Source organism: Nocardioides sp. P5_E3 (assembly GCF_054049275.1).
In genome coordinates, this window is sequence record NZ_JBFUMR010000030.1 from 1 (window position 1) to 57671 (window position 57671).

At 71.1% G+C, this 57671-nt stretch carries 50 protein-coding genes and 1 tRNA gene (1 of these 51 running past the window's edge); 8 read left to right on the plus strand and 43 right to left on the minus strand.

Annotated features, from left to right (window positions below):
- Window positions 1-140: 140 nt before the first annotated feature.
- The 8 genes from ACXJKB_RS17855 to ACXJKB_RS17890 all read right to left on the minus strand — a co-directional run bounded on the left by ACXJKB_RS17855 (window position 141) and on the right by ACXJKB_RS17890 (window position 10155).
- Window positions 141-1628 carry a rhamnulokinase gene (locus ACXJKB_RS17855; RefSeq protein WP_457190722.1) on the minus strand — a complete coding sequence of 496 codons (1488 nt, stop codon included), beginning with the start codon at window positions 1626-1628 and terminating at the stop codon, window positions 141-143.
- Complete coding sequence (locus ACXJKB_RS17860) at window positions 1625-3667, minus strand: bifunctional aldolase/short-chain dehydrogenase (RefSeq protein ID WP_457190724.1); 2043 nt, start codon at window positions 3665-3667, stop codon at window positions 1625-1627. Before ACXJKB_RS17860 ends, ACXJKB_RS17855 begins: the two co-directional genes overlap by 4 nt.
- 31 nt (window positions 3668-3698) lie before the next feature.
- A complete protein-coding gene (gene rhaI / locus ACXJKB_RS17865) occupies window positions 3699-4880 on the minus strand; it encodes an L-rhamnose isomerase (RefSeq protein WP_457190726.1) in 1182 nt (393 codons plus the stop codon).
- Complete coding sequence (locus ACXJKB_RS17870) at window positions 4877-5266, minus strand: L-rhamnose mutarotase (protein ID WP_457190728.1); 390 nt, start codon at window positions 5264-5266, stop codon at window positions 4877-4879. The genes rhaI and ACXJKB_RS17870 overlap by 4 nt, the downstream gene beginning before the upstream one ends.
- 141 nt (window positions 5267-5407) lie before the next feature.
- On the minus strand, window positions 5408-6448 hold the full coding sequence (gene rhaS, locus ACXJKB_RS17875) for a rhamnose ABC transporter substrate-binding protein (RefSeq protein ID WP_457190730.1): 1041 nt from the start codon (window positions 6446-6448) through the stop codon (window positions 5408-5410).
- Between the two features lie 22 nt (window positions 6449-6470).
- Window positions 6471-7544, minus strand: coding sequence for an ABC transporter permease (locus ACXJKB_RS17880; protein WP_457190732.1), 1074 nt, complete (start codon window positions 7542-7544; stop codon window positions 6471-6473).
- Entirely contained in the window at window positions 7541-8641 is a 1101-nt protein-coding gene (locus ACXJKB_RS17885) for an ABC transporter permease (RefSeq protein ID WP_457190734.1), read from the minus strand. Before ACXJKB_RS17885 ends, ACXJKB_RS17880 begins: the two co-directional genes overlap by 4 nt.
- The gene (locus ACXJKB_RS17890) at window positions 8638-10155 is read right to left on the minus strand and encodes a sugar ABC transporter ATP-binding protein (protein ID WP_457190736.1); all 1518 of its coding nucleotides are present in this window, start codon (window positions 10153-10155) and stop codon (window positions 8638-8640) included. The genes ACXJKB_RS17885 and ACXJKB_RS17890 overlap by 4 nt, the downstream gene beginning before the upstream one ends.
- 196 nt (window positions 10156-10351) lie before the next feature.
- Between ACXJKB_RS17890 and ACXJKB_RS17895 the strand changes: the two genes are divergently transcribed.
- Window positions 10352-11365 carry a LacI family DNA-binding transcriptional regulator gene (locus tag ACXJKB_RS17895; RefSeq protein WP_457190738.1) on the plus strand — a complete coding sequence of 338 codons (1014 nt, stop codon included), beginning with the start codon at window positions 10352-10354 and terminating at the stop codon, window positions 11363-11365.
- An 11-nt stretch (window positions 11366-11376) separates the two neighbouring features.
- Here ACXJKB_RS17895 and ACXJKB_RS17900 read toward each other — a convergent pair whose 3' ends face one another.
- From ACXJKB_RS17900 to ACXJKB_RS17925, 6 genes are all read right to left on the minus strand, one after another.
- On the minus strand, window positions 11377-12432 hold the full coding sequence (locus tag ACXJKB_RS17900; protein ID WP_457190740.1) for a sulfate/molybdate ABC transporter ATP-binding protein: 1056 nt from the start codon (window positions 12430-12432) through the stop codon (window positions 11377-11379).
- A complete protein-coding gene (locus tag ACXJKB_RS17905; RefSeq protein WP_457190742.1) occupies window positions 12429-13220 on the minus strand; it encodes an ABC transporter permease in 792 nt (263 codons plus the stop codon). The genes ACXJKB_RS17900 and ACXJKB_RS17905 overlap by 4 nt, the downstream gene beginning before the upstream one ends.
- 15 nt (window positions 13221-13235) lie before the next feature.
- Window positions 13236-14012: a molybdate ABC transporter substrate-binding protein gene (gene modA, locus ACXJKB_RS17910; RefSeq protein WP_457190744.1), complete on the minus strand. Its 777-nt coding sequence runs from the start codon at window positions 14010-14012 to the stop codon at window positions 13236-13238.
- Window positions 14009-14413, minus strand: a complete 405-nt coding sequence (locus ACXJKB_RS17915) for a TOBE domain-containing protein (protein ID WP_300048923.1) — start codon at window positions 14411-14413, stop codon at window positions 14009-14011. The genes modA and ACXJKB_RS17915 overlap by 4 nt, the downstream gene beginning before the upstream one ends.
- Window positions 14414-14527: 114 nt before the next feature.
- Window positions 14528-15409 (minus strand): ribokinase, encoded by an 882-nt coding sequence (locus ACXJKB_RS17920; protein WP_457190746.1) that lies wholly within the window; start codon window positions 15407-15409, stop codon window positions 14528-14530.
- Between the two features lie 93 nt (window positions 15410-15502).
- Window positions 15503-16690, minus strand: a complete 1188-nt coding sequence (locus tag ACXJKB_RS17925) for a diguanylate cyclase (protein ID WP_457190747.1) — start codon at window positions 16688-16690, stop codon at window positions 15503-15505.
- Window positions 16691-16810: 120 nt separating this feature from the next.
- Here ACXJKB_RS17925 and ACXJKB_RS17930 point away from each other — a divergent pair, with 120 nt between their 5' ends.
- The gene (locus ACXJKB_RS17930; protein ID WP_457190749.1) at window positions 16811-17281 is read left to right on the plus strand and encodes a tRNA (cytidine(34)-2'-O)-methyltransferase; all 471 of its coding nucleotides are present in this window, start codon (window positions 16811-16813) and stop codon (window positions 17279-17281) included.
- A gap of 78 nt (window positions 17282-17359) precedes the next feature.
- Here the strand turns inward: ACXJKB_RS17930 and ACXJKB_RS17935 are convergent, their stop codons facing one another.
- From ACXJKB_RS17935 to ACXJKB_RS18000, 14 genes are all read right to left on the minus strand, one after another.
- Window positions 17360-18892 carry an NAD-dependent succinate-semialdehyde dehydrogenase gene (locus tag ACXJKB_RS17935; RefSeq protein ID WP_457190751.1) on the minus strand — a complete coding sequence of 511 codons (1533 nt, stop codon included), beginning with the start codon at window positions 18890-18892 and terminating at the stop codon, window positions 17360-17362.
- Entirely contained in the window at window positions 18889-19437 is a 549-nt protein-coding gene (locus ACXJKB_RS17940; RefSeq protein WP_457190753.1) for a 2-oxo acid dehydrogenase subunit E2, read from the minus strand. Before ACXJKB_RS17940 ends, ACXJKB_RS17935 begins: the two co-directional genes overlap by 4 nt.
- Before the next feature lie 116 nt (window positions 19438-19553).
- The gene (locus ACXJKB_RS17945; protein ID WP_457190754.1) at window positions 19554-20531 is read right to left on the minus strand and encodes an alpha-ketoacid dehydrogenase subunit beta; all 978 of its coding nucleotides are present in this window, start codon (window positions 20529-20531) and stop codon (window positions 19554-19556) included.
- Window positions 20519-21583, minus strand: a complete 1065-nt coding sequence (locus ACXJKB_RS17950) for a thiamine pyrophosphate-dependent dehydrogenase E1 component subunit alpha (protein WP_457190756.1) — start codon at window positions 21581-21583, stop codon at window positions 20519-20521. Before ACXJKB_RS17950 ends, ACXJKB_RS17945 begins: the two co-directional genes overlap by 13 nt.
- Window positions 21584-21587: 4 nt before the next feature.
- Entirely contained in the window at window positions 21588-22958 is a 1371-nt protein-coding gene (locus tag ACXJKB_RS17955) for a M24 family metallopeptidase (protein WP_457190758.1), read from the minus strand.
- 25 nt (window positions 22959-22983) lie between these two features.
- The gene (locus ACXJKB_RS17960) at window positions 22984-23544 is read right to left on the minus strand and encodes a VOC family protein (RefSeq protein ID WP_457190760.1); all 561 of its coding nucleotides are present in this window, start codon (window positions 23542-23544) and stop codon (window positions 22984-22986) included.
- The gene (locus ACXJKB_RS17965) at window positions 23541-24614 is read right to left on the minus strand and encodes an alcohol dehydrogenase catalytic domain-containing protein (protein ID WP_457190762.1); all 1074 of its coding nucleotides are present in this window, start codon (window positions 24612-24614) and stop codon (window positions 23541-23543) included. The genes ACXJKB_RS17960 and ACXJKB_RS17965 overlap by 4 nt, the downstream gene beginning before the upstream one ends.
- Before the next feature lie 19 nt (window positions 24615-24633).
- The gene (locus ACXJKB_RS17970) at window positions 24634-27135 is read right to left on the minus strand and encodes an ATP-binding cassette domain-containing protein (protein ID WP_457190764.1); all 2502 of its coding nucleotides are present in this window, start codon (window positions 27133-27135) and stop codon (window positions 24634-24636) included.
- A gap of 82 nt (window positions 27136-27217) precedes the next feature.
- Window positions 27218-28330, minus strand: a complete 1113-nt coding sequence (locus tag ACXJKB_RS17975) for a substrate-binding domain-containing protein (protein WP_457190766.1) — start codon at window positions 28328-28330, stop codon at window positions 27218-27220.
- Window positions 28331-28410: 80 nt separating this feature from the next.
- The gene (locus ACXJKB_RS17980; RefSeq protein ID WP_457190768.1) at window positions 28411-29445 is read right to left on the minus strand and encodes an ABC transporter permease; all 1035 of its coding nucleotides are present in this window, start codon (window positions 29443-29445) and stop codon (window positions 28411-28413) included.
- Between the two features lie 156 nt (window positions 29446-29601).
- On the minus strand, window positions 29602-30489 hold the full coding sequence (locus ACXJKB_RS17985) for an NAD(P)-dependent oxidoreductase (RefSeq protein WP_457190770.1): 888 nt from the start codon (window positions 30487-30489) through the stop codon (window positions 29602-29604).
- The gene (locus ACXJKB_RS17990; protein ID WP_457190772.1) at window positions 30482-31531 is read right to left on the minus strand and encodes a zinc-dependent alcohol dehydrogenase; all 1050 of its coding nucleotides are present in this window, start codon (window positions 31529-31531) and stop codon (window positions 30482-30484) included. The genes ACXJKB_RS17985 and ACXJKB_RS17990 overlap by 8 nt, the downstream gene beginning before the upstream one ends.
- Window positions 31528-32508, minus strand: a complete 981-nt coding sequence (locus ACXJKB_RS17995; RefSeq protein WP_457190774.1) for a zinc-dependent alcohol dehydrogenase — start codon at window positions 32506-32508, stop codon at window positions 31528-31530. The genes ACXJKB_RS17990 and ACXJKB_RS17995 overlap by 4 nt, the downstream gene beginning before the upstream one ends.
- 109 nt (window positions 32509-32617) lie before the next feature.
- Window positions 32618-33334, minus strand: coding sequence for a helix-turn-helix domain-containing protein (locus ACXJKB_RS18000; protein ID WP_457190776.1), 717 nt, complete (start codon window positions 33332-33334; stop codon window positions 32618-32620).
- Between the two features lie 222 nt (window positions 33335-33556).
- On the opposite strand from ACXJKB_RS18000, the gene ACXJKB_RS18005 reads away from it, so the two are divergent.
- Genes ACXJKB_RS18005 through lhgO form a run of 3 tightly spaced genes read left to right on the plus strand, consistent with a single transcriptional unit; the run spans window position 33557 to window position 37053 of the window.
- Window positions 33557-34627, plus strand: coding sequence for an SDR family oxidoreductase (locus ACXJKB_RS18005; protein ID WP_457190778.1), 1071 nt, complete (start codon window positions 33557-33559; stop codon window positions 34625-34627).
- Window positions 34628-34631: 4 nt separating this feature from the next.
- Window positions 34632-35837, plus strand: a complete 1206-nt coding sequence (gene eboE, locus ACXJKB_RS18010) for a metabolite traffic protein EboE (protein WP_457190780.1) — start codon at window positions 34632-34634, stop codon at window positions 35835-35837.
- Window positions 35838-35841: 4 nt separating this feature from the next.
- Entirely contained in the window at window positions 35842-37053 is a 1212-nt protein-coding gene (gene lhgO, locus ACXJKB_RS18015; protein ID WP_457190782.1) for an L-2-hydroxyglutarate oxidase, read from the plus strand.
- A gap of 89 nt (window positions 37054-37142) precedes the next feature.
- Here lhgO and ACXJKB_RS18020 read toward each other — a convergent pair.
- A tRNA-Thr gene (locus ACXJKB_RS18020) sits at window positions 37143-37215 on the minus strand.
- A 129-nt stretch (window positions 37216-37344) separates the two neighbouring features.
- Here ACXJKB_RS18020 and ACXJKB_RS18025 point away from each other — a divergent pair.
- Complete coding sequence (locus ACXJKB_RS18025; RefSeq protein WP_457190784.1) at window positions 37345-37788, plus strand: OsmC family peroxiredoxin; 444 nt, start codon at window positions 37345-37347, stop codon at window positions 37786-37788.
- Between the two features lie 49 nt (window positions 37789-37837).
- Here the strand turns inward: ACXJKB_RS18025 and ACXJKB_RS18030 are convergent, their stop codons facing one another.
- The 11 genes from ACXJKB_RS18030 to ACXJKB_RS18080 all read right to left on the minus strand — a co-directional run bounded on the left by ACXJKB_RS18030 (window position 37838) and on the right by ACXJKB_RS18080 (window position 54015).
- A complete protein-coding gene (locus tag ACXJKB_RS18030; protein WP_300048913.1) occupies window positions 37838-38005 on the minus strand; it encodes a DUF6767 domain-containing protein in 168 nt (55 codons plus the stop codon).
- 130 nt (window positions 38006-38135) lie between these two features.
- Complete coding sequence (locus ACXJKB_RS18035; protein ID WP_457190786.1) at window positions 38136-39692, minus strand: alpha/beta hydrolase; 1557 nt, start codon at window positions 39690-39692, stop codon at window positions 38136-38138.
- Complete coding sequence (locus ACXJKB_RS18040; RefSeq protein WP_457190788.1) at window positions 39692-40876, minus strand: DNA polymerase III subunit delta'; 1185 nt, start codon at window positions 40874-40876, stop codon at window positions 39692-39694. The genes ACXJKB_RS18035 and ACXJKB_RS18040 overlap by 1 nt, the downstream gene beginning before the upstream one ends.
- Entirely contained in the window at window positions 40873-41499 is a 627-nt protein-coding gene (tmk, locus tag ACXJKB_RS18045; protein ID WP_457190790.1) for a dTMP kinase, read from the minus strand. Before tmk ends, ACXJKB_RS18040 begins: the two co-directional genes overlap by 4 nt.
- Window positions 41500-41616: 117 nt before the next feature.
- Window positions 41617-43053: a Vgb family protein gene (locus ACXJKB_RS18050; protein ID WP_457190792.1), complete on the minus strand. Its 1437-nt coding sequence runs from the start codon at window positions 43051-43053 to the stop codon at window positions 41617-41619.
- Window positions 43054-43264: 211 nt separating this feature from the next.
- Entirely contained in the window at window positions 43265-45970 is a 2706-nt protein-coding gene (gene topA / locus ACXJKB_RS18055; protein WP_457190794.1) for a type I DNA topoisomerase, read from the minus strand.
- A 179-nt stretch (window positions 45971-46149) separates the two neighbouring features.
- The gene (locus ACXJKB_RS18060) at window positions 46150-47184 is read right to left on the minus strand and encodes a sugar phosphate isomerase/epimerase family protein (protein ID WP_457190795.1); all 1035 of its coding nucleotides are present in this window, start codon (window positions 47182-47184) and stop codon (window positions 46150-46152) included.
- Between the two features lie 116 nt (window positions 47185-47300).
- Window positions 47301-49424, minus strand: coding sequence for a PQQ-dependent sugar dehydrogenase (locus tag ACXJKB_RS18065; RefSeq protein WP_457190797.1), 2124 nt, complete (start codon window positions 49422-49424; stop codon window positions 47301-47303).
- A gap of 183 nt (window positions 49425-49607) precedes the next feature.
- Window positions 49608-51089: a DUF7059 domain-containing protein gene (locus ACXJKB_RS18070; RefSeq protein ID WP_457190799.1), complete on the minus strand. Its 1482-nt coding sequence runs from the start codon at window positions 51087-51089 to the stop codon at window positions 49608-49610.
- A 98-nt stretch (window positions 51090-51187) separates the two neighbouring features.
- Window positions 51188-53512: a sodium-translocating pyrophosphatase gene (locus ACXJKB_RS18075; protein WP_457190801.1), complete on the minus strand. Its 2325-nt coding sequence runs from the start codon at window positions 53510-53512 to the stop codon at window positions 51188-51190.
- A gap of 167 nt (window positions 53513-53679) precedes the next feature.
- On the minus strand, window positions 53680-54015 hold the full coding sequence (locus tag ACXJKB_RS18080) for an anti-sigma factor antagonist (RefSeq protein ID WP_129427178.1): 336 nt from the start codon (window positions 54013-54015) through the stop codon (window positions 53680-53682).
- 176 nt (window positions 54016-54191) lie between these two features.
- Here ACXJKB_RS18080 and ACXJKB_RS18085 point away from each other — a divergent pair, with 176 nt between their 5' ends.
- Window positions 54192-56537 carry a DEAD/DEAH box helicase gene (locus ACXJKB_RS18085; protein WP_457190803.1) on the plus strand — a complete coding sequence of 782 codons (2346 nt, stop codon included), beginning with the start codon at window positions 54192-54194 and terminating at the stop codon, window positions 56535-56537.
- Between the two features lie 15 nt (window positions 56538-56552).
- Window positions 56553-56858 carry a hypothetical protein gene (locus ACXJKB_RS18090; RefSeq protein ID WP_457190805.1) on the plus strand — a complete coding sequence of 102 codons (306 nt, stop codon included), beginning with the start codon at window positions 56553-56555 and terminating at the stop codon, window positions 56856-56858.
- 25 nt (window positions 56859-56883) lie between these two features.
- Here ACXJKB_RS18090 and ACXJKB_RS18095 read toward each other — a convergent pair whose 3' ends face one another.
- The 3 genes in view from ACXJKB_RS18095 to ACXJKB_RS18105 are tightly spaced (at most 5 nt apart) and all read right to left on the minus strand, a layout consistent with a single transcriptional unit that may run on beyond the window.
- Window positions 56884-57282 (minus strand): Rv3654c family TadE-like protein, encoded by a 399-nt coding sequence (locus ACXJKB_RS18095; protein WP_457190807.1) that lies wholly within the window; start codon window positions 57280-57282, stop codon window positions 56884-56886.
- Entirely contained in the window at window positions 57282-57653 is a 372-nt protein-coding gene (locus tag ACXJKB_RS18100) for a TadE family type IV pilus minor pilin (RefSeq protein ID WP_457190809.1), read from the minus strand. Before ACXJKB_RS18100 ends, ACXJKB_RS18095 begins: the two co-directional genes overlap by 1 nt.
- A 5-nt stretch (window positions 57654-57658) precedes the next feature.
- Window positions 57659-57671: the end of a DUF4244 domain-containing protein gene (locus ACXJKB_RS18105; protein WP_204810889.1), read on the minus strand. Its footprint extends 143 nt past the window's final position; only the last 13 of its 156 coding nucleotides appear in the window; its start codon lies beyond the right edge, outside the window; the stop codon is at window positions 57659-57661.

A 57671-nucleotide genomic window follows, 5' to 3' on the forward strand; every position in this document is an offset into this window, starting at 1 on the left:
GGCGGCGGCCGCGGGCGAGGCCGAGGCGGCGGCCACGAAGCCCGCAGCGGCGGCGGACGCACCGAGGAGGGTGCGGCGGGTGAGGTGGGTCGGGCCGTGCTGGTCCATCGAGATCTCCTGTGGGGGGTCAGGCGGTGGGGTCAGGCGGTGGCGGGTCCGACGCGGCGGTCGGCGGCGTCCCAGTCGAGGCCGGGACGGGGGTCGTGACGTCGTACGTCGTGCGTCTCGCGGACGAGGGCACGCATGGCGGCGAGGTCGGGCAGGTCGGCGCCGAGGGCGCGCGCCTGGACGAGGGCGTTGCCGAGTGCGGCCGCCTCGCCCGGGCCCGCCAGCACCGGTGCGCCGAGGGCGTCCGCGGTCAGCTGGCAGAGCAGGTGGTTGTGGGAGCCGCCGCCGACGACGTGCACGACCTCCAGGTCGCGCCCGGCCAGCCGGGCGGCGGTGCGGAGGTGGCGCCGGTAGGCGAGCGCCAGGCTGTCGAGGATGCAGCGGGTGATCTCGCCGGGGCTCTGCGGGAGCGGCTCGCCGGCGTCCCGTGCCAGCCGGACGACGCGCTCGGGCATCGGGTCGGTGGCGCTGCCCGGGCCCAGCAGGGACGGGTGGTTGATGTCGACGACGGTGCGCAGCGGAGCCGCGGCGCTGGCGTCGGCGAGGAGGGAGGCGAGGTCGGTGGCGGGGGTGCCGCGGTCGCGCCACGCCTTGAGGCACTCGGAGAGCACCCAGAGGCCCATCACGTTCTTGAGGAAGCGGACGGTGCCGTCGACGCCGCCCTCGTTGGTGAAGTCGGCCTCGCGGGCCTCCTCGGTGAGCACCGGCTCGTCGAGCTCGAGGCCGACGAGCGACCACGTGCCCGAGGAGATGTAGCCGAAGGAGGTGCCCGCCTCCGCGGGTACGGCGACGACTGCGGAGGCCGTGTCGTGCGACCCGACCGCCACCACCGGCACGTCCGGCGCGAGGCCGAGGTCGGCCGCGACCTCGGCGCGGAGGGGGCCGACCACGGAGCCTGCGTCACGCAACGGCGGCAGGATCGACCAGGGCAGCTGGAGGCGGCCGGCCAGCTCGCTGGACCAGACGCCCGTGCGGACGTCGAGCAGCCCGGTCGTCGAGGCGTTGGTGCGCTCCGCGCCGACCTCGCCGGTCAGCCAGTAGCCGAGGAGGTCGGGCAGCAGCAGCATCGTGTGGGCCGACTCCAGCGCCGCGGTGCCCCGGGCGGCGGCGAGCTGGAACACGGTCGTGAACGGCAGCTGCTGCAGGCCGTTGACGGCGTACTGCTCCTGCACGCTGACCGTCCTGGCCACCAGCTCGGGCACGTCGCGGGTGCGCGGGTCGCGGTGGCTGTAGGGGTTGCCGAGCAGCTCGCCGTCACGATCCAGCAGGCCGTAGTCCACGGCCCAGGAGTCGATGCCGATCCCGTGCAGCTCCCCGGTGCGCGCCACCTCGGCGACACCGGCGAGCACCTCGCGGTGGATGCCGAGCACGTCCCAGAAGAGCGAGCCGCCGACCGGGACGCCGCCGTTGGGGAAGCGGTGCACCTCCTTCAGGGAGAGGTGCCCCGGACCGACGCGGGCGGCCATCACACGGCCGCTCGTCGCCCCGAGGTCGACGGCCGCGAGGCGCAGGGTCGTCATCGCAGGAAGGCCGCCGCCACGCCCGCGTCGACGGGGATGTGCAGCCCGGTCGTGTGGCTCAGCTGGTCGGTGCAGAGGACGAAGACCGCATTGGYGATGTTGTCCGGCAACACCTCGCGCTTGAGGATCGTGCGCTGCGCGTAGAACTTGCCGAGGTCCTGCTCCTCCACGCCGTAGACGGCGGCGCGGTTGGCGCCCCAGCCCGAGGCGAAGATCCCCGAGCCCTGCACGACGCCGTCCGGGTTGACGCCGTTGACCTTGATGCCGTGCTCGCCGAGCTCGGCGGCCAGCAGCCGCACCTGGTGGGCCTGGTCGGCCTTTGCGGCGCCGTAGGCGACGTTGTTGGGGCCGGCGAAGATCGAGTTCTTCGACGAGATGTAGACGATGTCGCCGCCCATCCCCTGCTCGATCATCGCCTTGGCCGCGGCCTTCGCGACGAGGAACGAGCCCTTGGCCATCACGTCGTGCTGGAGGTCCCAGTCCTGCTCGGTGGTCTCGAGCAGCGAGCGCGACAGCGAGAGACCGGCGTTGTTGACGACGAGGTCGACACCACCGAAGGCCAGCACGGTGGCCTGCAGGGCCGCCTCGACGGCGGCTCCGTCGGAGACGTCGACCTGCACGCCGACGGCGACGTCGGCCGAACCGATCTCGGCGGCCGCGGCCTGCGCCTTCTCCAGCGACAGGTCGGCGATGACGACGCAGGCGCCCTCGGACGCGAGCTTCTTCGCGGTCGCGAGGCCGATGCCCGACGCGGCGCCGGTGACGAGCGCGACGCGGGTCGCGAGCGGCTTGGGCTTCGGCATCCGCTGGAGCTTGGCCTCCTCCAGCGCCCAGTACTCGATGCGGAACTTCTCCGACTCGTCGATGGGGGCGTACGACGACAGGCCCTCGGCGCCACGCATCACGTTGATCGCGTTGACGTAGAACTCGCCGGCAACGCGGGCGGTCTGCTTGTCCTTGCCGAAGCTGAACATGCCGACGCCGGGCACCAGCACGACCAGCGGGTCCTTGCCGCGGATCGCGGGGCTGTCGGGCGTGGCGTTGCGGTCGTAGTAGCCCTGGTAGTCCTCGCGGTAGGAGACGGCGAGCTCCTGGAGGCGGGCGATGCTCGCCTCGACCGAGGCGGAGGCGGGCAGGTCGAGGACCAGCGGCTTGACCTTGGTGCGGAGGAAGTGGTCGGGGCACGACGTGCCGAGCTCGCCGAGGCGCGGGTGCTCGGCGTGCCCGAGGAACTCGAGGACGACGTCGGCGTCGGTGAAGTGGCCGACCATCGGGCGGTCCGTCGACGCGATGCCGCGGATCGTCGGTGCGAGGGCGGCGGCCTTGGCGCGGCGCTCGGCCTCCGGCAGGGCGGCGTACCCCTCGAGCGCGGGACCGAACGGCTCGGCCCTCGTGTGCTCGGCGATGTAGGTGGCGGCGGTGTCGATGATCCAGAGGCTGTTGGCCTCGGCCTCCTCGCTGGTGTCGCCCCACGCGGTGATGCCGTGGCCGCCGAGGATGCAGCCGCGGGCCTGCGGGTTCTTCTCCTTGATCTCGGCGATGTCGAGGCCGAGCTGGAAGCCGGGGCGGCGCCACGGCACCCACACGACCTGGTCGCCGAAGATGGTCCGGGTCAGCTCCTCGCCGTCGGCCGAGGTCGCGATCGCGATGCCGGAGTCGGGGTGCAGGTGGTCGACATGCGCCGCGTCGACGAGGCCGTGCATCGCGGTGTCGATCGACGGGGCGGCACCGCCCTTGCCGTGCAGGCAGTAGTCGAAGGCCGCGACCATCTCGTCCTCGCGGTCCACGCCGGGGTAGACGTCGACGAGCGCGCGCATCCGGTCCAGCCGCAGCACGGCCAGGCCGCCGGGCGTGAGCGTGCCGAGGTCACCGCCGGAGCCCTTCACCCACAGCAGCTCGACGTCCTCGCCGGTGACCGGGTCGGTCTCGGTGCCCTTGGCGGAGGTGTTGCCGCCGGCGTAGTTGGTGTTCTTGGGGTCCTGGCCCAGGCGGTTCGAGCGCTGGACCAGCGCGTCGACGGCGGGGTTGAGGTCACTCACGGTGCTGGTTTCCTTACGGGGTTGTGGGGGGTCAGTTCCAGCCGGCTTGCGAGCCACCGACGCGGTCGGTCTCGATCTGCTGCTGGTAGCCCGACTGGAGGTAGGCGCGCATCGGGTCGGCCGGCAGGCCGCGCTCCTCGCGCCACGCGGCCAGGTCACGGCGTACGTCGGTGTAGAAGGCGTCCATGAAGATCTCGTTGGCACGCAGCACGTCGCCGGCGGAGCGCGCCTCGTCGAGGGCCTCGGTGTCGAGGAGCAGCGCGCGGGCGGTCATCTCCTGGACGTTGAGCACGGAGCGGATCTGGCCGGGGATCTTGTCCTCGATGTTGTGGCACTGGTCGAGCATCAGCGCGACGTCGCTCTCGGCGCCGAAGCCGCCACCGCGGATGACCTCGACCATGATCCGGAACAGCTGGAAGGGATCGGCCGCACCGACGATGAGGTCGTCGTCGGCGTAGAAGCGGCTGTTGAAGTCGAACGAGCCGAGCTTCCCGAGGCGCAGCAGCTGGGCCACGATGAACTCGATGTTGGTGCCGGGCGCGTGGTGGCCGGTGTCGAGGCACACCTTGGCGCGGTCGCCGAGGGCGGCCACGTGGGCGTACGACGTGCCCCAGTCCGGGACGTCGGTGTGGTAGAACGCCGGCTCGAAGAACTTGTACTCCAGCACGAGCCGCTGGTCCTCGGCGAGCCGGTCGTAGATGGTGCTCAGGCCCTCGGCGAGCCGGTCCTGGCGGGCGCGCATGTCGCCCTGGCCCGGGTAGTTGGTGCCCTCGGCGAGCCAGATCTTCAGGTCCTGCGAGCCGGTCTGGTGCATCACCTCGATGCAGGCGAAGTGGTGGTCGATCGCCTTCTGCCGCACCCGCGGGTCGGTGTGGGTCAGCGCGCCGAGCTTGTAGTCGTCGTCCTGGAAGGTGTTGGAGTTGATCGTGCCGAGCGCGACGCCCTGCTCCTTGGCGTACGACGACAGCGCGGCGTAGTCGTCGACCTCGTCCCACGGGATGTGGAGCGCCACGGTGGGCGCGAGGCCGGTGAAGCGGTGCACCGCCGCGGCGTCGGCGATCTTCTCCTCGACGGTGCGCGGGGTGCCGGGGGTGCCGAACACCTTGAAGCGGGTGCCGGAGTTGCCGTAGGCCCAGGACGGCACCTCGATCGCGAGTTCGCCGAGCCGGTCGCTGATGGTGGAGAAGCCAGAAGGGCCAGAAGAGGTGGTCATGACGGGTCCTGAGCTGTGGGAGTGGGTGAGTCGGTGGCCGTGCTGGTGGAGGTGTGGGCGGCGAGCTGGTCCTCGAGGTGGAAGACCTCGGCCAGCTGCCAGAAGCCCTGGTCGGGCGGGAGGTCGAGGTCGACGAAGAACTCGGCCATCTCCGCCTGCCAGCGGGCGTTCACGTCGGTGCGGGCCATGCCCTCCTGCGCGGCGGCGAGGTCAGGCGTCTCGAGGTAGCCGACGAGCAGGCCGTCCTCGCGCAGGAAGAGGGAGTAGTTGGTCCAGCCGGTGTCGCGGAGGGCGCGGAGCATCTCGGGCCACACGGCGGCGTGGCGCTCGGCGTACTCGTCCATGCGGTCCGTGCGGACCTGCAGGGTGAAGCAGACACGGTGCATCACACGCTCCTTTCCGGCGGGGAGGTCACGTGACAGCGCTGGCGCGCTTCGTCGACCAACGAGTGGTGGGTGGGGAGTCCCGGGGCCGGCGGCGGCTCGAGTCCGMYGGCCCCGGGACGTGGTGGTTCGACCTTGATGGGGTCAGAAGTCGAAGTCGCCGATGTTGTCGGCGTTGAAGGTGAACGGCTCACCGAGCAGGACGACGCCGTCGGCGCCGACCTCGAACTCGCCGAGGTCGCCCGCCTCGAAGGAGTCGCCCTCCTCGCCCGAGATGTCGCCGTTGGCCAGGGCGGCCGCGGCGTAGGTGGCGAGGGCGCCGAGGTCGCTCGGGTTCCACAGCGCGAAGGACTCGACGGTGCCGTTCTCGACGTACTCACGCATCTGGTTGGGGGTGCCCAAACCGGTCAGCGCGACCTTGCCCTTGGAGGAGGAGTCCGACAGGTAGCGGGCCGCGGCCGCGATGCCGACCGTGGTGGGCGAGATGATGCCCTTGAGGTCGGGGTGGTTCTGCAGCAGCGCCTCGGTCTGGTCGAACGACTTCTGGTCGTCGTCGTCGCCGTAGACCGTGTCGACGAGCTCGATGTCGGCGTAGTCGGGGTTGTCGGCGAGCTCCTTCTCCATCATGTCGATCCAGGCGTTCTGGTTGGTCGCGTTGGCGGCAGCGGACAGGATGGCGATCTCGCCCTTGCCACCGATCTGGTCGGAGATCAGCTCGAGCTGCTTGGCGGCGATGCCCTCGGCGGTGGCCTGGTTGATGAACAGGTCGCGGCAGTCGGGGTTGGTGTCGGCGTCGAAGGTGATCACCTTGACGTCGGCGCTGCGGGCCTCGTCGATCGCGTCGCAGAGGGCCTCGGGGTCGTTGGCCGACAGGATCAGGGCGTCCTTGCCCTGCTGGGCGACGGTGTTGATGTAGGACACCTGGGCGTCGGGGCTGGCGGTCTCGGGACCGACCTCCTCGATCTCGACACCGAGGTCCTCGGCCGCTGCCTCGGCACCGGCGGTGCTGGTGTCGAAGTAGGGGTTGCCGAGGTTCTTCGGCAGCATCGTCATGCTGAGCTCGCCGCCGTCGCTGCTGCTGTCGGAGCCGCTGTCGCCGCTGTCGTCGCCGCACGCGGTGAGCGCCGCGGAGGCGGTGAGGATGATCGCAGCCAGAGCGATCGGCCGCCGGGTGTGGAACTTCATGGTGGGTCTGCCTTTCGGGTTCCTAGACGCCGGCGGATGCGGCGTTCGGGGTGGGGCTCGACTCCGGAGGAGTCGCTGCCTTGCGGGGCAACCTCGACGAGGTCCACGCAAGGACGTTGGGGAGGATCACCGAGGCCACGAGCAGCAGGCCGACGATGATGTTGGTGACGTTGACCGTCACGCTCTCCAGGCGCAGGGCGCTGGAGATGACGCCGATCAGCACGACGCCGGCGAGCACGCCGTGCAGCCGGCCGCGACCGCCGAAGATCGAGACGCCGCCGAGGAGGACAGCGGCGATCACCTGGAGCTCGTAGCCGGTGGCGTTGTCGCCGCGGGCCGAGCCGTAGCGCAGGGTGAAGTAGATGCCCGCAAAGGCGGACACCACGCCCGAGAGGACGAAGAGGATGAACTTGGTCCGGGCGACGTCGACGCCGGTGAAGTGGGCCGCCTCGTCGTTGAGCCCGATCTCGTAGATGCCCCGCCCGAAGGTGGAGAAGTGCAGCAGCACGACGAAGGCGATGGTCAGCACCACGAAGGGGATCATCACCAGCGGGATCCGTGACTCGCCGATGGTGTTGGTCGCGAGGTCGGACCACTTGTCCGTGAAGTCGGTGATGGCCGTGGTGCCGAGCAGGCCGACGGCGATGCCGCGGAAGAGCGCGAGCGTGCCGATGGTGACGGCGAGCGACGGCAGCCCGACGTACGCGATGAGGAAGCCGTTGAGGGCGCCGCACGCCAGCCCGGCCAGCAGGGCGAGGACGGCGGCGACCGGGATCGACATGCCGCCGTCGTGGAAGACGCCGAGCAGCACGCTGCTCAGGCCCATGATGCTGGCGACCGACAGGTCGATCTCGCCGGTGATGATGATCAGCGTCATCGGCAGGGCGATCAGCAGGATGGGTGCGATGTCCTGGAGGAGGAACTTCACGGTCAGCGGGCCGTCGAAGTTGTCCACGTTGATCGTCGCGTAGACGAAGACCGCGACGGTCAGCGCGATGACGGCCATCTCGCGGGTCAGGAGCCAGCGTCGCCATAGCGGCGCCGAGTAGTCGGCGTACGTGCGGGTCGGCGCGGCCGGGGACTGGGTGGTCGTCATGAGTGGTCCCTCGATTCGGCGAGCTTGCGGGCCTGTCTGACGGCGAGGACGCGGTCGAGCACGATCGCGCCGAGGATCAGGGCGCCGACGACGGCGCGCTGCCAGAAGTCCTCGATGCCGAGGCTGGGCAGGGCCCGGTTGATGGTCACGAGCAGGAAGGCGCCGATCGCCGCGCCCCACACGGTGCCGCTGCCGCCGAAGATCGCGACGCCGCCGATGACGGCCGCGGCGACGGCCTGCAGCTCGATGCCCAGGCCGACGCTCGAGCTCACGGTGCCGTAGCGGGCGGTGTAGAGGGCGCCGGCGAGACCCGCCAGCGCGCCGCTCAGCACGAACGCCGCGAGCAGGCGGCGGCGTACGGGCAGGCCGTAGAGGACCGCGGCGTCGGGGTCGGAGCCGATCGCGTAGAGCTCGCGACCACCGCGGGCGGTGTAGAGGTAGTAGCCGACGATCGCCAGGACGACGAGCGCGAGGATCGTGAGGAGCGGCACGCCGAGCACCGAGCGGGTGCCGAGCTGGAGGAACTCGCGGGGCAGGTCGCCGGCGTTGATCCGGTCGCTGCCGGCCCAGGTGAGCATGATGCCGCGGTAGATGTAGAGCGTGCCGAGCGTGATGACCAGCGCAGGCACACCGCCGTACGCCACCAGCACGCCGTTGACGAGGCCCAGGACCGCGCCGAGGAGCAGGCACGCCGCCAGCACCGCGACGATCGGGATGTTGGGCTGCTCGATGAACAGCCGCCCGGTGAGGTAGGCGGTCAGCGCCATCACCGAGCCGACGGAGAGGTCGACGTTGCGGGTGATGATCACGACGGCCTGGCCGACGGCGAGCAGCACGAGGATCGACGGGTTGAGCAGGAAGTTGCGCCAGCCGTCGCTGCTGAACAGGAAGCCGTTGTTCTTCGTGGTGGCGAGCACGACGACCGCCACCAGCACGAGGAAGATCGACAGCTCACGCGAGCGGAGCACGGTCGTCAGCGCGCGGCGCGTCGGGGAGAGCCGGCTCGGCTCGACGAGCAGCGCCTCGCTCGCGGACACCTCGGTGGTGTCGGAACCGTCGTGGCCCGAGTCCGGGCGCTCGACGTCGGTGTGGCTCATCGTGCGGTCTCCAGGTGGTGGGTGGCGGCGTGCATGACGGCCTCGGGGGTGGCGTCGGCGCGGTCGAGCTCGGCGGTGATCCGGCCCTCGCACAGGACGACGACGCGGTCGGCCATGCCGAGGACCTCGGGGAGCTCGGAGGAGATCATCAGGATCGCGAGGCCCTGCCCGGCGAGCTCGGAGAGCAACCGGTGCACCTCGGCCTTGGTGCCGACGTCGATGCCCCGGGTGGGCTCGTCGATGATCAGCAGCTTGGGATCGGTGGCCAGCCACTTGGCGATGACGACCTTCTGCTGGTTGCCGCCGCTCATCGTGGCCGCAGTCATGTCGAGCGCGCTGGTCTTCACCTCCAGGCGTCCGGCCCAGGGGCCGGCGGCCCGGTTCTCCATGGAGGAGGTCAGCAGCCCGGCCTTCGCGATGTTGCGGCGGATGACGCCGGCGACGTTGCGGGTGACCGAGGAGTCGATGACGAGGCCCTGCTTGCGGCGGTCCTCGGGGATGAACGCCATGCCGGCGCGGATCGCGGAGCGAGGGGCCTTGGCCTTGACCGGTCTGCCGGACACCGAGACCGACCCGGAGTCGTAGGAGTCGACGCCGAAGACCGCACGTGCGACCTCGCTGCGCCCGGCGCCGACCAGGCCGGCCAGGCCGACGATCTCGCCGGCGCGGACCTCGAGGTCGATGTCGTGGAAGACGCCGGCGCGGCTGAGGCCGCGCACCTGCAGGACCGGCTCGCCGATCTCGGCGGCCACCTTGGGGAACAGGTCGTCGACGTCACGGCCGACCATCAGCGAGACCAGCTCGGACGGCGTGGTCTCGGCGATCGTCTTGGTGTCGATGTAGGAGCCGTCGCGCATGACGGTGACGGTGTCGGCGAGGTCGAAGACCTCGTCGAAGCGGTGGGAGATGAAGACCAGCGCGCGGCCCTCGTCACGCAGGCTGCGGGCCACGGCGAACAGCCGGTCGACCTCGACGCCGCTCAGCGCGGCGGTCGGCTCGTCCATGACGAGCAGCCGGGCGTCGAGCGAGATGGCCTTGGCGATCTCGATGATCTGCTGGTCGGCGATCGACAGGCCCTCGGCCGGACGGCGGGGGTCGATCCGCACCCCGAGCCGGTCGAAGAGCCGCTCCGCCTCGGCGTACATCGCCGCGCGGTCGATGCGTCGGCCCGAGGCGAGGATCTGGCGGCCCATGAAGATGTTCTCGGTGACCGAGAGGTCCGGGAAGAGCGTCGGCTCCTGGTAGATCACCGCGACGCCCGACTTCTTGGACTCGGCCGTGGAGGAGAAGTCGACGGCCTCACCGCCGAGCTCGAAGGTGCCCGAGTCGCGGCGGTGCACGCCGGCGACGACCTTGACCAGCGTCGACTTGCCGGCGCCGTTCTCCCCCACCAGGGCGTGGATCGAGCCCGCCTCGACGCGCAGGCTGCCGGAGCGCAGGGCGACCACGGGCCCGAACGACTTGGAGACGTCGCGCAGCTCGAGCACCGGTGCGGCGGCGTTGCTGGCAGGCATGTGGCTCCTCGGTTTGAAAGGTTTCAACGGAACGGTAGGTGAGGGTCGTCACACCTGTCAACCGTCACCGCGGGCCATTTGTGGGCCGGTGTCGGCTCGCCACGCGAGGGGCCGCGATGGCGTACGCTCCGGTCGACGAACGTTTCAACGCCACGGCGCGACCCTCGCGACGACGGCTGGTGCGAGAGGGGCTGCCGTGGCGAAGGCCTCCTCGGTCAAGGACGTCGCCGCCCTCGCCCACGTCTCGCTCGGCACCGTGAGCAACGTCCTCAACCGTCCCGACCGCGTCTCCCCCGCCACCCGGGCGAAGGTCGAGCAGGCCATGCGCGACCTCGGGTTCGTCCGCAACGAGTCCGCCCGCCAGCTGCGCGCCGGGCGGAGCCGCACGCTGGCCTACGTCCTGCTCGACGCCCGCAACCCCTTCTTCACCGACGTCGCGCAGGGCGCGGAGCTCGCGGCCGAGTCGGCCGGCCTCTCGCTCTTCCTGTGCCACTCCGGCAACCGGGCCTCCCGCGAGGGCGACTACCTGGCGCACCTCGTCGAGCAGCGGGTGCAGGGGATCCTCGTCACGCCCGTCGACCCGAACGCCGCCGCGCTGGACGACGTGCGCCGCAACGGCACGCCGCTGGTGATCGTGGACCGCACGCGCGACGACGACCACTTCTGCTCCGTCGCGGTCGACGACGTCCTCGGCGGGCGTCTCGCCGTCGAGCACCTCGTGGAGGCCGGGCACACCCGGGTCGCGTTCATCGGCGGCCCCGAGACGATCGGACAGGTGCGCGACCGCCTCGCGGGCGCCCGCGAGGCCTGGGTCGCCGCCGGCCTGCCCGACGACCAGCTGGTCGTGGTCGGCACCGAGGCCCTCACGGTCGCCGAGGGACGCTCGGCGGGCGAGCGGGTGATGGGGATCGCGAGCAGCCGACGCCCGACGGCGGCGTTCTGCGCCAACGACCTGCTGGCACTCGGCCTGCTCCAGCAGCTCAGCACCGCCGGTCTCTCGGTGCCCGGAGACCTGGCCATCGTCGGCTACGACGACATCGAGTACGCCGCTGCCGCTGCCGTGCCCCTCACCTCGGTGCGCCAGCCGCGCCAGGAGCTCGGACGCCGGGCGGCCGAGCTGGTGCTCGACGAGGCGGACAACCCCGACCACCTGCACCAGCAGCTCGTCTTCACCCCCGAGCTGGTCGCCCGTCGTTCGACCCGGGGCTGAGGACCGCCCGGTCAGCTGCGGTAGACGGCGACCTCGGTGGCCTTCACGCTGAAGGTGACGTCGGCCCCTGGGACCAGGTCCAGCTCGGCGACGGCCTGGGCGGTGACGTCGGCGCTGAGCCCTGCTGCGCGGACGCGGATGCGGTCACCGTGGGGCTCGATCTCGGTGACGCGCGCGGCGAGCACGTTGCGCGGGCTGCCGCCCGGTGGCTCCCGGAACACCGAGACCGCCGAGGGCGAGAACACTGCGACCGCGGTGTCGCCGTCGCCAGGGCTGGGTCCGTCGACCATGCCCTGGATGGTGGCGCCGTCAGGGGTCTGGACGCGATCGCCGTGCCAGGTCCCGTGCAGGATGTTGAGCCCGGCGATCCGGGCGGCGAAGGCGCTGCGGGGTCGGGTCAGGACCTCGGCCGCCGGGCCCTGCTCGACGATCCTGCCGCGGTCGAGCACGATGACGGTGTCGGCGAGGAGCAGGGCGTCGAGGGCGTCATGGGTGACGAGGATGACGCTTCGCTCGGCGAGCACGCTGCGAAGTGTCTGGCGCAGTGCCGGGGTGACCGCGACGTCGAGGGCGGCCATCGGCTCGTCGAGGAGCAGCAGCCTGGGGTCTGCTGCCAGCGCGCGGGCGACGGCGACGCGCTGGGCCTGTCCTCCTGACACCTGGGAGGGCTTGCGGTCGGCCAGCTCCGCGACCCCGACCTGGTCGAGCCAGTGTCGTGCGGTCGCGTGCGCCTGCGAGCGTGCGACGCCCCGGGCGCGTGGGGCGAACTCGACGTTGTCGAGCACCGAGAGGTGCGGGAACAGGAGCGGGTCCTGGGCGAGGAGGGCGATCTCGCGGTCGTGCGGCGCGACCCAGGCGTGCCGGCCGCTGCCCCCTGTGGTGGTGAGGGGCCGACCGTCGAGCGTGATCTCGCCCCTGTCGGGGCGGATCAGCCCGGCAGCGACGGCGAGCACGGTGGACTTGCCGGCGCCGTTGGGGCCCAGCAGCGCGACGGTCTCGCCGGGGGCGACGGTGAAGGCGACGTCGACGTCCCGGTCGGGCACGTGCGCGGAGAACGTGAACGTCACAGGGCCGTTCGTCCTTGCCGGGCGAACCCGATGACCACGATGGCGACCACGACCAGCACCAGCGAGAGCGCGACCGCGGCGTCGGCGTCGGTCTCCCGGCGCAGGTAGATCTCGAGCGGCAGGGTCCTGGTCACTCCCTGGAGGCTCCCGGCGAAGGTGATGGTGGCCCCGAACTCGCCGAGCGACCGGGCGAAGGAGAGCACGGCTCCGGACACGAGGCCGGGCAGCACGAGCGGGATGGTGACGCGCCGGAGCACGGTGGTCGGTCGCGCACCCAGCGAGGCGGCCACCACTTCGTACCGTCGCCCGGCCGTGCGCAGCGCCCCTTCGAGACTGACGACGAGGAACGGCAGCGCGACGAACGTCTGGGCCATCACCACCGCGGTGGTGGAGAAGGCGATCTGGAAGCCGAGCACGTCGATGGTCTCCCCGAGCAGACCACGGCGCCCGAACGTGTACAGCAGGGCGATGCCCCCGACCACCGGTGGCAGCACCAGTGGGAGCAGCACGAGCGAGCGCAGGAACCCCTGCCCGGGGAACTCGGTGCGGGCCAGGACGACGGCCATCGGAACGCCGATGACGATGCAGGCGAGGGTGCTGATGGTGGAGGTCTTCAGGCTGAGGAGCAGCGCCTCCCGGGACGACTCGGAGGTGATCAGCTCGACGAAGCTGCCCCACTCGACCCGGGTGACCATGGCGGCCAGCGGGAGCAGCACGAAGGCTGCTCCCGCCGCCGCCGGCACGAAGATCCACGACGGCACCCCGACGTCGCGATGGACCCGCGCCATGTCAGGCTCAGCCCCTCAGGGCTGGCCGAAGCCGGCGTCGGCGAGGACCCGCTGGCCCTCGTCGCTGAGCACGAGGTCGACGAACTCCTGGGCCAGGTCGGCGTTCTCGCTGCCTGCCACCGTGGCGATCGGGTAGCTGTTCACCACCGACGCCGACTCCGGGAACTCGATGCCCTGCACGGCGTCACCGGCGGTGATCACGTCGGTGACGTAGACGAGGCCCGCGTCGGCCTCACCGGAGGTGACCTTGCCCAGCACGTCGGTCACCGACTGCTCCTCGCTGTCCGGTTCGAGGGTGACCCCGGCGGCCTCGGCGACGGACTGGGAGGCGGCGCCGCACGGCACCTCCGGGGCACAGATGACGAGGTTGATGTCGGGGTCGGCCAGGTCCTCGAGGGACTGCACGTCGGCGGGGTTGTCCGGGGGCGTGGCGATCTCGAGGGTGTTGGTGGCGAACAGCTCCGGGTCCGAGCCCTGCAGGTCGTCGGCCGTGAGCTTCTCCATGTTGGCCTCGTCGGCCGAGGCGAACACGTCTGCCGGGGCGCCGCTCTGGACCTGCGCGACGAGGTCGGAGGAGCCCGCGAAGTTGAAGTCGACCTGGACGCCCTCGTGGGACTTCTCGAAGCTCTCGCCGAGCTGCTCGAAGCTGGAGGTCAGCGACGCGGCGGCGAACACCGTGAGCGTGGTCCCCCCATCGCCGCCGGGCTCTGCGGCGTCGGGGTCGTCGTCGCTGCAGGCAGCGGTCGCGGTGACCAGCAGCAGGGCAGCCAGGGTCGTGCACCACCGCTTCATGATTCTCCCTGAGCAGTCTCGATGATCACGTTCGTGGACTTGATGGCGGCGATCGCCACCGACCCGAGCTCCAGCCCCAGGTCGCGGACGGCCTCGCTGGACATGAGCGACACCACCCGGAACGGCCCGCACTGGAGCTCGACCTGCGCCATCACCGAGTCGGTCCGGACGTCCGTCACCAGACCGACGAAGCGGTTCCGCGCAGAGCTCGCCAGTCCTCCCGGCAACGGCGGCGGCGACGCGTGCTGGCGCGCGACCTTCGCGACCTCGTAGCCGTCGACGACCTTGCGGCCGGCCTGGTCGACCGTGGCGGGCAGCGTGCCGTTGTCGATCCAGCGGCGCACGGTGTCGTCACTGACACCCAGGTACGCCGCCGCATCACGGATCCTCATCTGCGGCATGGAGCGAACCCTACTAGAGCAGACGCGGTCCGGATGACCTACTTCCGCCGTTCCTGCGCATCCATTGCTCTTGGGCGGGACCCGTTGCCGACCAGCACCGGTTCGTCCGGCTGCTCACCGGTCTCCGCGAGCTCCTAGCCGGGCCACCACCGCCGCACCCGCGCGCTGGCCCTCCTCGACCGCCCGCCTCAGGCTGCGGCCCTGCGCCAGCACGGCAGCGAGCGTCCCGACGAAGGCGTCCCCGGCACCCGTCGTGTCGACGACGCGCTCGACCGGCAGCGCCGCGATCCGGGCCGACGCCTCCGCGCCGCTGATCGACGCCCCCTCGGCGCCGCGGGTGACCACCACCGACCGGCAGCCGTGTCGCCGGCGTACGGCATCAGCCAGGTCCGCGCCCTCTGCGCCGGACGCGTCGCAGGCCTCGGCCGCCTCGTGCTCGTTGACCACGAGGGGGTCCGCCGCCTCGAGCGTCGCCGCCGCGAGGGGCAGCCAGGGGCCGTTGTTGACGACCACCCGGATGCCTCGCTCGTACGCCGCTGCGGCCGCGGCGTCGACCACTGCCGCGCCGACCTCCGACTGCAGGAGGACGACGGCCGGGGCCATGGTCCCGCGATCGGACAGCGCGGCGACGACACGACGTAGGTCGAGGAGGCCGTTGGCGCCGGCGTCCACCACGATGGCGTTCTCACCGGACGGGGCGACCATCACGAACGCGGTCCCGGTGGTCCGCCCGGAGCAGGTCTCCACCCCCGACACGTCCACCCCGGCCGCGACCAGTGCGTCGACCTGGGGCGCGCTGTCGCCGTCGTCGCCGACCGCTCCGAGGAGGCGGGTCGCCGCACCGGCCCGAGCGGCCGCCACCGCCTGGTTCGCCCCCTTGCCACCGGGCGAGCGCTCGACGCGGTCGGCCAGGAGGGTCACCCCGGGCACGGGGAAGCCGGGGACGTGCATCACGACGTCGACATTGATCGAGCCGACGACCACCACCGAGCCCATCGCGCCTCCTCGAGGTCATTGTGATGCAGACGGCAGGACCGTGCGTTGCCGACTAGACGACCTGCGGCGGCGGGGCGGACGCGCGCACGGCCGTCACTCCGGGTCGTGCTGGTCGCCGGCGTAGTGGACCGCGCGGTTCCGTCCTGTCGCCTTCGCGCGGTAGAGCGCCGCGTCCGCGCGCTCGATCACCCGCTCGAGGCTCGCCGTGGGTTCGAGCGGGGCGATGCCGAAGCTGACCGTCGGGAGCACCACCTCGCCGAGTGGCGACCGCCGCGCCATCTCCTCGCTGATCGCGCGCGCCACCTCGTCGGCCCGGTCGGCGTCGGCGCCGGGGAGCAGCAGGACGAACTCCTCACCGCCGTGACGGGCCACCACGTCGCTGACTCGTACGGCGCTGCGGCACGCGTCGGCGAAGGCGACGAGCGCGTGGTCGCCCGCCTGGTGGCCGTGGACGTCGTTCACCTGCTTGAAGTGGTCGAGGTCGGCGATGATCAGCGAACCGGACGTGCCGTGTCGCTTCCCGGCGTGCAGCGCCAGCTCCGCGTGGTGCACGAAGCCCGACCGGTTGAGCAGTCCGGTGAGGGCGTCGCGGTGCGCCGCGTCGCGGAGCACCGCCTTCTGCTGCTCCTCGCTCAGGGTGGACATGCCGAACGACACCGTGGCCAGCAGCGCGGTGGTGATGAGGGTGGTGACCGCCTCCCCGAAGACCGTCGTGAACGGTGGCTCGCCGGGCCCGACGACCAGGAACGCGATCCAGCGGCCGAGGTAGAACACGGCCGCGCCGCTGGACATGGCCGCGAGGGCCCAGACCGATGCGCGGTACGAGCCGCCGTCGACCTGCGCTGCGTAGCTCTCGGCCAACAGGCGCCAGAGCTCGCGGGCCGCCAGGGCGAACTGGATCCACATGGCCGCGAGGAAGGTCGCTCCGCCCGCCCACACGTCGCCACCCGGGCCGCCCAGCGTCGTCGCGATCACCACGACGGCGGGTGCGACGAGCAGGAGCCGCCACGGGAGCGAGAGCTGTCGCAGGGACCGGGCGCCCGCCCACACGCAGCCCACGCCGAAGGCGATGAGGGCGTTGCCCAGCGGGATCGCCCACACCTGGTGGACGGTTCCGCTGAGGAGGAATGCCACGGCGCCGACGAGGAAGGCCACGAGGGACGCGCACCACCACGCCGCGTAGGCGGACCGGCCGATCCGGTAGGTGATCGCGAGGAAGAGCACCAGCAGGACAAGCGCCTCGAGGGCGAAGGAGATGCGCAGGCTGTCGGTGTCGAGCATGATCCACTTCCCCGTCCGAGTCGGGCGAGCCGCCATGGTCTCAGTCGCGACCGTGGACACGCCAGCGCTCGGAGCAGGTGCCGCGAACGGTGCGCACCCGCGGGATGTGAGGCTGACCCCGTGTTCCACGTGATGTTCCTCGAGCCCCGGATCCCGCCCAACACCGGCAACGCCATCCGGATGGTGGCGGGGACCGGCGCGACCCTGCACCTCGTCGAGCCCCTCGGCTTCGACCTGTCGGAGCCGCAGCTCAAGCGCGCCGGTCTGGACTACCACGACCTCGCGTCGGTGGTCGTGCACCCCGACCTGGACACCGCGCTCGGGAGCGACGCACTGGCCGGGTCACGGGTGTACGCCTTCACCGCCCACGCCACCCGCTGGCACACCGACGTGGCGTTCGAGCCGGACGACGTGCTGCTCTTCGGCCCCGAGCCGACCGGCCTGCCGCCCGAGGTGCTGACCCACGAGCGGGTCACCGACCGGCTCCGGATCCCGATGATCGCCGGTCGCCGGTCGCTCAACCTGTCCAACTCCGCGGCCGTGGTGGCCTACGAGGCGTGGCGGCAGCACGGCTTCACCGGCGCGCAGTGACCCCGCAGAGCAGAGACGCCCCCAGGGTCTCGGGTCCCCGGGGGCGTCGGAGCCGCCTGTCAGAATCGAACTGACGACCTAGTCATGACGAGTGAACAGGTCATCATCGACCGTCGGCTGGCGCCCTGACCTGCAGCTCGCCGACGGGCGGATCCCGACGTACCGGGTCTCGAGGTATTCCTCGATGCCCTCTGCGCCGCCCTCGCGGCCGAAGCCGGATGCCTTCACTCCCCCGAAGGGCGCCGCGGGGTTGGAGACGATGCCCTGGTTGATCCCCACCATCCCGACGTCGATCCGTTCCATCAGGTGCAGGGCGGTGTCGAGGTCGCGGGTGAACGCGTAGGCCGCCAGGCCGTACTCCGTGTCGTTGGCCAGCTCCACGGCCTCGTCGAGGGTCGCGAAGGACGTGACGGGCGCCACTGGCCCGAAGATCTCCTCCCGAAGCAGGGCGGCGCCGACGGGCACGTCGCGCAGCACGGTCGGCGGGTAGAACCAGCCCGGTCCTGTGCCGGGCTCGCCCCCCACGAGGAGCTGCGCTCCCGAGTCGACGGCGTCACCCACCAGCGATGCGACCATGTCGCGCGACTTCCCGTCGATCATGGGCCCGACCTGCACCCCGTCCTCCGTCCCGCGTCCGACGACCATCGATCCCATGCGGGACGCGAGCCGGGCCGAGAAGTCCCCCGCGAGGCTCTCGTGCACGAGGAAGCGGTTGGCGGCGGTACAGGCCTCGCCCATGTTGCGCATCTTCGCGAGCATCGCTCCCTCCACGGCTGCATCGACGTCGGCATCGGCGAGCACCAGGAAGGGCGCGTTGCCGCCGAGCTCCATCGACACACGCAGCAGGCGCTCGGCCGACTGCTCGACCAGTCGCCGGCCTACGTCGGTCGAGCCGGTGAAGGTGAGCTTGCGGACGCGAGGATCGCGCACGAGCGGCTCCATCACCCGACCACTGGAGCTGGTGGTGATCACGTTGAGCACGCCCTCAGGCAGTCCGGCCTCGGCCATCAGGCTCGCGAAGGCCAGCATCGAGAGCGGCGTCTGTGCTGCCGGCTTGACGACCATGGTGCAGCCGGCGGCCACTGCGGGGCCGACCTTGCGCGTTCCCATCGCGAGCGGGAAGTTCCACGGTGTGATCATCAGCGTCGGTCCGACCGGACGCTTGAGCGTCAGCAGTCGGGTGGCTCCGTCGGGTGAGGTCGCGTAGCGACCCGAGATGCGTACGGCCTCCTCGCTGAACCAGCGGAGGAACTCGGCAGCGTAGGTGACCTCGGCGCGACTCTCCGCGAGCGGCTTGCCCATCTCCAGGGTCATCAGCAGCGCGAGGTCGTCGATCCGCTCGCGCATGAGCTCGAAGGCCCGGCGCAGGATCTCGCCGCGGTCGCGTGGCGCCATGTCGGCGAACGGGTCCTGGTGCGCCACTGCGGCGTCGAGGGCGCGTACGCCGTCAGCGGTCGAGGCGTCGGCCACCTCGGCCAGCACCTCGCCCGTGGCGGGGTCGTGGACGGGAAGGGTGCGGCCACCATCGGCAGCAACCTCGCCGCCGCCGATCCACAGGCTTGTCGGTACGGCGTCGAGGACCCGACGCTCGTCGTCGGGCGTCGAGCTCATGCCCGGCCCTCCTCGACGTCGCGCCGGACAGACTGCAGGAAGCGGGCCGCGTCGGCGCTGCTCAGCAACCGCGGATCATGGCTCATCGACAGGTGGGCCATGGCCCGGACCACGATGACCTCGCCGCCGTCGCCCTGCATCACGACCGGACGCCGCACGATCGCCCCGATGCCGAGGACCGGCGCGCGATCGGGCCCCACCGCGGGGGTGTCGAGCAGGGCCCCGCGGCTGCCGCTGTCGACCATGGCCAGTGTCGGGGACTCGTCGGCGTGCTGGCCCTCGGTCATCCGCGCTGCAATGGCGTCCCCGGTCAGGTCCTGCGCGTCCTGGACGACGACGGTGGGTGTCCCGTCGTCGTCCAGGACGCCGAGGTGCACGCCCGGGATTCGCACGACGGAGCCGTGGGCGTCGACCCGGCCGGGGACGGAGGGATGGGCGGCAGCCGCGCGGACAGCGGCCGTGGCCACGGTGGAGAGGACTGCGTCAGCCGGCACGCCGGTCAGGTCCACCTCGACGACCGACGTCAGCTGGGTCCCCGTGGGCATCTCCGTCACGTCGTGCGCGGCGTGGCGGCCGTGCCGGGCACGGACTCGTGCCCTCGGGGATTCCTGGTGTCGGGGCCTGCCCCGGCGGGGGCGTGCGCCCGTCGGCACGCTCGCGGTCATCCCTGCATCGCCTGCTCGATCTCGTCACGGATCCGGTCGACGGACGGGATCATCAGGTCCTCGAGCGAGTCGGCGGAGGCCAGCGGGATGTGGGGCGTGGTGATGCGGACGATCGGACCGTCGAGGTCCCAGAAGCCGTCATCGCCGGCGATGGCGACCAGCTCGGCACCCCACCCGAGCATCCGCGGGTTCTCCTCCACGGTGAACAGCCGTCCCGTCCGTCCGAGCGACTCGAGCACGGTCGCGGCGTCGAGCGGCACCAGCGAGCGCAGGTCGATGACCTCGCACTCGATGCCCTTTTCAGCGAGCTGCTCGGCGGCAGTGAGGGCTCGGCCCACCATCAGACCGAGCGCGACCACCGTCGCGTCCTTGCCCTGACGACGCACCCTCGCCGTGCCGAGCTCGTCCACGATCGGACCGTCCGGGACCTCGCCCTTGGACGAGTAGAGCCCCTTGTGCTCGAAGAAGAGGACCGGGTCGTCGCTGCGGACGGCCGCGGCCATCAGACCCACCACGTCCTCGGGAGTGGAGGGGGCCACGACCTTGATCCCGGGCACGGCCATCGCCCAGTTCTCGATGGACTGCGAGTGCTGCGCGCCGAAGCGCAGGCTGCCACCGTTGCCGCTCTTCACGACGAGCGGGATGGTGACCTGCCCGTTGGTCATGTAGCGAGTCTTGGCCATCTCGTTGACCACCAGGTCCCAGCAGACGGCGAAGAAGTCGGAGAACATGATCTCCGCGATGGGTCGCATCCCTGTCATGGCGGCGCCCATCGCCGCACCGAGGATCGCCTGCTCGGAGATGGGGGTGTCGATGACGCGCTCGGGGCCGAAGCGCTCGAGCAGCCCCGTCGTGGTCTTGAAGACCCCGCCGGCACCGGCGACGTCCTCGCCGATGAGCACGACCATCTCGTCCCGCTCCATCTCCTGCGCGATGCCGCGCGCCACCGCGTCGCGGTAGGTCAGGATCGCCATGTGTGTCCTCCGTCTGCCCACACGTCCGTGAAGGCGGCGCTCGGTTCGGGCAAGGGTCCGTTCTTGGCTGCCTCGGTCGCTTCGTCGACCGCGGCAGCGACCTCGGCATCGATGCCGTCGATGTCGGCAGCGGCGACACCGAGTCGTTCGAGGCGCGCGCGGTAGACCTTGAGGGGGTCGTAGGCCAGCCACGCCTCCAGCTCCCCCGGCGGCTTGTACTTGCCGGGATCGGCGCGGGAGTGGCCGCCGTGCCGGTAGGTCAGCGCCTCGACCATCACCGGCCCCGCGCCTGACCGGGCGTGCTCGAGGGCGTCGGCGGCCACGAGGTGCACGGCGTCGGCGTCGTTGCCGTCGACGACGATGGACTCGAGGCCGTACGCGGGCGCGCGGTCCGCGGCAGGGCGTCGTACGGCGGTGATGTCGCCGATCGCGGTGTACTCCATGTACTGGTTGTTCTCGCAGACGAAGACGATCGGCAGCTTGAAGACCGCGGCGTAGTTGAGCGCCTCGTGGAACGCACCGATGTTGGTGGTGCCGTCCCCGAAGAAGCAGACGGCGACCTGCCCGCTCCCGCGGTACTGCGCGGACCAGGCTGCGCCGTTGGCGATGGTGAGGTGGGCACCGATGATCGCGTAGGACCCCATCACGCCGTGCTCCACGCTGGTCAGGTGCATGGATCCGCCCTTGCCGCCGAGCAGTCCGTTGGCTCGACCCAGCAGCTCGGCGAGGACGCCCTCCATCGGAACGCCCCGCGCGAGCGTGTGGGCGTGGCCGCGGTAGGTGGCGAAGGTGTAGTCGTCCGTGTGCATGGCGGCACCGAAGCCCGCGGCGACGGCCTCCATCCCGAGCGAGAGGTGCGTGGTGCCCTTGACCAGCTGCTGCATGAACATGTCGTAGGCGCGCTTCTCGAACTGGCGCATCTCCTGGAGCATGCGATACATCCGCAATCGGGTTTCGAGCGGGATGTCGGCGTCGTCGTGCGACGTCGGGTCGTCGGGCGGCAGGACGAGCTCGTGCTCGCCGTAGGCGTGGTTGCTGAGGGGCAGGTTCATCGGTTCACGCCTCCACGGCGGTGCGGGTGTTGAGGTGCGACTGGCTGTCGCGCACCGTCGGCAACGCGCCGCCTGTGGTGAAGTAGCGGCGGCCTGCGACGAGCAGCTCCTCGGCGGGGAACTTGGTGATCACCTGGGCCCCGTCGGCGGTGACGACGACCTCCTCCTCGATGCGCGCCGCACCCCAGCCATCGGCGGCCGGCCAGTACGTCTCCAGCGCGAAGACCATGCCCTCCTCGAGGACCTCGGGCGCGTCCAACGACGTCAGCCGGCTGAAGATCGGCCTCTCCCAGATGCTCAGGCCCACGCCATGCCCGTACTGCAGCGCGAACGCCGCCTCCTCGTCGGGGAAGCCGAACTCCTGCGCGGTGGGCCACACCGAGACGATGTCGGCCGTCGTGGCGCCCGGCTTGACGAGCTCGATCGCCTGGTCCATGTAGTCGCGGCAGATCTTGTAGGCGTCGGCCATGCCGGGTGAGGCACTGCCCACGGCGAAGGTGCGGTAGTAGCACGTGCGGTAGCCCATGAAGCTGTGCAGGATGTCGAAGAAGGCGGGATCACCCGGGCGGATGAGCCGGTCCGAGAAGACGTGGGGGTGCGGCGAGCACCGCTCGCCGGAGATGGCGTTGACGCCCTCGACGTGCTCAGAACCCAGGTCGTAGAGCACCTTGCTGACCAGCCCGACGCACTCGTTCTCCCGCACGCCGGGTCGGAGGAACTCGTAGAGGCTCTCGTAGGCGGAGTCGACCATCGACGCGGCCTGCGTGAGGAGGCCGATCTCGTCGACTGTCTTGATGCGGCGCGCCTCCAGGAAGACCTGCTGGCCGTCGACGACGTCGATGCCCATTGCCTGGAGGGCGAACATGACCGGCGGCTCGATGATGTCGACGCCGAGCGGCTGGTCGGTCAGGCCGTGCTCGGCCAGCACCTGGTAGACCTTCGCTGCCACGTCCTCGGCGCGGCCGGCCGAGGGGGAGATCGCTCCGCGCAGCGTCGAGATGCCGGCGCGGGCGCCGTAGTGCTCGGCCTCCCTGTCCGGGTGTCCGGCGTCGAGCCACGGCGCGTAGAGCTGGTGGTGGCGGGCCGCCGAGCCGAAGTCCCACAGGACAGGGTTGCCCCCTTGGGGCAGGACGGCGAAGCGGATCATCTTGTCCATCGCCCACGTCCCGATGTGGGTCCCGGTCATGTAGCGGATGTTGTGGAAGTCGAAGGTGAGGACCGCGCCGAGCGAGGACCGCTGGAGCTCGGCAGTGAGCCGGGACAGCCGCTCGGTGCGCAGGCGCGACATGTCGAGCCGGTTCTCCCAGTCGACCTGGGTGACGCCGTAGGTGGATGTGTGCATCAGGACCTCCAGGACTGCGGTGCGCGGGGGCACGGGCGAAAGATGAGGGCGTGACGAGTCACGCGTGGACGGCTGTGGCGTCGGGCCGGGTGCCGGCCTGGATCTCGGCGAGGCTGGGCCGCGAGCTGAGGTACTGCTCCGCAGCTTCCTTGCGCTCCTCCTCGAGGTAGTAGGCGATCTCGACCAGCTCGAGGGCCAGTCCGTCGGGGTCGGAGAAGTAGCACCACCGCCAGCCGGCGAGGGGCCCGTCGTCCACCACGTTGACGTCTGAGTAGAACGGCACCCCCTGGGCCTCGAGCTCCGCCTTCTTCGCTCGCACGTCGTCGACGCGGAAACAGACGTGGGCCGCACCCAGGTGGTGGTTGGGCACCGGCGCAGTGCTCGAGGCGGGCCGGTTGGCGTACTCGATGAGCTCGAGGGTGGCGTGCTCGCCGACCCAGAGGGACACCTGTCTCAACCGCGCGCCGGGGACCCCCACCCCGCGGGCGAGGTCCTCCCCGTCGAACCACGGGGTCGGCTCGTTGGCGAACGGGAGCCCGAGCACGTCGTGGTAGAACCAGATCGACCGGTCGAGGTCGGTGACGACGAGGCCCGTGTGGTGGATGGCGCGGAGCGTCACGATGTCCCTCCCCCGGACCGGACGAGCACCTTGAGCTGGTCGCCCTGGGGGTCGACGAGCACGTCGAAACCGCGGGTGACCACGTCGGGCAGGTCGATCTGGGCCGTGACGGCTCGCGCCACGGGGTACGTGCCGGCGGCCACCATCCGGATGACCCGGGGCCAGTCCGTGAGCCGGTAGCACCAGCTGCCGTGGAGGGACAGGTCCTTCTCGGCCAGTGCCATGGCGTCGAGCTGGGCGGGCTTGGTGTGCAGGCCCGTCTGCACCACTGACCCGGCGCGGCGGGTGGAGGAGATGGCTGTCGCCAGTCCGGGGCTGGTGCCGGAGCACTCGACCGTGAGGTCGACACCGATGCCGTCGGTGAGGTCGAGCAGGCGCTCCGCGAAGCCGGGAGCGGTGGGGTCCAGCACCTCGCCGATGTCGAGCGAGGCCGCCAGCGCGGCCCGGTTGGGGTTGGGCTCGGCAACGATCACCGCGCCGGCGCCGACCGCCGCGGCGTACATCGCGGACAGGATGCCGATCGGTCCGGCGCCCGTGACCAGGACGACGTCGCCGCCGGTGACGCCGGCACGGTCCACGCCGTAGGCAGCGACCGCCGCCGGCTCGATGACCGCGCCCTCGAGGTCGGAGACCGAGTCGGGGAGCTTCGCCACCTGGTACTCCTTGACGACGGCGTACTGCGCGAGCCCACCGGTCTCCGCGCTCAGGCCGGTGCACGCGAAGACCAGGCACAGGTGCCCCTGACCTCGGCGGCAGAAGTAGCACCGACCGCACACGATCGCCGGCATGATCGCCACCCGGTCGCCGACGACGACGTCGCGAACGTCGGAGCCGACCTCGACGACCGTCCCGGAGAACTCGTGCCCGAGCGTCTGGGGCAACGTCACCCCGGTAAGCGGATGCGGAGTGGTCGGGGTGACGATCGGGCCGACGGCGTACTCGTGCAGGTCGGTGCCGCAGATGCCGCACCAGTGCACCTCGACCAGGATGTCGTCGGGGGCCGAGGGCGAGGGGGTCGCCACGTCCTCGACGCGGATGTCGTGCTGTCCGTGGAAGCGGGCCGCGAGCATGATGGTCCTTTCTTGGCCGTCAGACGGGCGAGTGGGAGCCGCGCACGCGGCTGTAGAGCACGGCGGCGATCACGATGAGACCGCCTTGGAAGAGGTACTGCCACGTCTGGCTGAGGCCGAGGAACGTCGTGGCGTTGAGCAGCTGGACGATGAGCCCGGCGCCGAGGAGGGTGCCGACGAAGGTGCCGCGTCCGCCGAGCAGGCTGGTGCCACCGAGCACGACGGCCGTGATGCTGCTCAGGGTGTAGGTCACGCCCTGGGCGGGATCCCCGATGCCGAGCTGGGCCAGCAGGACCAGCGAGCCGAGGAACGTGAAGAGGGACGTGATCACGTAGCCCCCGACGATGGTCCTGCCCACCGACACCCCCAGCTTGCGTGCCGAGTCCTCCTGGGAGCCGACGGCGCGGATCCGGTGGCCCCACCGGCTCCTGCGCAGGGCCCACTCCATCAGCGCCACGACGGCGACCAGCACCACGAAGGCGAGGGGAACCGGTCCGACCTTGCGCATGACGAGGCTCGTCACGTCGGCAGAGATGACGCCATCGGGGGCGTCGCGGAGCAGGAAGCTGAAGCCCTGGAGCGCGATGTAGGTCGTGAGGGTGGCGGCGACGGGTGTGAAGTTGCCCAGTCGGATGAGGGTCCCGTTGACCAGGCCCGTCGCCACGGCCGCGCCCACCATCAGGGCGAACCCGAGGAGCATCGTGGTCAGGGCTGCGCCGTCGTTGACGAAGAACGAGGCGACCACGACCAGGAAGCCGGCCAGGGGCCCCACCGAGAGGTCGATGCCCCCGGTCAGCAGTGCGACGTTCTGCCCGAGCGAGATGAAGCCGAGGGCGGAGACCAGCATCATGATCGACGTGATGTTGAAGGCGGACAGGTAGAGCGGGTTCTGGCTGTAGACGTAGGCGCCGAGGCCCACCATGACCAGCGCCAGCACAGCGACCGGCGCGTAGTCGCCGGCGAGGAACCTGCGCAGCGCCGGTCGACTGGTGTCGCGGCGACGCTCGGTCGTCTCCCGGGTGTGCTGGGTCGAGGCGACCGCGGCCCGGATCATCCGCTCCTCGGTGACGTCGTCGCCGGCCAGGTCGGCGACGACATGGCCGCGCGACATGACCAGCACCCGGTCGCACAGGCCCTCGAGCTCCTTGGCGTCCGACGATGCCACGATCACTGGTGTTCCCTCGTCGGCGACCTCGCGCAGGATCCGGTAGATCTCGGCGCGTGCGCCGACGTCCACGCCCTGGGTCGGCTCGTCGGCCAGCACGATCGCCGGCTTCGCGAGCAGGGTTCGGGCCAGGACGACCTTCTGCTGGTTGCCACCCGAGAGGGCAGCGACGACCGCCTCCATCGAGGGCGCCCGCACGTCGAGCTCGGTCAGCTCGCGGCCGACGAGCTCCAGCTCGCGCGACCTGCTCAGGAACGGCCCGCGCGTCATCGAGCCCAAACCGCTGAGGGCGGCGTTCTCCCGCACGGACAGGGTCATCATCAAGCCGTCGTGGTGGCGGTCCGCCGGCATGTAGCCGGAGACCTTGCGGAGCTGGCGTTGACCACGCTTGTTGCCCGCCACCACGACGTCGCCCTCGAAGGAGGCCAGTCCCGCGAGGGCTCGCAACAGCTCGCTCTGACCGTTGCCGACGACGCCCGAAACACCGAGGATCTCGCCACGCCGGCCCGTGATCGACACGTCCGAGAAGCCCTCGCCGGACAGCCCCGCCACGTCGAGCACGACGTCGCCGAAGGCGTCGTCGGCGGGCTTCGGCGGGAAGGTGGCATCGAGCTGGCGACCCACGATCATGGCGAGCAGCTGGTCGTCGGTCACGTCCTCGACCAGGGTGCTGCCACGAAGCCGACCGTCCCGGAGGACCGTGACGCGTTGGGCGAGCAGGCGCACCTCCGCCAGGCGGTGGGTGATGTAGACGACGGCCGTCCCGGACGCGGCAAGGGCCCGCACGCGCTCGAAGAGCAGGTCGACCGAGTCAGGGCCGAGGGGCGCGGTGGGCTCATCGAGGATCAGCATCCGAGGCCGCACAGCGAAGGCCTTGGCCAGCTCGAGCAGGTGCTTCTGCGCCACTGACAAGCGGTCGACCCGCTCCTCGAGGTGCACGGGCAGGTCGATCTCGTCGAGCACGGCGCGCATGCCGTCGCGCTCGGACCGGCCGCCGGAGGTCAGCACGTCGCCTGGCAGGGCGAGCCGCAGGTTCTCCGCGACCGTCAGGTCGGGGAGAACGGCAGGATGCTGGTGCACGATCGCGATCCCCGACCGGGTGGCTGCGGCCGGTGTCAGCGAGCGGTACTGCTCGCCGCCCACCGTGAGCACGCCGGCGTCCGGCTCGACGGTGCCGGACGCGACAGCCATGAGCGTCGACTTGCCGGCGCCGTTCTCACCCAGGAGGGCATGCACCTCACCCGGCATCACCTCGAGCGAGACGTCGGTGAGTGCGGCGACACCCGCATAGCTCTTGGAGACGTCCGACAGCACCATCGTCGGCTGTCGCACCGCCACAGCGGTCGTCTCGGTCATGTCGTCCTCCACGCGGGTCGGGGTTCCTCCGGTTGATGTCCGTGGCCGGCCGGGACGGGGGTCACCCGACCGGCCACGGGGCTCACTTGAGCAGTGCGGCCTGGTCCTCGGGCGACATCTCCGCGGAGAGGTAGATGTCACCGGGCAGGTCGGGCTCGCACTCCACGGGGTTGGGGTCCTCGGTCACGGAGTTCTCGAAGAGGGCGTGCTGGTGCGTGTCCTCGGCCGGGAGCTCGCCGCCAGTGGCCTCGGCGATGGCGTACTGCATCGCCAGGCGCACGTGGTCGTTGCCCGTGGCGATGGTCATGAGCTTGAAGTCCGGGTTGTCCGCCTGGTTGTCCTTCCAGAAGCAGCCCAGGACGTTGCCGTCCGAGGTCGCGAGCGGCGGGATCGAGCGCCCCGCCTTGGTGAACTCAGGGAGCGCACCCACCAGCGACGGGCCGAAGTCGCTCACGATGACGTCGATCTGGTCGTACTTCGCGATGGCCGCCGAGAGCACCTTCTGGCTCAGGGCGGGGTCCCAGTTGGTGACTTCGAACGGCTGCTCACCGATCATCGTGTACTTCTCGGGATCGAGGGTCTGGGCAAGCCCTTCGGCCTCCCCGAGTCCTTGGCTGTTGCCCTTCGGACCGCTGAGGAACAGGACGTTGCCGCCATCGGGCAGGATCTCCTTGATCCAGTTGCCCCAGTTGACGCCGTCGTTGACCGAGTCCAACGCGATGTACTTGGTGTAGTCGGTGCCGTCCTCCCCACCGGGGTCCACGCGGTAGGGCACCGTCACCACACCCGCCTGGAACGCGGTGCGCAGGGCCGGGAGCATGGCTTGGCCGGCGTCCGGGAAGACCACCAGGGCGTCCACGCCCTTGGCGACCATGCCCTGGATGTCGGAGATGGCCTTCTGCGTGTCGCCCTGACCGTCGGCGTACAACACCTCCGTCACGCTGGGGCACTTGGCCGCCTCGTCCTTGCCGGACGCAGTGGTGACGAGGCGCCAGCTGTTGCCACCGAACCCGTCGGTGAGCCCGAGGGTGATCTTCTTCGGTCCGCACCAGGACGGCGCACCCTCCAGGTCGGCCGCGGAGGTCTCGCCCTGGTCGTCGCCGCTGTCCGAGCCGCAACCGGCGAGCGCCATCGCGGCGACCGTCAGACCGACGGCAGCCATCGAGGTGGGGCGGCGTGAGAGTCGTCGCAACATGTCTGTGTCCCTTTTCTTTCGTACTCGGATGAGGTGGGGGTGGGGGTGGTGCTGTGGACGCCGAGCTCCCGAGGGATGGATCAGGTCGCCGCCGGTACGCGTCGCCGGCTGCGCAGCCGCCCGACGAGCGAGCGCACGTCGACGGAGTAGAGGAGTACGCCGATCGCGAGCGCAGCGGCCTCGACCAGGGTGCGGACGGCGAAGCTCACACCCAGGGCGAGCACGAACTGCTCGAGCTGGCTGAGGAACAGGGCCGCGACCGCGGTCGCGAGCAGGTTGCCCCGACCACCGAGGAGCGAGGTACCGCCGAGGACCACCGCGGCGACGCTCGGGAGCAGGTATGCGTTGCCCTGGAACGCGGTCGGCTGGGCCAGGATCCCGGCCAGCACCACGCCCGCGACCCAGTAGTGCAGCTGCGCGCCGAGGTAGCCCGCGCCCTTGAACGTGCGGACCCGCAACCCGGCGGCCCACGCGGCCGCCGGGTTGGCGCCGACAGCCTCGAAGCGTCGGCCGGCAGGAGTGAGCTTCACGATCACGCTGGTGACGAGCAGGACCACGACGGCGATGAAGACAGCGTTCGGGATCCCGGCGGTGTCACCGCCCGTGATCGCAGCCAGCCGGTCGGTGGTGCGACGGGGCGATCCTCCCGAGATCCCCAGGACACCGGCGAACATGAGTGCGTTGGTGCCCAGCGTGGCGACGATCGGGTTGAGGAGCAGCCGCCCGACCAGGAAGCCGTTGAGCAGTCCTGCCGCGACGGCCACCCCGAGGGCCAGCAGCACGGCGCCCAGGAGCTTGCCGTCGTCCCCCTTCGGCTCGTGGGTGACGATGACGACGACCAGCGAGATGGCGCCGGGGACCGAGAGGTCGATGCCACCCTGCTGGATGACGAGGGTCTGCCCGATGGCCGCCACCGCGAGGACGGCGGCGAACGGCAGCATGCTGGTGATGGCACCCCGGCTCACGCTGGTCGAGGCGAAGACAGCGCTCGCGACGAAGAGGGCGGCAGTGGCGATCGTGATGGTGACCAGTCCGCGCGAGACGCTGACCCGCGGGCCGGGCCGGACGCCTCGGGGCGACCGGTCGGTCGCCGGCGCGGGGGTGGTGGTGGCCATCTGCCCTCCTGGATCGGTCGTGGGCGGTCCGTGTCTCGCAGCGTTCACCTGTGCTGTCCGTCACACGTTCGGTGTGACTGTACATATCCCTCGGAGTGTTCACAAGAGGTTCACATCTCATTTGTGTGACGGCCTTCACACGCGCGGACGGCCGCCTCAGCGGTCGGCGGGCAACGCCGCCCGATAGGCGCGCAGGTGGGCCATGTCCCGAGCACCGTTGCCGTCCTCGACAGCCTCCTCGACGGCACGGCGAGCGGCCTCGCTCACCGGCAGCGACCTGCTCTGCGCGGCAGCGAGGTCGACGATGAGGCGGAAGTCCTTGGCCACGAGGTCCAGGCTCATGGCCACCGGTTGGTCCGCCTCGAGGAAGGCCGCCCGCTTGTACCGGACGAACGGGGCTGCGACCGCGCTGCCCTCCAGGACGTCGTACGCCGTCGCGAGGTCGATCCCAGCACCCTCGGCGAGCACCAGGCACTCCGCGAGCGCAGCGTTCAGGTCGTGCACCACCAGGTTGACCGCGAGCTTCATCGCCTGGCCCTGCCCTGCCTCTCCCACCCGGACCACCTTCGCCGCGAACGCCTCCATGACCGGCGTGACCGCAGCAACGTCCTCGAGGGAGCCGGCGGCCATCACCAGCAGCTGCCCGGCAGCCACGGTGGCAACGCTGCCGGAGACCGGGGAATCGACAAAACGCCGATCCGACGCGGCGTAGGCGCGCGCGAGCTCGTGTGCTGCATCGACCCCGCTCGTGCCGAGGTCGCACACGACGGCGTCCGCGGCGAGGACCTCGAGCAGGTGCGGATCGAGCAGGACGGCCGTCGTCGCGGTCCCGTCGGCGAGCATGCTGAGCACGACGTCAGCCCCGTCGACGCACGCGGTGGGGGTGTCCGCTACATCGAGCCCGGCACCGCCGACCTCGGCACGCAGCGCCTCGGCGCGCGCCGAGGTCCGGTTCCAGACCCGCACGCGGTGACCGGCGTCCACCAGCCGTCGGGACATCGCTGCGCCCATCCGTCCGGTGCCGAGCACCGCCACGTCAGCCACGGGGATCCACCAGGACCTTGCCGGTCACGTCGCCCGTCGACAGGGGCCGCAGTCCTTGGTCGACGACGTCGTCGAGCCGGACCACTCGATCGACCATCGAGGAGCCGAGGTCGCGGCGCGTCAGCAGGTCGAGGGCGGCGGGCAGGTCGTCGCCGCACACGTGCGCGACCGTGGTGCGCACGTCCACCTCGCGAAGCACGACCGGAGCCAGGCTCAGGGTGGTGGGCGCGCTGTTGAGGCCGACCAGCACCGTGGTGCCGCCGCGTGCAGTGAGGGCGAACGCGCGCTCGACCGCGCCCGGCACGCCCGAGGTCTCGAACACCACGTCCGCACCGCCTGCCACCAGGTCCCGGAGGTCGTCAGGGCCTGCGGACGGACTGACGAGGGCGGTGTCGGTCGCCCCCAACGCCCGGGCCGCCTCCAGGCGCCCGGCGTCCACGTCGACCGCCAGCACCTGGCCGTCGTGGCGTTCGAGGCCGGCACACACGAACGAGCCGATCGCGCCCGCTCCGAGCAGGACGACGGCGTCGCCAGGCTGCACGCCCGAGCGGCGCACGGCGTGGATCCCGACCGCGAGGGGCTGGGCGAGTGCCGCGGACTCGGTCGTGCAGTCGTCGGGTATCACCACGCACGTGGCAGCCGGTGCCCTGACGAAGGTCGCGAGCCCGCCATCAGTGCTCAGGCCCAAGGTGTAGTAGCGCGCGCACAGGTTGGTGCGGCCGCGGCGGCACCAGGCGCACTCCCCGCAGGAGACGCCTGCCCCGCAGGCAACGCGCCGCCCGAGCAGGTATCGCCCCTCCGGCGCGGCATCGACGACGGTGCCGACGAACTCGTGCCCCAGCACGGTGGGCCCGAGGTGCCCGCTCCCCGGGTGCCGGGTGTGCAGTGGCACCATCATGGGCCCCTTGGTGAACTCGGTCGCGTCCGTGCCGCACAGGCCGTTGTAGGCAACCTCGATCACGACCTCGCCCAGCGCCGGCGCGGGGTCGGCGCGGTCCTCGATGCGAAGGTCACCGGGCGCGTGGAGGACTCCGGCCTTCATGGCGTGGCCGAGGAGGTGATGTGGACCTTGACCTGGGATCGATCCGTCAGCACGGCCTCCACAGCCTCGCCCGCCGAATCCAGCTCGTACGACGAGGTGACGAGCGGGCTGAGGTCGACGCCGCTGCGCGCGAGGAACCGCAGCGTCTGTGGCCACACGCCCGGCGAGCCGATGATGCCGCGGACCTGAAGCTCCTTGGACTGGATCTGCCCCAGGGCGGCAGGAGCCGAGCCACCGACGTCGATGCCGATGTAGACCAGCCGGGCCCGGAAGCCGGCCAGGTCGAGGGCCGCAGCCATCGCGGCCGGCTTGCCGCTCGCCTCGAAGACCACGTCGGCGCGTCTGCCTCCGGTCACCTCGTCGAGCCGCTCCCCCACGTCGGCGCCGGTCGGGTCGAGCGTGACCTCCGCACCGAGCGCCTGCGCCAGCGCGGCCCGAGCAGGGTCGGGTTCGGCGACGACCACGCGCACGCCGCGCGCCGCGGCCGCAGCCACGACCCCCAGACCGATCGGCCCGGCACCGAGGACCACGGCCGTGTCGCTCGCGTCGAGGTTGTCGGCGCGCACGGTTGCGTAGTAGCCGCAGCTGAACGGCTCCACGAGTGCTCCCTGCGTCCAGGTGAGGTCGTCCGGCAGCGCGTGCAGCCATCCCTCCTTGGCCACGAACAGCTCGGCGGCCGCGCCGCTGATGCTGAAGCCGAAGTGCTCCTGGCCGATCACGCACTCCCCGACGACGCGATCCCCCGGCGCGAACCGGGTCACCTTTCGTCCGGTGGCGACCACCTCGGCAGCCCACTCGTGCCCAGGGATGACCGGGAAGCTGAAGGGGATGATGTAGCGACCCCGGAGCAGGTCGATGTCGGAGTGGCAGATGCCCACACTCCGGGCGGCGAGGAGGACCTCGTCGTCCTCGATGTCCGGCGCGGGGAGGTCGGTCACGGCGTACTGGCTGTCGCCGAGGAACTGAAGAGCCTTCACGGGACCTCACTCTGTGACGTACGTCGCACCTTGCGACTGTGAACCCATACTTCACAGACGTTCAGTCAGAGTCAAGGCCTCCGAATCACCGGAGGTCGGCGGACGTCAGTCAGTGCGGATGCAGCACGCACCAGATCCCGCGCGCGTCGACGTCGGTGCGGTTGCGAAGCAGGTGGGGCACCGAGGAGTCGAAGCTCAACGCATCACCGGGGCCGATGGTGAAGACCTCGAAGCCGACCGTCACCTCGAGCTCGCCCTCGAGGAGGTAGCCGTACTCCTGGCCCGCGTGGCGCATCATCCTCTGGTCGTTGGTGGAGCTGCTGCCGGCGGGATAGATGATCTCGATGAAGTCAACGTCAGGCGCCGAATCGGCGAGCTGCTCCCAGATCACGCCGGAATCCATCTCGAGGCGCGGTCGGTGGTCGGGCCTGCTGACGGTCAGCCGGCGCGGCTCGCGGTCGAACGCCTCGGCCGGCGAGGCCATGTCAGAGCGGCTCACGACGCCCAGGGAGCGGCGGGGCGCCTGGGGCGCGGCGGCCGCGTTGAGCGCCGCCTCCGGCTTGTCAGCGTCCTCCGGACGCGCGCCGTCTCCGCTGTGGAAGAGCTCGTCGATGGAGACGTCCAGGACTTGGGCGATGGAGTAGAGGGTCGCCACGGACGGCTGGGACTTCCCGTTCTCCATCTGCGAGAGGAATGACGGCGACACGCTCAGCTGACGCGCGAGCTCTCGCAAGGAGAGCCCCGCCTCCTGGCGCGCCAGTCGCACCTTGCTGCCCAGCTGGCCCACGCCACGGCCCTCTGCTGGGTCCCGCTCCGGCTCGCTCATGCGTCCGTCCCCTCGTCGTCGGTGCCGCCTCACGGTAGCCACATCGCGGTGCCGAGGCGGCGGGCACCGTGCGCGAAGGACGCAAATGATCATCGAGAGCGAACGATGCGAACTCCTCGCCCCGCATTGTTCACTGTCACTTGACGAATTGTCCACTGCAGATCACCATGAGCCGGACAGCACCGGATTTCCGGGTCGACCACCGCTCCAGGAGGAACCACCGTGTCACGCACCGTCCTCATCGTCGGGGTCACCGGCATAGCGGGCTTCAACACCGCCCGCGCGATGTCAGCTGCAGGCTGGCGGGTCCTCGGGCTGTCGCGCTCCCAACGCTACGACATCCCGGGCGTCGAGCAGCTGCGCGGTGACGTCCTCGACCCCGATTCCCTCGACCGCGCCCTGCAGGGTCACGACTTCAGCCACGTCGTGTTCAGCACCTGGTCGAGACAGGAGACCGAAGCCGACAACCAGCGCGTCAACGGCGCCATGCTGGCCAACCTGCTGGCCGCGGCCGGCCGCGCGAGCACCCTCGAGCACGTGGCGCTCGTGACGGGTCTCAAGCACTACCTGGGACCCTTCGACGCCTATGCGTCGAAGCCCGCCGACACGCCCTTCCGGGAGACCCAGCCACGCCTCCCGGTCGCCAACTTCTACTACGACCAGGAGGACATCCTCTTCGCCGAGGCCGAGCGCCAGGGCTTCACGTGGTCGGTGCACCGTCCTCACACGCTGATCGGCTACGCCCTCGGCAACGTGATGAACATGGGCGTCACCCTTGCCGTCTACGGTTCCCTGTGCCGGGCCACCGGGGACCCGTTCGTGTTCCCGGGCAGCCCGCAGCAGCTCAACGGCGTCACGGACCTGACCGATGCCCGCCTCCTCGGCCGCCACGTCCTGTGGTCCTCCACGGAGCCGCTCGCCCGCAACCAGGCCTTCAACACCGTCAACGGCGAGGTCGTGCGATGGCGGCAGCTCTGGCCCCAGGTGGCGGACGCCCTCGGCGTCCCGGCCGGCGAGTATCCCGGCCACCCGCAGCCACTAGAGGGGCGCATGGACCATGCGGACGAGGTCTGGGCCGGTCTGGTTGAGAAGCACGACCTGGCTCCCTACGCCGCGTCCGAGCTCGCCTCCTGGTGGCACACCGACGCCGACCTCGGCCGGGAGGTCGAGACATTCGCCGACATGTCGAAGAGCCGATCGATGGGATTCCTCGACTACCAGAGCACCATCGGGTCCTTCACCGACCTCTTCCAGCAGCTGCGCGACGCCCGCATCATCCCCGGCCGGGAGTGACGCGGTGCTGCTGCAGAGGGGCCTCGGCCACCTGACGTACTCCACCCTCGTCCACCCCGGTGACACATGGCCGGAGATGTGGGAGAGCCTCCGGACGTTCGTCCCCCTGGTGAAGGCGCGGGTCTCCCCTGACGCGCCCTTCGGCGTCTCGCTGCGTCTCTCGGGCAGCTCCGCGGCCACGTTGGCCGGGTCCCCAGACCTGCGGGCCGAGCTGCGCGAGTTCCTCACCAGGGAGCAGCTCTACGTCTACACGGTCAATGCCTTCCCCCACGGCCCGTTCAAGGGTCGCACCGTCATGGAGGACGTCTACGAACCCGACTGGTCGACGCAAGCCCGACTCGACTACACCACCCAGGTCGCCGACGTCCTTGCCGACATCGCCGCGCCGGGCGTGCGGCCCACGATCCAGACGGCGCCGCTGGCGTTCCGGGCCAACGTGGTGGACGAGGCGTACGTCCAGTCGCTCGTGGAGCACCTCGTGCGCGCCGTAGCCCACCTCGTCATGCTCGAGGAGCGGACCGGCGTGCAGGTCGCCATCGCGCTGGAGCCCGAACCTGCCTGCTGGCTGGAGACCACGGCGGAGACGGTGCGCTTCTTCGAGGAGCGGATCTACGCCGCCGAGGGTCGCACGGCACTCGCCCGCCTGACCGGACAGCCCTTGTCGCGGGTCGAGGACCTCCTCCGACGCCACCTCGGCGTGGTGTTCGACATCTGCCACCAGTCAGTCGGCTTCGAGGACATCGGAGCATCCCTCCAGTCCTTGGTCGATGCCGGCGTGCCGATCCTCAAGCTGCAGGCCGCCTCGGCGCTCCGCGTCCCCCAGGTCAGCCCGGAGGTGGTCGCCGAGCTGGATGCGTTCACCGACACCATCTACCTCAGCCAGACCACCGAACGTCGCGATGGCGCCGAGATCCACCACCTCCACCTCGCCGACGCGATCGCCGACTATCGGCGCGACCCGGGCAGCCCCCGCGAGTGGCGCACGCACTTCCACCTGCCGGTGTTCCTCGACGACCTCGGCTCCGTCGGGACCACTCGGTCCGGGATCGAGGACGCGATGCGCCTGCACGTCGCGACGCCCCTGTCGGAGCACCTCGAGATCGAGACCTACACGTGGGACGTCCTCCCAGCCCACCTCAAGACCGGCGACATCGTCGACTACGTCACGCGCGAGCTCGAGTGGGTTCTCACGCTGCTCCTCGGCGAGTGACCCGGTGAGCCTGGAGGTGCACGACCACGTCGTCGTCGGCGGCGGGATCGTCGGCCTGTCGACCGCTCTACACCTCCTGCGCTCGCGTCCAGGGGCGGACGTCGTCGTCCTCGAGAAGGAGGCGACCGTCGGCCGGCACCAGACGGGCCACAACAGCGGCGTCATCCACTCCGGCATCTACTACGAGCCGGGATCGCTCAAGGCACGACTCTGTCGTGAGGGGGCCCGCCTCACCCAGGAGTACGCCGCCGAGCGTGACATCACCGTGGACGTCCGCGGCAAGCTGCTGGTGGCCACTGATGAGCGCGAGGTCGCACGCATGCACGCCTTGCACGAGCGGGCCGACGTCAACGGCGTCGACGCAGAGGTGATCGACGCTGCCGAGCTCCGGCGCCGAGAGCCCCACGTCGCCGGCCTCGCGGCCGTGTGGGTTCCCAGCACCGCGATCACCGACTACGGCGCTCTCACCCGCGCGCTCGCCGAGGACGTACGCCGCGAGGGAGGCACGGTCCTCACCGGCTGGGACGTCCACGCCGTCACGGAGACCGGCGACCGGGTGGTGCTGACGCGCACCGATGAGGGTGGCGGCGACGTACGCGGGCGTCAGGTCACCTTCTGTGCGGGCATCCAGGCCGACCGACTCGCTCGCCTGGCGGGGCTCCGGGTGGACTTCGCGATGGTGCCCTTCCGCGGTGAGTACTACGACGTCGTGCCCGAGCTCGCCGATCTTGTGTCGACGCTCATCTATCCCATTCCGGACCCCGCTCTGCCGTTCCTGGGCGTGCACCTCACTCCCACGGTCGGAGGGGGCCTCACCGTGGGGCCGAACGCCGTGCTGGGCCTCGCGCGGGAGGGCTACGCCAAGTACTCCTTCGACCGTCGCGACACCACCGAGCTGGTTCGCTTCCGCGGGACCTACCCGATGGCGAGGACCCACATCCGGACGGGGGCCCGGGAGCTGCGCAACTCGCTCTGGAAGAGCGGCTACCTCCGCGAGTGCCAGAAGTACGCGCCCAGCCTCGCCGCCGACGACCTGGTCCCGCGGGAAGCGGGCATCCGGGCCCAGGCGGTGCTCTCCGACGGCACCTTCGTCCACGACTTCCTGCTCAGGCGGACCGCTCGCACGATGCACGTGGTCAACGCCCCGTCGCCCGCTGCGACGTCTGCCCTACCCATCGGCCGGATGCTCGCGGGGATGGTTCTCGACGACGCGTGAAAGCGGACCCCGTTGGCCGACGCCGACGGCCCCGGCGGGCACCTCGAGCAGAAGACTCCCCCAGGGTCTCGGGTCCCCGGGGGAGTCAGAGCCGCCTGTCAGAATCGAACTGACGACCTAGTCATTACGAGTGACTCGCTCTACCGACTGAGCTAAGGCGGCGTGGCCCGCCGAGCGTGCTCGGTGGACCGGAGGCGAGTATACGGAGAGCGTTCGTCTGGCAGAAATCACGGGGTGGGGCACACCGGCTACGTTCGACAGCGACCGCACCGAACGACCTCAGGAGGCACGATGCCCACTCGCTCCGCACGCACTGCATGGAACGGCGGACTCCAGGACGGATCCGGCCAGGTGGAGCTCACCAGCTCCGGCGCCGGCACCTTCGACGTGAACTTCCCCAAGCGCGCCGCCGAGGACGCCGACGGGACCACGAGTCCTGAGGAGCTCGTCGCCGCGGCCCACTCCGCCTGCTACGCGATGTCGCTGTCCAACCTCGTCACCGAGGCCGGTGGCACGGTCCAGGCGCTCGACGTCTCCGCCGACGTGACGCTCGGTGCCGACAAGGAGGCCGGCGGCTTCAAGCTGACCGGCATCGTGCTCAAGGTGCGCGGCGAGATCGACGGCCTCGACGACGCCGCGTTCAAGCAGGCCGCCGAGAAGGCCAAGGCCGACTGCCCGATCAGCAAAGCACTCGCCGCCGTCGACATCACGCTCGACGCCGCGCTCGAGGGCTGACCACCTCCGCTGGTCGAGGAGGTCGCGCAGCGGCTTCCTCGACCACCGGTCAGCCGGCGGCGGCCTCTCGTCGCAGCTCGGCCAGCCGCTCGCGCAGCGCCGGGTCGCGCATCACCTCGGCCACGGTCGGGCAGTCCGCCGGGCCGGTGGCTCCGGGCACGCACAGGCTGCACATGTCCCCGGGCCGCAGCGGGCAGCGCGCGTCGACGTACGCCATGCCTCGACGTTAGGCAGGCGCGCCGGCGCACCGTAGGGCCGAAGGTCCCCACTGCGTCATGCGAAGGCGCACGTATGAGTGCCGAGCGGTATGACGCAGCCGAGCCGAGCCCGAAGAGCGGTGACAGGTGTCAGCAGGTCGTGCCGTCGGCGGGCACGTCGCCGTCGAGGAGGTAGTCCTCGACGAGCGTGTCGATGCACTCGTTGCCGGCGTTGTAGGCCGTGTGGCCGTCGCCGTCGCGCTCGACGAGCACCCCGGAGTCGAGCTGGGCCGAGAGGGCCTCGGCCCACTTCAGCGGGGTGGCGGGGTCGCGGCTGGTGCCGAGGACCACGATCGGCGCCGCGCCCTCGCCCCGGATCGTCAGCGGCTCCTCGCTGGACGACACGTCGACGCCACGGCACAGGGCCATCCCCCAGGCGAAGATCCGGCCGAAGGTCGGCGAGGCCTCCTCGAACTCCGGGAACAGCGACGACACCTTGCCGAACGGCACCGACGTCGGGTCGTCGAGGCAGTTGATCGAGTAGTTGGCCTCCACCGAGTTGTCGGCGTAGCTGCCGTCGGGGTTGCGCGAGGCGTAGGCGTCGGCCAGCGACATCAGCGCCGAGCCCTTGCCGTCCAGCGCAGAGGCGAGCGCGGTGCTGAGCAGGAACCAGTAGTCACGGTTGTAGAGCGGGGTGATGACGCCGTAGAACGCGTTGCCGATGGTCAGCTCGCGGTCGCCCGCGGGCAGCGGCTCCTCCTCGATCGACTCGAGCAGCCCGGTGATCGTGGCCAGGCCCTCGTCGACGGTGTCGCCGAGGAAGCAGTTGTCGGTCGTGTCGAGGCAGTTCTGCACGTAGGCCCGCAGCGCGGTCTCGAACCCGGTGGCCTGCTCGAGCGCCATCGACTTGGCGTCGAGGGAGACGTCGACGGCGCCGTCGAGGACGAAGCGGCCGACCTTGTCGGGGAACAGCTCGGCGTAGGTCGCGCCGAGCTTGGTGCCGTATGAAGCACCGAAGTAGCTCAACGTCTCCTCCCCCAGCGCCGAGCGGAGCACGTCCATGTCGCGGGCCGCCTCGATCGTGGTCACGTGGCCGACGACCGGGCCGGAGCCGGCGACGCAACCCGGGCCGAAGGACAGCACCGTCGAGCGGTAGTCCGCGCGCTCCTCGGCCGTGTCGGGGGTCGGGTCGCCGCCGAGGTAGTCGTCGAGCTCGGCGTCGCTGAGGCAGTCGACCGGGGCCGAGGCCCCGACCCCGCGCGGGTCGAAGCCGACGATGTCGAAGCCGTCGAGCAGCGGCTCGCGGAACACCTGCCCACCCGCGGCGGCGTACGTCGTCCCGCGGGCGCCGGGACCGCCCGGGTTCACCACGAGGGAGCCGACGCGCGAGCCCTTGGCCGGCACGCGGAGCAGCGCCAGGTCGATCGTCTCCCCCTGCGGGTCGGCGTAGTCGACCGGCACCGTGAGGAAGCCGCAGTCCTGGTCGTCATCGGTCTCGCAGGGCTGCCAGTCGATGCGCTGGGAGTAGAGCTCGGCGAGCTCGGGGGTCGGCGCCTCGGTGACGGCCGCCGGCGGCGGTGTCGTCGGCGACGGGGTCGGCTCCGCGGCCGGCGAGTCGGGCGTGGCGCCCTGGATGGCGAGTCCGACCGCGACGAAGGCGGTGAGCGCCAGTGCGAGCACGGCGATCACCGCGACGGCCTTCTTCATCAACGTCCTCCGGGCAGCCGCAGCGCGACCGTCATCGACTCCAGTGCCAGTTGGGGCGGCACGTTGAACTCCAACATCTGCTCGCGCGCGGTGAAGATCGCGTCGATCATCCGCAGCAGCTCCTCGGGCGAGGCCGCCCGCGCGACGACCTGCACGTCGCCGCGCAGCTCCTCGTTGACGAGCAGCCCGGGCGCACCGACGGACAGCGCGATCGCATCGCGGTAGACCGAGACCAGGTCCATCAGCGCGCGGTCGATCACGTCGAGCACGCGGCGCTTGGCCTTCTGCTTCTRAAGCTTCTCCAGCCCGGCCAGGGCTGCGCGGTAGGAGCGGCTCGTGGTGTCCTTGCGCTCGCTGCCGAAGATCGCCTGCAGCTCCTGCAGCTCGCGCCTCTCGGCGTCGGCGGTGATCGCCTCGGTCTCCTCCTTCGCGAGCTCGGCGAGGTTGGTCGCCGCGGTCATGCAGGAGCCCAGCGACGTCAGGCGGGCCGGGATGCTGATCACCTCGCGGCGGCGGGTGCGGGTCTCCTCGTCGAGGGCGAGCGCGCGGGCGCGGCCGATGTGCCCCTGGCTGGCGCGCGCGGCGAAGCCGGCCATCGTCTCGGAGATGCCGTCGCTGTGGGTCAGGAAGGCGGCGACGTCACGGGTGCCGGGCGTCGCGAGCGTCAGCGTGCGGCACCGGGAGCGGATCGTCGGGAGCACGTCCTGCACGGTCGGCGCGCACAGCAGCCAGATCGTCTTGGGCGTGGGCTCCTCGATCGCCTTGAGGAGCGCGTTGCCGGTGCGCGGGTTCTCCGGGGTGCCGAGCCGGTCGGCGTCCTCGATCACCACGATCTGCCAGCGCCCGATCGCCGGGAACTTCGCCGCCGACAGCACCAGGTCGCGCATGTCGTCGACGTAGAGCACGGAGGTCTCCGACTTCACCCAGGTGATGTCGGGGTGGGTGCCGTTGGTGCCGAGGCGGCACGCCTCGCACTCGCCGCACCCGGTCCGCGTCTCGCACTGCAGCGCCGTCGCGAAGGCGCGGGCCACGTTGGACCGGCCGGATCCCGGCGGCCCGGTGAACAGCCACGCGTGGGTCATGCCGACCCCGGAGGCGGCGTGCTGGAGGACCTCGATGGTCGGACGCTGGCCGACGAGGTCGGACCAGACGGTGCGGGTCGCGGGACTGGCCGGGGTGGTCACGCGCGCTCCAGGAGGGGCGTGACCCGCTGCTGGATCGCGGCGGCGATCTGGTCGATCGGGGCGCGCGCATCGAGGACGACGTAGTGGTCGGGGTCGGCGGCGGCCAGCCCGAGGAACCCCTGCCGCACCCGCTGGTGGAACTCCAGCGACTGCCCCTCGATCCGGTCGCGGCCGGTGAACCGGTCGAGCCCGGCCTGAGGCTCGAGGTCGAGGACGACGGTGAGGTGCGGGCGGAGGTCGCCGGTGGCCCAGCGCGCGACGGCCTCGACCTCGGCGACGTCGAGGGTGCGGCCCGCACCCTGGTAGGCCAGCGTCGAGTCGACGTAGCGGTCGGTGATCACGACCTCGCCGCGCGCGAGCGCGGGCAGGACGACGTGGTCGACGTGCTCGGCCTTGTCGGCGGCGTAGAGCAGGGCCTCCGTGCGGTCGGACAGGTCACCGGTCGCCGGGTCGAGGACGATGCGCCGCAGCTCCTTGCCGACCGACGTGTCACCGGGCTCGAAGGTCAGCAGGACGGCCTGGCCACGCTCGACGAGCCAGTCGCGCAGCAAGCGCGACTGCGTGGACTTGCCGGCCCCCTCGCCGCCCTCGAAGCACACGAAGAGCCCGGTCTCGGAAAACACGCCTGCGCTTGTCCGGGGTCCCCGCGGCGTGGTCAGGGGGAGCGAAGCGGAGGAGGACGCCGTGGGGTGGGTACTCACGTCGCACACCCTACGGGCGGGGTGGGACACGCTCCCCGGTCAGCCTCGCCGGACCTTGATCGTCCGCTTCACCTGCACCTTCTTCGACCCGGGCAGGGTCAGCTCGACCCGCACCTTCGTCGTACGCCCGGGCCGGACGAGCCGCAGGCCCTTCTTCGACAGCTTCACCTTGACCTTGGCCTTCTTGCCGGCCGCGACCTTGTAGGTCTTCTGCTTCGCGAGCGCCTTGCCGCCCTTGGCGGTCTCGAGCCCGACCTTGCCGGCGCACCCGCCCGTCGCGCTCGCCGGGCAGGCGACGGGAACCGCGAGCCGGCCCTTCTTCACCTTGGCGATGCCCTTGACCTTGGGCAGCGTGCCGGCGGCGGCAGCGACGGCCGGCGGCGGCGGGGTCGGGGGGACCGTCGGCGAGACCATCGTGACCCCGTTGCCGAGGTCGACGTTGGTGGTGCCGAGCTGGTCGGTGGTCACCCGGACGATCGAGTTGTTCACGGCATCGGTGAACCAGATCGCACCGTCGGGGCCGAACGTGAGGGACGTCGGCTGGTAGTTGCCGACCGAGCTGACGGCGCCGACACCAGTGGCCGAGATGTGGCCGATGCCGGGCGCGGCGCCCATGTTGGTGAACCACATGTTGCCGTCGGGGCCGAGCACCAGGTCGTCGGGAGCCGACCGCGAGCCGGTCTGCCAGATCCTGGTCGCGCCGTTGGCTGCGTCGAGGTAGCCGATCGACCCGCTGTTGGGGCTGGTGAAGATCGTGCCGCTGCTGCTGCGGGTGAACCAGATCGAGCCGACCGGGCCGGCGGCGAGGGCGTTCGGGTAGGTCGCGTCGCTCGGCAGCGGGTACGTCGTGCCGCCCGTCGCGTCGGCGTTGACCTTGAGGACCGTGTCCATGCCGGCCGCCCGACCTCCCTGGCACCACATGCTGCCGTCGACTGCCCGACCGAGCACGTCGTCGCAGGCCGGGGCGTTGGTCGACCAGAAGAATCCGGCCGCGCCCGGCGCGAGCGACGCGATGCCCGAGTCGTCGAAGTTCATCGTCACGAAGACCCTGCCATCGAGGCCCACGCGCACGGCACCGCCATACGGGGAGGAGCCGAGGCCGTAGTCGGTCGCCACGCCCGTCGCCGGGTTGTACGACAGGATCTTCCGCCCGTAGTCGTAGGTCACCCACACCGCGCCGTCGGACCCGACGTCGATGCCCATCACGCTGCCGTCGACGCTGCCGGTCGTGGTCGGGGGGAGCTTGTACTCCTGGATCTCGCCCGAGGTCGTGATCCGCCCGATCTTGCCCACCTCGGACTCGACGAACCACATGCTGCCGTCCGGCGCGGTGACGATGCGCTCCAGCCCGGCGTTGCTGGTCGGCACGGGGAACACGCTCACCGCGGCGTGCGCGGGCGTCGTACCGGACATGACGAGGAGCGGGCCCACCAGCAACGTGAGCGCGGTGAGCAGGGCAAGGCGGGCACGGGCCATCGGTCGTGTCACTTCCGTCCGCGGCGGCGCGATCCCCCCATGGTCACGCGTCCCACCGTCGCGTCCACCCCACCAGCAAGCACGGTGTGGGAGCCAGAGACCAACGGATGAACCTCGGCCCCAGCGGTCGGACGGACCAAACGTCTGTCGCGGCGCGCTCGTCAGGCGTACGACGCTGCCAAACGGCCGCGTTCGGTCCGTCCGACGGTCGTCAGGACTTCTTGGCGGCCTTCTTCGCCGTCGTCTTCTTCGCCGCGGTCTTCTTGGCGGTCGTCTTCTTCGCGACCGCCTTCTTGGCGGGTGCCTTCTTCGCGCCCTTCTTGGCCGCCTTCTTGGCCGGGCCGCGCTCGCGCCGCTCGGCGAGCAGCTCGGCTGCGCGCTCGAGGGTGACCGACTCGACGGTGTCGTCCTTGCGGAGCGTGGCGTTGTACTCGCCGTCGGTGACGTACTCGCCGAAGCGGCCGGCCTTGACGATCACCGGCTGGCCGGAGACGGGGTCGTTGCCGAGCTCCTTGAGCGGCGGGGTGGCCGCGCCGCGACCGCGCTGCTTGGGCTGGGCGTAGATCGCCTTGGCCTGGTCGAGGGTGATGTCGAAGATCTGGTCCTCGCTGGTCAGCGAGCGCGAGTCGGTGCCCTTCTTGAGGTAGGGCCCGTAGCGACCGTTCTGCGCGGTGATCTCGGTGCCGTCCTCGTCGGTGCCGACGAGGCGCGGCAGGTCGAGCAGCCGGACCGCCTGCTCGAGCGTGACCGTGTCGAGGGTCATCGACTGGAAGAGCGAGCCCGTGCGCGGCTTGGCCGACTTGGGCGCGTCCTCGGGCAGCAGCTCGGTGACGTAGGGGCCGAAGCGGCCGTTCTTGGCCACGATCTGGAGGCCGGTGTCGGGGTGGTTGCCCACCACCTGCTCCTCGCCGGCCGGGTTGGCCAGCAGCTCCTTGGCCTTGGCCACGGTGAGCTCGTCGGGGGGCAGGTCGTCGGGCACGTTGGCGCGCACCGGAGCGCCGTCGCCGTCCTCGGGGGCCGGGCCCTCGACGTACGGGCCGTAGCGGCCCACGCGGAGGTCGATGCCCTCGCCGATCGGGAAGGTCGCCATCTCCTTGGCGTCGATCTCGCCGAGCTCGGTCACGAGGGTCTTGAGGCCGACCACCTCACCGGCGCCGTAGTAGAACTCGCCGAGCTCGGTGGCCCGGTCCTTCCGGCCGCCGGCGATCTCGTCGAGGACGTCCTCCATGTCGGCGGTGAACTCGTAGGACACCTGCCGCGGGAAGTGCTCCTCGAGCAGCCGGATCACCGAGAACGCCAGCCACGCCGGCACCAGCGCGGCGCCCTTCTTGTAGACGTAGCCGCGGTTGAGGATGGTGCCGATGATCGAGGCGTAGGTCGACGGACGGCCGATCTCGCGGTCCTCGAGCTCCTTGATGAGCGTCGCCTCGGTGTAGCGCGCGGGCGGCTTCGTCTCGTGGCCCTCGGGGGTCAGCGTCGCCGCGGACACCGCAGCGCCCTGGACGAGGTTGGGCAGGCGCGTCTCGGCGTCGTCCTTGCGCTTCGAGGCGTCGTCGATGTCCTCGACGTAGGCCTTGAGGAAGCCGTGGAACGTGATCGTGCGGCCGCTCGCGCTGAAGACGACGTCGCGGCCGTCGGTGGCGGTGCCACCGATGCGGATCGTCACCGAGTTGCCGACCGCGTCCTTCATCTGCGAGGCGACCGTGCGCATCCAGATCAGCTCGTAGAGGCGGAACTGCTCACCCGACAGCCCGGTCTGCGCCGGGGTGCGGAACGACTCGCCGGCCGGCCGGATCGCCTCGTGCGCCTCCTGCGCGTTCTTCACCTTGGAGGCGTAGGTCCGCGGCGAGTCGGGCAGGTACTCGGCGCCGTACAGCTCACGCACCTGGTCGCGCGCGGCACCCACCGCGGCGTCCGAGAGCGTCGTGGAGTCCGTACGCATGTAGGTGATGAAGCCGTTCTCGTAGAGCCGCTGCGCGACCGACATCGTCACGCTGGCGCTCATCCCGAGCTTGCGGCTGGCCTCCTGCTGCAGCGTGGTGGTGCGGAAGGGGGCGTAGGGCGAGCGGCGGTAGGGCTTGGACTCGACCGAGCGGACGTCGTACGTCGTGTCGCTGAGGCCGGCGGCCAGCGCCTCGGCGTCGGCGCGGGAGAGGTGGGCGCGCTCGGCCTTGCCCTTCAGCTCGCCGGTGTTGTCGAAGTCGGCGCCGCGGGCGACGCGGACGTCGTCGAGGCTGTAGAGCTTGGCGGGGAACATCCGCGGGTCGTGGCCCGTGCCGGCGTCGAAGGTGGCGTCGAGGTCCCAGTAGGAGGCGACGCGGAACTTCATCCGCTCGCGCTCCTTGTCGACGACCAGCCGGGTCGCGACGGACTGGACGCGGCCGGCGGAGAGGCCGGACATGACCTTCTTCCACAGCACCGGGGAGACCTCGTAGCCGTAGAGGCGGTCGAGGATGCGGCGCGCCTCCTGGGCCTCGACGAGGTCGTCGTTGATCTCGCGGGGGTTCTCCACCGCGGCGAGGATCGCCGACTTGGTGATCTCGTGGAAGACCATCCGGTGGACCGGCAGGCCCTTCGGCGGCTTGAGCTCGTCGAGGAGGTGCCAGGCGATCGCCTCGCCCTCGCGGTCCTCATCGGTGGCGAGGTAGAGGGCGTCGGCGTCCTTGACCAGCTTCTTCAGCTTGGCGATGTGGCTCTTCTTGTCGCGCGGCACGACGTAGTAGGGCTCGAACCCGTTGTCGACGTCGACAGCGAGCCGGCCCCACGGCTTGTCCTTGATCTTGGCCGGGGTGTCCGCGGCGTTGTTGGGCAGGTCGCGGATGTGACCGATCGAGGACTCGACGACGTAGTCCGCGCCCAGGTAGCCGCCGATGGTGCGGGCCTTGGCCGGGGACTCGACGATGACGAGCTTTGCCACGTGTGTTTGCTCCCTCAAGTTCTTGCTGCGGTGTTGCTCAGCGCGGCAACGGTAGCGCCAGTTCGCGAGATCGCCACCCCTCGCCCGTCCACAGGGGCCGCTGCGGGCACGCCCCGGGCACGGCTCGGGCCCCACATCACGAGGACGTGGGGCCCGAGCGGGTCAGGCTGCCGGACGGGTCAGAAGTCGAGACCGTCGAGGTAGCGGAACCCCGTGTTGGCGGTCGCTGCCGGCCGGAAGTCCGGGGTGTCGTTCTCCACGATGTACTCCTCGGCCTGGTGGGCCTTGAAGATGGTCGGGAAGTCGATCACACCGAGACCGAGGTCGGCCATGTCGCCGGGCTGCTGGTTGTAGAGCGCGACGGCGTCGGCGCCGTGGCGGTCCTTGACGTGGTACTGGCGGACCTCCTGCGGTGCGGAGTTGATCACGTCGATCGCGAACTGCAGCGGGTCGGCCGCGCCGGTGTTCACGCCGCCGGTGTAGGCCCAGTAGAGGTCGACCTCGAGGTGCACGTACTTGGGGTCGAGCGTGCTGGTGAGGATCTCCCACGGCGTCTCGCCGCCCCCGAGGTCGATGGTGAACTCGTGGGCGTGGTTGTGGTAGCCGTAGCGCAGCCCGCGACGCTTCGCGGCCCGTGCCTCGATGTTCATCTGCTCGGCCCACCGCTGCCAGTCCGCCTTGGCGTTGGAGTTGAGGTAGGGCACGTTGATGTACTTCTGGCCGAACGTGTTGGCGTCGTCCAGCTTCTTGTTGAACGCGACCGGGTCGAGGTCCGTGCCGCCGGTGACGGTGCTGATGCCGTCGTGGCTCGACGAGGCCCAGATGCCGCGCTTGTCCAGCTCGGCCTTGAGCTTCGCCGCCGTGTCGAGGCCGGCCGCCGGGTAGAGGCCGGCCCGCTCCACGCGCTCGTAGCCGAACTTCGCGAGCTGGTCGAACTGCTGCAGCACGCTCGCGCTGGTCGTCATGGCCGAGCGCAACGTGTAGAGCTGGATGCTGATCAGGTCGCTCGGAACCTCCTTCTGCCGTCCGTGGCCCTGGCCGTGACCCTGGCCGGGGTGCTGGCTGGGCTTGGCTGCCAGGGCCGGGGAGCCCGCGGCGAGCACGGTGGCTCCTGCTGCGCCCGCCACGGCACCGCGGAGCAGGCCGCGGCGGCTGGCGCCCTTCCTCTCGAGCGACTCGCGCAGGGCGGCGTCGCCGTCATATCCGAAACACATGTGCTGCCTTCTTCCTGGTTTTCTCGGGGGGGTTCTGGGGATGTCTGGGGTGGACGGGAAGGGCGGGGCTGAGGCTGAGGCGGACCCGGGGCGACCCGGGTCCGCCTCGTCTCGGATCAGCCGGCCGGCTCGAGGACGACCTCGTCGGAGCCGGTGAGACCCKGCTCGGAGCCGGTGTCGGTGTACTCCGCGACGAAGACGGCCGCCAGGTCGTCCGTCGCCGGGTCGTGGCCCTCGGGCACCGTGGTGGTCAGCGAGCCGGTGCAGCCCGAAGCCGTGGACTGCGGGTGGCCGTGGGTGTCGTGGCCCAGCACGTAGGTCACGGTGACCCGGCTGCAGTCGACGGGCTCGTCGTCGGTGACCCTGACCTCGTACGTCACGGTGTCGCCGAAGCTGAACGCCTGGCCCGCCACCGGGGTGACGAACTCGACGACGGGAGCCTCGTTGCCGACCACGATGTCGACGTCGGCCGAGGCACGGCGCCCGCCCTTGTCGGTCACCGTCAGCGTGGCGCGGTAGCTGCCGTCCTCGGTGTAGGTGTAGGACCCGCTGGCCTTGCGGCTGTCGACCTTGCCGTCACCGTCGAAGTCCCAGGCGTACTTCAGCTTGGTGTCGCCGTCCGGGTCGGTGGTGCCCTCGCTGGAGAACGCGACCGTCAGGGGCGCCTTGCCCGCCGTCGGCTCGGCCGTGATGGCCGGGACCGGGCTGCGGTTGCCGCCCTCGCCGATGTAGTCGATCCGGGAGAGCTGCGCGTCGGGGTTCTCCGCGAAGTAGCCGTCGCCGTACTCCAGCACGTAGAGCGCGCCGTCGGGGCCGAACTCCATGTCCATCGGGTTGTCGGTGACGATGTCGTCGACGACGTCCTCGATCGCGACGTCGTCGCCGTCGACGTGGAAGCCCTTGATGTAGTCGCGGGTCCACTCGTAGAACAGCGGGGTGTCGTCGTAGCGCTGGGGCCAGGCGACCGGGTTGCGGCCCTTGGTGGCCTTCTTGTCGAACTGGTACGCCGGGCCCGCCATCGGGCCGATGCCACCGGTCTCGAGCTCCGGGAACTCAGACGAGAGGCCGTACGAGTACCAGACCTCCGGCTGCTCCACCGGCGGCAGCTCGCGCAGGCCGGTGTTGTGGATCGAGTCGTTGACCGGGGCGTCGCAGTTGAACTTCGGGCCACTCGTGCGGGTGGCGAAGTCGAAGTCGTTGTAGGGCAGCTCGGCGGTGGCGCAGTAGGGCCAACCGTAGTTGGACGGCTTGTCCACGACCGCCCACTTGCCGTGGCCGGCGGGGCCGCGGTCGGGGTTGGCCGCCCGGGCGTCCGGCGAGTAGTCGGCGACCCAGATGTCGTCGGTGTCGGGGTCGATCTCGATGCGGAACGGGTTGCGCCAGCCCATCGAGTAGATCTCCGGGCGGGTCTTCGGCGTGCCCGGGGCGAACAGGTTGCCCGCCGGGATCGTGTAGCCGCCGCCGGCCTTCGGCGTGATCCGCAGGATCTTGCCGCGCAGGTCGTTCGTGTTGGCCGAGGTGCGCTGGGCGTCGAACGCGGGGTTGCGGTCGGGGCGCTCGTCGAGCGGCACGAAGCCGTCGGACTGGAACGGGTTCGTGTCGTCACCGGTCGACAGGATCAGGTTGCCGGCCGAGTCGAAGACGATGTCGCCGCCGACGTGGCAGCAGAGGCCGCGGTCGACAGGGACGTCGAGCACCTTCTGCTCCGACGCAACGTCGACCTGACCGCCTGAGTAGCGGAACCGGGCAACCGTCAGGTGTCCCTTGTAGGGCGCGAAGTCGGCCGCCGTGCCGGTCTCCGGGGCGTCGCCCTCGTTGATCGAGGCGGTGGCCGGGTCGTCGGCGGGGGTGTCGAGCGGCGGCGAGTAGTAGAGGTAGATCCACTTGTTCTTCTTGCCGTCGTAGCCCGGGTCGAGGGCGATGCTCTGCAGGCCCTCCTCGTCGTGGAGGTAGACCGGGATCCGGCCGGCGACGCTGTTGACGCCGGTGTCGGCGTCGTTGTGCCAGATGACACCGGCGCGCGTGGTGTGCAGGACGTCTCCGTCGGGCAGGACCGCGAGGTCGATGGCCTCGCCCGGACGGTCGTTGAGGGTGACCTTCTGGAACGAGCCGGCGGGCGGGGGTGGGGCGGTGTCGTCGTGGCCCTCGTGGGCGGTGGCCGCGGTGGTCACCGCCAGCATGGGCAGGCAGAGCGCGGCGCCGACGGCGGCCGTGAGCCCTACACGGTGAGGATGCTTCATTGGGGGGTCTCCTGTTCCCGAGATGGCTGGGAGCCAGCTAGCAACGTAGGCACGTGACCGGCATCACGTCAACGAGCAAGCGACTTCTGCTCGCCTGTCGACACAAGTAGGTCCCTCCGGAGACCACCCGCAGCGGTGGGCCAGCCCGGTCGTCGTACGCACGCGACCGCGACCCAACGGGCCTCAGTCGAGGACCAGGAAGCCCTCTCCCACCAGCTCCCGCACGACCGGCAGGTAGGTCTGGTGCAGGTCGGCCTCGTCGCGCTGCAGCAGCGCGGCGATCGCCCCGAGCAGCTGGCCGAGCGACAGGTCGCCGTCGCTGGCGCCGACGAGGGCGGCCTCGACGGTGTCGGCCGTCCGCGCGCGCCGGAAGCCGCGCTGCTGGCGGAGCACGATCGCCTCCGGGTCCTCCGCGCCGGGCCGGCCGACCGTCTCCTGCTGGACGTCCTCCCGGGCGCGCAGCACGCTGCGGAGCAGCTCGTCGTCGGCGATCCCGCGCAGCGCCGTCGCCGCCCGGCCCCACTCGTGGATCGCCGGTCCGATGGGCTGCTCGACGTCGTACGGCCACTCGAGGAGGTCGTGGCGGCCTCCCCCGCCCAGCCGGACGTTGATCCAGCCGAAGCCGACGCCCTCGATGCCGGTCTCCTCGAGCCACGACAGCCAGGTGTCGTAGCGCCGGGCGTAGTCGGGACGCCCGTGGTGGCCGCTGTCCTTGAGCCACAGCTCGACGTAGGCCGACGGGTCCAGAGTCTCGCGCTGCACGACCAGCGCGTCGCAGTCGTCGCGCAGCCACGACCCGAGCCGCTCGTCCCACGGCCGGCCGTCGACGATCGCCCAGTTGGCGAGGACCTGCAGCCAGCCACCGTCGGTGAGGTGGTCGGGCCCGGTGCGCACGATGTGCTCGACGACGCGGTCGCCGGGGAGGCCGGAGTCGCGGTAGACCAGCCGCTCGCCGGTCGCCGGGGAGATCACGAACGGCGGGTTGGTGGCGATGAGGTCGAAGCGCTCGCCGGCCACCGGCTCGAAGAACGAGCCGTCGCGGACGTCGACCTCGACCTGGTTGAGCGCTGCGTTGAGCCGGGTCATCCAGAGCGCGCGCTCGTTGACGTCGGTCGCGACGACCGAGCGCGAGTGCGCGGCGAGGTGCAGCGCCTGCACGCCGCACCCGGTGCCGAGGTCGAGCGCGCTGCCGATCGGCTCACGCATCGTCAGCTGCGCCAGGCTCGTCGAGGCGCTCGAGATGCCCAGGACGTGGTCGGGGCCGACCGCGACCGGGGCTCCGTCGAGCCCGGGCGTCAGGTCGGAGATGACCCAGAGGTCACGGTCCCGTTCTTCCTCCGAGGTGGCGTAGGGCCGGCAGTCGGTGCGGGCCGCGACCTCGCTGACGCTCTGCTCCAGCAGTCCGGCGTTGCAGAGCCGATCGACCAGGCCGGGGAGCGCCCGTTCCGCGTCGTCGCCGGCGACCGGGGTCTGCAGCAGGAAGAGCCGGACGAGGGTGTCGATGGGCGCGCCCGACGTCGTACGACGCAGCGCGGGGAGGGTCTCGTTGCGCCCGAGCGCCCGGTGCGCCTCCTCGCCGATCGCCTCGGCGACCCGGTCGTAGGTGAAGTCGGCGGCGAGCAGGGCCTCGCGCAGGGGCCCGGCGAAGTCGAGGTCGGACGGCATGGTCCCAGCCTTGCAGACAACGCGTGCCACGAAATGACGTCATGGCGGCCGGTCGCCGGAGCGACCAGCCGCCATGAGGTCTGCAGAGGTGGAGCTCGTCAGGCGTGGTGCGGGGTGAAGGACGACGAGCCGGTGTTGTCACCGTCGTCGGCGATGGCGACCTCTCGCCGCTTCGAGATGATCACCGCGCCGGCGATGATGGCGACGGCGACGAGCGCGATCACGATGCGTAGGACGTCATTCTGGTCCTCGCCGACGCTCAGGGAGACGACGGCGCTCGCGATGAGCAGCGAGACGAGGTTCATCACCTTGATGAGCGGGTTGATGGCCGGGCCGGCGGTGTCCTTGAACGGGTCCCCGACGGTGTCACCGATGATCGTGGCCTCGTGGGAGGCCGAGCCCTTGCCGCCGTGGTGGCCGTCCTCGACGAGCTTCTTGGCGTTGTCCCACGCCCCACCGGCGTTGGCCAGGAAGACGGCCATGAGGGTGCCCGTGCCGATGGCGCCGGCGAGGAAGCCGGCCAGCGCGGTCGCACCGAGGCCGAAGCCCACGGCGATCGGCGCCAGGACGGCCAGGATGCCGGGCGTCACGAGCTCGCGCAGCGAGTCCTTGGTGACGATGTCGACGACCTTGCCGTACTCCGGACGGCCGGTGCCCTCCATGATGCCGGGGATCTCGCGGAACTGGCGGCGCACCTCCATGACGACCGCACCGGCCGCGCGGGCGACCGCGTTGATGGCGAGGCCGGAGAAGAGGAACACCACGGCCGCACCGAGCAGCACGCCGACGATKACCGCCGGGTTGAAGACGCTGAAGTCCAGCAGGTAGGCCTCGTCGGGGCCGACGTTGGCATCGCGGAGCGACTCGAACACCGAGGTGGCGTACGAGCCGAAGAGCGCGGTCGCGGCCAGGACGGCCGTCGCGATCGCGATGCCCTTGGTGATGGCCTTGGTGGTGTTGCCGACGGCGTCGAGCTCGGTGAGGATCTGCGCGCCCTCGGGGCTGACGTCGCCCGACATCTCGGCGATGCCCTGGGCGTTGTCGGAGACCGGACCGAACGTGTCCATCGCGACGATGACGCCGACGGTGGTGAGCAGGCCGCAACCGGCCAGTGCCACGGCGAAGAGCGACACCGTGAGGGCCGCTCCGCCGAGGAGGTAGGCGCCGAAGACGGCGGCACCGATGACCAGCGTGGTGTAGACGGCCGACTCGAAGCCGACCGAGAGTCCGGACAGGATGACCGTGGCCGGGCCGGTCAGGGAGGTCTTGCCGACGTCCTTGACCGGGCGGTACTCCGTGCCGGTGTAGTAACCGGTCAGGGCCAGGATGCCGGCCGACATCACGATGCCGATGACCACCGCGGAGGAGGCGATGAAGCGGGGGTCACCGTCGGCGCTGGTGAGGTCGCCGGCGATGTTGGTGAACTCCGCGAAGCTGCTCGGCAGGTAGAGGTACGACAGGACCACGCTCGCGACGGCGGCGATGCCGGAGGAGAGGTAGAACGACTTGTTGATCGTGGTCAGGCCGTTCTCACCTGCCTTGGGCTTGGTCAGGTAGACGCCCGCGACCGCGGTGAGGGCACCGATGGCGGGGATCAGCAGCGGGAAGACGAGGCCCTTGTCACCGAAGGCCTGCGAGCCGAGGATCAGCGCGGCGACCAGCGTGACGGCGTACGACTCGAAGAGGTCGGCGGCCATGCCGGCGCAGTCGCCGACGTTGTCACCGACGTTGTCGGCGATCGTCGCGGCGTTGCGCGGGTCGTCCTCGGGGATGCCCTGCTCGACCTTGCCGACGAGGTCGGCGCCGACGTCGGCGGCCTTGGTGAAGATGCCGCCGCCGACACGCATGAACATGGCGAGGAGGGCGGCACCGAAGCCGAAGCCCTCGAGCACGTGGGGCGCCTCGTCCTGGAAGAACAGCACGACGAGGCTGGCTCCGAGCAGGCCGAGACCGACGGTGAGCATGCCGACCATCGCGCCGGTGCGCAGGCCGATCGTCATGGCCGGCTCGCGGCCGGTGGTCTCCGCGGCCGCGGCGACGCGCAGGTTCGCGCGCACCGCGAGGTTCATGCCGAGATAGCCCACAGCAGCCGAGAAGCCCGCTCCGACGATGAAGAACACCGAGCGGAAGATGCGAACGGTGGTGTCGTCGGCCGGCAGCACGAGCAGCGCGAAGAACGCGATCGCCGCGAAGATGGCCAGGGTCCGGAACTGCCGGGTCAGGTAGGCGTTGGCGCCCTCCTGGACGGCCTGGGCGATGGTCTTCATGCTGTCGGTGCCTTCGCCTGCGGCCATCACCTGCGACCTGAACATCGCGGCCATCCCGAGCGCGCCGAGCGCGATCAGGGCGACGACGACGACCAGGACGAGGTTGGCACCTTCGAGCTCAGGCGTCACGACGACCGCGGGCAAGATCCCCGTCATGCGTGTCCTCCTAGGACTGGAAAAGATCCGTGAACGCGCCGGAGTCTACGCAGACGTGACCCAGATCACCGGGCGGCGTGACCCACACCACACCGGGGCGTGCGATTCGAACGTGAAAAAACCCCTCTGGACACGTCCGGAGGGGTGACGACGGGCGTCGGTCGGGCTCAGGCGCCCGGCGCGAGGCCGACGGAGTCGTGGATCACGAACACCTTGGCGAGGCCGGTGATGCGGAAGATCTTGAGCAGTCGCTCCTGGGTGCAGACCAGGTCGAGCGAGCCGTCGTGGGCGCGGACCTTCTTGAGCCCGCCGACGAGCACGCCGAGGCCGGTGGAGTCGAGGAACTCGACGGCCTCGAGGTCGATGACGATGTCGTAGGTGCCGGCACCGACGAGCTCGGTGATGCAGTCCCGCAGCTTGGGCGCTGTGTAGACGTCGATCTCGCCGCCCACGGCAACGACGGCACGGCCGTCCACCTCGCGTGTCGCAAGGGTGAGATCCACGACTGCTCCCCGGTCCCCGAACTCGTTCGGACAGTGCGCCTACGGGCACGCAGGTGCCCCTTCGTTCCTTCGGGTGGTATCAAACCACGAGTCACAAGGGTTTCGCAGGACTCCTCCGCACATCACACCCGACGCCGCCTCGGGCGGCGTCCCCGCCCTTTGCCAGACTTCACGAGGTGAAGCCCTCCCGCCCCGGCGTCCTGCCGCCGGTCGACACGCTCGTGCGTCGACTGGCCGGCGTGCCCGGACGGGAGGACCGGCTGCGCCACCTGGAGGTGCTGCCGGCCCGCGAGGCGGTGCACGACGACTGGCCGGAGTGGGTGCCCGACGACGTCCGCGGGGCGTACGCCGCCCAGGGCGTGGCGCGACCGTGGCGGCACCAGGTCGTGGCGGCCGACGCGGCCCACGCCGGCGACCACGTGATCGTCGCGACGGGCACGGCGTCGGGAAAGTCTCTGGCCTACCAGCTGCCGGCGCTGTCGGCGATCCGCGCGGCCCGCGGGCCGCGCGGCGAGCGGGGTGCGTCGGTGCTCTACCTCGCTCCGACCAAGGCGCTGGCCCACGACCAGCTCGCCGGCCTGTCGTCACTGGGCCTCGACGTACGACTCGCGGCGCACGACGGCGACAGCTCGCGCGAGGAGCGGGACTGGACGCGCGACTTCGGCGAGTACGTCCTCACCAACCCCGACATGCTCCACCGGTCACTGCTCCCCTCGCACCACCGGTGGTCGCGGCTGCTCGGGTCGTTGACGTACGTCGTCGTCGACGAGTGCCACCACTACCGCGGCGTGTTCGGGGCGCACGTCTCCCACGTGCTGCGACGCCTGCGACGGGTGTGCGCGATGTACGGCGCCCACCCGACGTTCGTGCTCGCCTCGGCGACGGTCGCGGAGCCGCAGGTCACCGCGTCGCGACTGACCGGGCTCGACGTGGTCGCGCTGACCCGCGACGACTCCCCGCGCGGGCAGGTGTCGCTGCTGCTGTGGGAACCCCCCTTCACCTCGCACGCCGGCGAGAACGGTGCTCCGGTGCGCCGGGCCGCGTCCTCGGAGGTCGCCGACCTGCTCGCCGACCTCGTCGCCGAGGACGTGCGCACCCTGGCCTTCATCCGCTCGCGGCGCGGCGCCGAGCAGGTGGCCCTGTCGGCGTCCGAGCTGCTCGCCGAGGTCGACCCGTCGCTGCCGGACCGGGTCGCGGCCTACCGCGGCGGCTACCTCCCCGAGGAGCGCAGGGCGCTCGAGGCGGCGCTGCGCCGCGGCGACCTGATCGGGCTGGCCGCGACCAACGCGCTCGAGCTCGGCATCGACATCAGCGGGCTCGACGCCGTGCTCATCGCCGGCTTCCCGGGGACCCGGGCGGCGTTCTGGCAGCAGGTGGGGCGGGCCGGCCGTGGCGCGCAGGACGCGCTCGGGGTGCTGGTCGCGAAGGACGACCCGCTCGACACCTACCTGGTCACCCACCCCGACAAGCTCATCGGCGCCCCGGTCGAGGCGTCGGTCTTCGACCCGTCGAACCCGCACGTCATGGGTCCGCACCTCTGTGCGGCCGCGCAGGAGCAGCCGCTCACCGAGGCCGACCTGCCGCTCTTCGGACCCACCGCCCGCGAGGTCGTCGACGAGCTGACGACCCTCGGGCTGTTGCGGCGGCGACCGCGCGGCTGGTTCTGGACCGACCGGGGCCGGGCGGCCGACCTCGCCGACATCCGGTCGGCAGGCGGGTCGCCCGTGCAGCTGATCGAGTCCGGCACCGGCCGGGTCGTCGGCACGGTCGACGCCGGTGGTGCCCACAACCAGGCGCACCCGGGCGCGGTCTACGTCCACCAGGGCGAGACCTGGCTGGTCGAGGACCTCGACCTCGAGCACCACGTCGCGACCATGCGCCGCGACGAGCCGTCGTACTCCACCACCGCGCGAGAGGTCACCGACATCAGCATCGTCGCCACCCGCGAGCGCCGCTCGTGGGGCGGCGGGTGCGAGCTGTCCCTCGGCGAGGTCGACGTGTCGCACCAGGTGGTCTCCTTCCTCAGACGGCGCCAGCCCGGTGGCGAGGTGCTGTCGGAGGAGCCGCTCGACCTGCCCGAGCGCACCCTGCGGACGACGGCAGTGTGGTGGACGGTCCCCGACGACGTCGTCGCCGAAGCCGGCCTCGCCACGCTCGACGTGCCGGGCGCGGCCCACGCGGCCGAGCACTGCTCGATCGGCCTCCTCCCCCTCTTCGCGACGTGCGACCGCTGGGACATCGGCGGCGTCTCCACGGCCCGCCACGCCGACACCGGTGTGCTGACCGTCTTCGTGTACGACGGCCACCCCGGCGGGGCCGGCTTCTCCGAGCGCGGGTTCCACACGGCGGTCGCCTGGCTGACCGCCACGCGCGAGGCGATCGCGAGCTGCGAGTGCGCCAACGGGTGCCCGTCGTGCATCCAGTCGCCCAAGTGCGGCAACCAGAACAACCCCCTCGACAAGGACGGCGCGATCTTGTTGCTCGACGCCCTCCTCTCGGGGGCACCTCGAGTCGACGGTTAGGGCTAGATTCGGCTCATGGTGATCCTCGGCCTCGGCCTCATGATCCTCGGCGGCATCGCCGTGCTGTCCGCCCTCTTCGTCAGCGAGCCCGGGTCGGGCGGCGAGCTCCTCGGCCTCGACGTCACCACCCTCGAGTCCTTCCTCGTCGGCGTCGCCGCCGGCGCAGCCATCCTGTGGGGCTTCGCGATCCTCAAGTGGGGCACCAGGCGGAGCCTCGCCCACCGCCGTGAGCGCAAGGAGCTCACCGAGCTCAACCAGAAGCTCGAGCGGGTCGAGGCCGAGCGCCGCACCGAAGACCCGGAGCGTCACGACACCCCCTGACGGCGGACGGGCCGGCTCAGCCGGGTCAGCCGGGCCCGGCGCGCGCCTCGGCGGTCACCCTCACCTCCTTCCACGGGACGTCCGGACCGGCCACCGAGACCGTGACCCGGATCGCTCGACCATCGGGTGTGCACGCATCGAGCACGGCCGCGTTGCGACCCGCGACCCGATCGGCCGCGGCGCAGGCGTCCGTCGGGCCGCCGACGTCCGCGAGCGCGGACGCCCCCGCCAGCGCGGTGAGGTCGGCCGCCGCCTGGGCCCGGCGCTGGGCCGTCACGAGGCCGCCGGCCGCGGCCAGGCCGCCCATGACGAACATCAGCACGCCCGCCATCGCCACCACGAGCACCGTCGCACCGCCCCCGTCATCGCGGGTCCCGGCTCCGTTCCTGACGCCTCCCCCGCGCATCACGGCTCCCCCACGCATCACGGCTCCTCCACGACCGCTACGGCCTCCGCGGACACGGTCACGCCGGGAAGCGAGCCGAGCAGGCCACCCGGGCCCGTGACCCGCGCGCTGGTCGTCACCACGACGTCGGACTCACCGACCTCGACCCGCACGCGGGCACCCTCGGGAGCGATCCGGACGGCCACGCCCTGCGCCGAGGCGATGTCGTCGCCGCGGGCGACGGCGCGGGCGGCCTCGCGGGAGGCGTCGATGACGCGCACCTGTGCCGCGCCGACCGCCAGCATCCAGACCAGGCCGGCGGTCAGCGCCACGAGCAGCGGGATGCCCAGCGCGAGCTCCGCCGTCGCCGCACCCGACTCCTGTCGGGTCCGTCGCCCGCGAGACCACACCGCGCTCACCCGATGCCG

What these genes read in the sequence shown, in the direction of transcription:
- ACXJKB_RS17855 (WP_457190722.1), bottom strand. Translation starts at nt 1,628, where the DNA reads ATGACGACCCTGCGCCTCGCGGCCGTCGACCTCGGGGCGACGAGCGGC.
- rhaI (WP_457190726.1), bottom strand. Translation starts at nt 4,880, where the DNA reads ATGACCACCTCTTCTGGCCCTTCTGGCTTCTCCACCATCAGCGACCGG.
- ACXJKB_RS17870 (WP_457190728.1), bottom strand. Translation starts at nt 5,266, where the DNA reads ATGCACCGTGTCTGCTTCACCCTGCAGGTCCGCACGGACCGCATGGAC.
- rhaS (WP_457190730.1), bottom strand. Translation starts at nt 6,448, where the DNA reads ATGAAGTTCCACACCCGGCGGCCGATCGCTCTGGCTGCGATCATCCTC.
- ACXJKB_RS17880 (WP_457190732.1), bottom strand. Translation starts at nt 7,544, where the DNA reads ATGACGACCACCCAGTCCCCGGCCGCGCCGACCCGCACGTACGCCGAC.
- ACXJKB_RS17885 (WP_457190734.1), bottom strand. Translation starts at nt 8,641, where the DNA reads ATGAGCCACACCGACGTCGAGCGCCCGGACTCGGGCCACGACGGTTCC.
- ACXJKB_RS17890 (WP_457190736.1), bottom strand. Translation starts at nt 10,155, where the DNA reads ATGCCTGCCAGCAACGCCGCCGCACCGGTGCTCGAGCTGCGCGACGTC.
- ACXJKB_RS17905 (WP_457190742.1), bottom strand. Translation starts at nt 13,220, where the DNA reads ATGGCGCGGGTCCATCGCGACGTCGGGGTGCCGTCGTGGATCTTCGTG.
- modA (WP_457190744.1), bottom strand. Translation starts at nt 14,012, where the DNA reads ATGAAGCGGTGGTGCACGACCCTGGCTGCCCTGCTGCTGGTCACCGCG.
- ACXJKB_RS17915 (WP_300048923.1), bottom strand. Translation starts at nt 14,413, where the DNA reads ATGCCGCAGATGAGGATCCGTGATGCGGCGGCGTACCTGGGTGTCAGT.
- ACXJKB_RS17920 (WP_457190746.1), bottom strand. Translation starts at nt 15,409, where the DNA reads ATGGGCTCGGTGGTGGTCGTCGGCTCGATCAATGTCGACGTCGTGATG.
- ACXJKB_RS17925 (WP_457190747.1), bottom strand. Translation starts at nt 16,690, where the DNA reads ATGCTCGACACCGACAGCCTGCGCATCTCCTTCGCCCTCGAGGCGCTT.
- ACXJKB_RS17935 (WP_457190751.1), bottom strand. Translation starts at nt 18,892, where the DNA reads ATGAGCTCGACGCCCGACGACGAGCGTCGGGTCCTCGACGCCGTACCG.
- ACXJKB_RS17940 (WP_457190753.1), bottom strand. Translation starts at nt 19,437, where the DNA reads ATGCCCACGGGGACCCAGCTGACGTCGGTCGTCGAGGTGGACCTGACC.
- ACXJKB_RS17945 (WP_457190754.1), bottom strand. Translation starts at nt 20,531, where the DNA reads ATGGCGATCCTGACCTACCGCGACGCGGTGGCGCGCGGCATCGCGCAG.
- ACXJKB_RS17950 (WP_457190756.1), bottom strand. Translation starts at nt 21,583, where the DNA reads ATGAACCTGCCCCTCAGCAACCACGCCTACGGCGAGCACGAGCTCGTC.
- ACXJKB_RS17965 (WP_457190762.1), bottom strand. Translation starts at nt 24,614, where the DNA reads ATGCTCGCGGCCCGCTTCCACGGACAGCACGACATCCGCGTCGAGGAC.
- ACXJKB_RS17970 (WP_457190764.1), bottom strand. Translation starts at nt 27,135, where the DNA reads ATGACCGAGACGACCGCTGTGGCGGTGCGACAGCCGACGATGGTGCTG.
- ACXJKB_RS17975 (WP_457190766.1), bottom strand. Translation starts at nt 28,330, where the DNA reads ATGTTGCGACGACTCTCACGCCGCCCCACCTCGATGGCTGCCGTCGGT.
- ACXJKB_RS17980 (WP_457190768.1), bottom strand. Translation starts at nt 29,445, where the DNA reads ATGGCCACCACCACCCCCGCGCCGGCGACCGACCGGTCGCCCCGAGGC.
- ACXJKB_RS17990 (WP_457190772.1), bottom strand. Translation starts at nt 31,531, where the DNA reads ATGAAGGCCGGAGTCCTCCACGCGCCCGGTGACCTTCGCATCGAGGAC.
- ACXJKB_RS18000 (WP_457190776.1), bottom strand. Translation starts at nt 33,334, where the DNA reads ATGAGCGAGCCGGAGCGGGACCCAGCAGAGGGCCGTGGCGTGGGCCAG.
- ACXJKB_RS18025 (WP_457190784.1), top strand. Translation starts at nt 37,345, where the DNA reads ATGCCCACTCGCTCCGCACGCACTGCATGGAACGGCGGACTCCAGGAC.
- ACXJKB_RS18030 (WP_300048913.1), bottom strand. Translation starts at nt 38,005, where the DNA reads ATGGCGTACGTCGACGCGCGCTGCCCGCTGCGGCCCGGGGACATGTGC.
- ACXJKB_RS18035 (WP_457190786.1), bottom strand. Translation starts at nt 39,692, where the DNA reads ATGAAGAAGGCCGTCGCGGTGATCGCCGTGCTCGCACTGGCGCTCACC.
- ACXJKB_RS18050 (WP_457190792.1), bottom strand. Translation starts at nt 43,053, where the DNA reads ATGGCCCGTGCCCGCCTTGCCCTGCTCACCGCGCTCACGTTGCTGGTG.
- ACXJKB_RS18060 (WP_457190795.1), bottom strand. Translation starts at nt 47,184, where the DNA reads ATGTGTTTCGGATATGACGGCGACGCCGCCCTGCGCGAGTCGCTCGAG.
- ACXJKB_RS18070 (WP_457190799.1), bottom strand. Translation starts at nt 51,089, where the DNA reads ATGCCGTCCGACCTCGACTTCGCCGGGCCCCTGCGCGAGGCCCTGCTC.
- ACXJKB_RS18090 (WP_457190805.1), top strand. Translation starts at nt 56,553, where the DNA reads ATGGTGATCCTCGGCCTCGGCCTCATGATCCTCGGCGGCATCGCCGTG.
- ACXJKB_RS18095 (WP_457190807.1), bottom strand. Translation starts at nt 57,282, where the DNA reads ATGCGTGGGGGAGCCGTGATGCGCGGGGGAGGCGTCAGGAACGGAGCC.